Genomic DNA, 57671 nt, shown 5'->3' with positions numbered 1-57671 from the left:
TGTTCCCGTACCTACTGTTGCAAAATAATAATCGTTTACAGATCCAATCTTTTCTTCTTTTACTAGATATTTCAGAGCATCAAGGGGTAAGACTCTGTTAGGATCAGCATTAGCAGCTTCTGAATCATAACCTGCATGAATTGTTACAAAATCTCCAGCAGGAAGCCTATCAAGTTGAGAAACGTTATACTCTCCCCAAATAGTTGCAGAAGCAGATTGTATCCTGTCAGGATTTTCCTTAGGTACTATTCCACCAGATGTAACTAAAGCAATTCTAGCCTTAGTTATATCCTTTACAGCTGAAGCAATAGGAACAATATCTGGTTCAGGAATAGGCAACTCCGTTTGAAAAGATTCACCTTTCAACTTTTTCATTAACATGCTAAAGAGACGATCATGGGCAGGAATTGATGGTTTGGGAAAATATTGGTGACGAATGCCTCGTCCGAAATATCCCTCTTCCACAGCAGGAGCCAAGACCTCTTTACGAGCAATTTTATCTGCAAAAAGAGCCATCTTTTCCGCATCTTGTTTCATAAAGGTAGCTTTTCGACCACCTTTAAAGATGTATATATCCTTCTTGAACAATTCAACGCCAGGATTCTCTTCATTCATAGATGTAATTACTGGCACGTTAAAATGATTCGCTACAGCTTTACAGATAAGGCCACAACCACTTCCGTATCGCCCAGCCATAAATGCCGGACCGGCAAAGAAAAAGTCAAATTCCTCTTTTTCCAACCATCCAATGATCTCTGAAAGGGCTTCTTCTGTATGCTCATTTACATAATTGTCCCCGCAGATGATAGTATGTGTAATTTCAATTTCAGAAAGAAGAGAATTGAGTATATTAGAGCAACCAACTAACTCTGTGTGAAAAGAGGGCCGATAATCAGCCTTGTCTTCTCCCCCAATTTGTCCAAAAAACTGATTTATGTAATGGATAGCTTTCAACATGTTACGCCTCCTTAAAACTCCGCACAGCGTTTAATAGAATCGCCTGTTTGAGCATCGCCATCAAGAAAGGCCTGCGCCTCAATAGTGAGAGAGCCATCTTCACGTACACAACCTTCCCATCCACCACCACAACCGTCTCGAGCAATAGACTCTAAATCTCCTAAAACAACAGGCATAGAAGGCAACTCTAAAATTTCTGATACATTTCCTGTAGAAACCAGGGCATCAGCTTCTTTTCTCATAAGCACCATAGGTTGAGAAGCTCCGTCTCTTCCTGTGCATTCATTAACCGCACCTACCGTTTTTATCCCCATTTTTTCAAGCTCTGCTATAGTGAGCATAAAACCCACATCAGCATTTCCATATCCTTCTCTGGAAATGATGACTCCGTCTGCCCCTAAAGCTTGCGCTAAACGACTATCTGTTAAAACGCACAGCTTTTTCTCGCTGAGCTCAACTGTCTCATTGCTCAGAATGACGCCAAGGAAATTGATTTCTTTACCGTGCTCTTTCATTAGTTTTTTGACTATGGAATTATTTTGAAAGGAATATGTTGACATATTGTTTGAAGCAGGTGTAAAACTGCCTCCCGCAATAGCACCGTCAAGAATTTCATTGGGATGCACATACATAGGAAGAATTCTCTTTGTATCCCAACCATAGTACTCTGCGTTATATCCTCTGTCTTCCCATTGTGCCAACACCTTCATTATATACGCAACACGAGGAAGTGACTCTACATCTGATCCGCGCTTACCAAGAGGAGGTAAATCATAAACTTCTATATCCTCCGGCTCAAGATGTCGTAGGCATTCGCCTAAATATTTTGCCAGACGCATCCCTGCTTTACGATGGGCTATATTTCTTTTTTGGAATGCTCTCTTTTCAAATTCTTCGTCAGTTTCTGCTACAAGAACCAAATTGGTCATTGAGCCGAAAATAGTATGGTTCTGAAATTCTCCTCCCATATCGATTAGACCATCCTGAAAACATCCCCAATGTTTTCCAACAGAGAGAACGGAACACTCCTTTAACGCATGGGTACGTCCTTGTCCTACAGGTTCGAAACTATCAAAAAAACCAGGGAAAATAGAATTTCCAGTAACTTTACATCTTGGTTCAAAAGCATCCTTTACAGGCGTGATACGAACCATGTCACCCGGCTTAACGATATGTAATTCTGCTTCCGTAATGTGAGCGTCTTCAAAAACTACATCTAAGGCTTCTTTTTTATTTATAGTAAGAACGCCGTTACTAAAAGCTGTCGCATCGCCAAAAACCATATCTTTCACATGAAAATTACCTATCTCTAATCTCATAAAAAACCATCCCCCCTTGGAGACTCATTCTAGGGGGGATGGTGTGTGAGTGTATATTGCACACTGTGTAATAGAGTAATAAGCAAGTGTATGATTTTTATCTCACACAGTGAGTGAGATAGGTGAAAAAGGAGGGGACTTTGAAGGATGTTACTCTTTGCAAATACCCTCTCGAATACAATATCGGATCAAATCAACAAAAGTATCACAGTTAAGCTTTGCCATGATATTGCTTCTATGAGTATTAACGGTATGGCGGCTTATAGAAAGTTTTTGTGCTATTTCATGAACTTTAAGCCCATGAGCTAAAAGGCATAAAATTTCTCTTTCTCTCTCTGTTAACTCAGGTTCTCTTAACTCTTCTGAGTTTTCCAGGAGGTTAAGGTAGTTTTTTATAATCAACGAACCTGCTGTAGAACACAAGTAAAAAGCTCCATAATATACCGCTTGAATAGCTCTCTCCAGCTCTTCTGTCTCGCAATCTTTTAAAACGTATCCAGTAGCTCCCGATCGAAGCATATCAGAAATAATATAAACATTAGAATACATGGAAAGTGCTAGTACCTTCAAATCAGGTAAGCATTTCTTTAACTTTTGGGTGAGTATGCTTCCATTCATATCAGGCATCGTAACATCTACGATGGCTAAATCTATATCCGAATTTTGACTTATGACTCGCAACGCTTCTTTTCCACTGATCGCTGTAAATATTTCTTCAATAAAATTATTTTGTTCAAGGGATCGCTTCAATCCATCAAGAAACATTTTATGATCATCAACAAGCAATATTTTCATCTAAAATTTAACCTTTCGCTCCTGTAAATCTGTTGTATTGGCTGGAGCTGAAACTAAGATAGTACTTCCTTTCCCCGGCTCACTAAGAATTTCAACCGTTCCTCCAATATAATTAAGCCTTTCTTTAATGCTGAATAATCCAAAGTGATTTGAACCACTTATGAGAAATAAATTGTTTTTTTCAAAGCCAATTCCGTTATCATCTACAACTATTTCAGCATTACGAGGTGTACGCCTCAATGTAGCAGAAACTTTTGTCGCTTGTGCATGTTTAATTACATTGACAAACAGTTCCCTGACAATTTGAAATAAAAGAACAGTTACATTATCATCAATACCTTGATCACAGACTTTTCCTCTATATGTGAAGTAGATATTATTTTTTTTAAATAACCGTTCTCCTAAATCTTTTATTGCTGCACCTAACCCCACCTCGTACAAGATAGGGGAACTGATTTGAAACGTCAATTCTCGTGCATCATCAATAATATCTTGCAAAATATTAATGGTATCATTCACTTTAGAAAGTGCAGCTTCATCTTCATCTGCCAATTTCCGTATTTGCTTTAGATTATTCATGACCGTCACAAAAGAATAGCCAAATTGATCATGTATCTCTCGAGCTATAGTGCGGCGAATTCCTTCTTCTGTAAGAGACAGACGAGTTACTAAACTTTGTAATTCCTGACTGTATTTCAAAAGCATCCTCTGACTTCTATCAAGAGCTTCTTCTGATTGATAATATTGCGTAAGATCAAGAAAAAGAACACCTATAACATTACTGTTTACTGGAAAAAACAAGGCATGAAGATAACGATCTGTTTCCCTGCTGTACCCTTCAAAATGTCTGGAATGACCAGACTTAGCTGTTTCAAGCATGTTATCCATCCATAACTCTTCAGGATTAGGCCAAACCTCCTGAAAAGTTTTTCCTACAACGTTAATACGTTTGCGCCTCATTACTTTTTCATAAGAAGGATTAACGTCAATAAAGCGGAAATCAATAGGACATCCCTCTTCATCCCTTATAATTTCATGTAAAGCAAACGGTTCTAAAAGAGTTTTTAAAATAGATTCATACGCTGTGACATGAAGGACTTTTTCTGACATAGAACTATCGCTCCTTAAATCTAATTAAAGCTCCTATAAAAGAATAAATTAGGAAATGGCAATAACTGGTTATTATACGTTATTATTCTTCAATATCTCTTCTCATCTGTTCAAATTCTTCTCTTGATATTTCTCCTCGTGCATAACGACGTTTTAAAATATCTAAAGCCGCTTCATGTGTAGATGAAACCAAATGGGGTGTTGGCTCTTTTTTGAAAAGCAAAACGAGCAATATGACAATGCCAACGATAATGATTAGCATCATAAAAATCCCTCCTGGAAATCCAAACATCATTGGATGCCACATACTCCATGGCAGACTCTCTGAATTTGCAAAAGCAAAATATGGAAATACGATACTTAACCCTAAAACCATAAAAAATAACATACGCATTGAAATTTCCCCCCTTTCGTTTCTATTGACAGTCCAAAAGATATAAACATACAATAAAGAAAATTCTTTTTTATTAGGGAGATGATATCATGTCCCGAAATCACTTTCTATTAGTGAGTGTTTTTTTAATAGCCATATATATTTTCTTCCCTTCAGTACATTCTAGTTACGCCCAAACTCTGACCACTGTAGAGATAAACGAATACGAAGGAACAAAGTTAGGCTCAATAAAAGATTTTAGAGAAAATTCAATCAAAGGAATTCAAGAGGTAAATCCAGATACATATACACTCGTTGTGGATGGACTTGTAGAAACCCCCCTTTCTTTTACTTTAGAAGAACTTACGGAGAAACTCCCCCAAGCCAAGAAAGTTATACGTATAGATTGTGTTGAAGGCTGGGCTGTAACATGTTTATGGGAAGGTTTTCTCATAACCGATCTCATCAACCTCAGTGTGCCTAAAAAAGAAAGTAAAATTATTATCTTTCATGCCGTCGACGGGTATACAACGTCGTTACCACTCGAATACATTAAAGAGAAGAATATTATGTTAGCTGATCATATAAATGGAATAGTACTTCCACAGGCGCAAGGATTTCCACTTCAGCTTGTAGCAGAAGATAAGTGGGGATATAAATGGATTCGTTGGATTACGCGCCTTGAGTTATCGGATGACGAAAGGTATAAGGGGTACTGGGAATCTCGAGGATATAGCAATCAAGGAGATATTGATAAATCAATGTTTGGGGATTAACTTATGCTAGAATCCAAAGCATACGAAAAATTTCTGGCAAAGCTTAATAGAATTTTTGCATGGCTTCTTATTCCCGTTCTTTCTATTAATTTTATAAGTGGATATGCAATATTACATCCACGTATTTTTGACTGGATCATAACAAAACCATCAGCCTTTCGCCTACACCTTAATATCCAACCTTTGACCATTGTATTGGTATCTTTCCATGCCTTCTATTACATTAGAATACGTATTCTACAAAAAGGGTTCCCAAAGAGATATGTTGATCTTTTTTTAGGAATTTGTTACGCCATTCTTAATTTCGGAGTTTTTTACTTGCGATTAAGAGGGTGACATTCATTTTATGAATAGTGGAGGGTAATGGCAATGATTAGTTTATTTCAATGGACTGGTCGTATCGCTATTGTTCTGTTAATTATTGCTTGTGTTACTGGCTTGTTCGGAAATGTGCTACGACGATATTTTAAGGGAACCCTTGTTTTTAAAATTCATAAATGGGTCGCACTAAGTGCTCTTTTGTTTGGACTTATTCATGGTCTCATTTACTGGCTATTCTTACAGTAAATAAAAGTGGAAGGAGGGATGAAAATGAAAAGTAAGTTAAACATCCTCTGCATTTTCCTCTCTTTCTTTATATTTAGCTTTGCCGCTCTCGCCCATCCTCCTAAAGACATAAAACTTCAATGGGACCCTTTACAAAAAATTCTCTCTGTTCACATTGAACATGCGGTAGATAATCCAGAAAAACACCACATTAAAATTATAAAAGTAGAAGTCAACGGAAAAACATTCGAAGAAAGGATGTATAAAACTCAAGAGAATTCAAAAATACAAATAGATACTTTCAAAATACCAGACATATCTTCAGGCACAAATATAACCGTTACAGCTGAATGCAACATTTTTGGCACTATGAAAAAAGAAATTGTAATACCATAATAAATAAAAGCAGGGGGAATTATTAAAGATTTGAAACAAGTTATTTCCCTCTGCTTTTATATTCAAATTTCCGCCCTCGCTTTTTATATTTCCCCACAATAGGTGATTTTCTTCACTCTTGCTTTAAAAATATCTTGATGTTAATATTTCTGGCATGCCGGCATGATTCTTAAAAGTTATAAAAATTATTCCATAACAGGAGGGTGCACTACATGTTCTCTAAATCAAAAAAATTTTCATTGTTCTGTGCGCTTTTACTTACGATTGCATCATCGATGCTACTCCCGCTTTCTTCATCTCCAGCACTAGCACAAGAAGTTCCTGTAATTAAAATGGCCTGGGGCTTTGATCTCCATGCAGGCATTTTACTTGTTGCTACAGCACGAGGCGAAAAATTCAAAGATGGCGGAGTTTATCTCAAACCTATCATTGAAAAACAGCAATATGAACTTTATTCTAATGGCGAAAAGATTGCTTTGCTTGAAATGGTTGTTACAAAGGGAAGTTCTGAATCGGCAGTTCTCTTAGGTCAAAAACGACTTGATTGCTGCGTTAATTCAACTACCGGCATGATGTTTGCCTACGATAGAGGAACTAAATTACGCGTCCTCTGCCCTATACATGTAGATGGAATAGCCCTTGTGTTCCCTCCCGAAACAAAGTTTTATGGCTGGGATGCCTTAGAAAAACATATAAAGGATTCGCCTAATCCCGTTCGTCTTGGCTACCACTCCCCAACTAGCGCGCCGCGTGTTGTTCTTGAAACAGCTTTAAAAAAAGGAGGATTAAAGGTTACCGAAGATCCAAACGACTCAACTGCTGATGTTTTACTTGTTGATTTAAAAGGCGATAGAAATATGCTACCAGCTTTCTCTGGAAATTTCGTAGATGGTTGGGTCGGCCCCTCTCACTATCCAGAAACAGCAGAAGCTCAAGGGATAGGGAAAATTGTTTTACACCTCAAAGACTTTCCCCCTGCAGGACAATGGTATGATTTCCCTTGTTGCTCTCTCACTGCAAGAGAAGATTCTATAAAAGAGCATCCCGAAGTGTACCAGGCACTTACTCAGTTATTCCATAACAGTGCTGAATGGTGTACGGCCCATAAAAAAGAAGCAGCAAAAATCAATTCTGAAATTATCGGAATTCCTGTAGAAGCAGCTGAAAATGCAACTATCGTTTACACGACAACTCCTTCAGAAAAATGGATGGATGGAGTCAAACTCTATGTAGATGTTTTAAATGATATGGGCAAGTTCGAAGGAGAAATGAAAGGAAAAAGCTTTGATGAAATAAAAAAGGTTTTCTTTGACTTCAGTTTCATCAATAAAGTTGAATAGAATTTTGACTCGTATCAAGAAGGGGGGAAATTCCCCTCTTCTTGATAGAAATAATTTAGGAGAGATCACCATGAAACAACTCGCATTCAAAACTGGACTTTCTCTAATACTCCCTTTTTCAATTCTTATTCTTTGGGGGTATATGGCAGATATAGTAAACAATCCTATGATCCTTCCAACCTCTCAAGAAGTATTAAAACAATTTATCATGCCCAGTAAAAGCATAATTGGGTTAGGATCTTTATTTACCAATATAGCCGTAAGTCTTATTAGGGTTTTATTAGGATATACTGTAGCTTTGCTAGTAGCGCTTCCTTTGGGAATACTTATGGGATCAAGAGAAAATATATACTATTTTTTTAATACTTTTTTAGGTTTTTTCCGGCCAGTTCCCCCAATAGCATGGGTTCCTCTTATTTTAGCCTGGCTTGGAATGACAAGTTTTGCCACCATCTTTGGGCTTCGACAAGGAACGTGGTATGTTTATTTGAGTAACTTTAAGCTCTCAATGGTCTACATTATCTTCTTAGGAGCTTTTTTTCCTATCATAACGAGTGCAATACATGCCGTAAAAAACGTTCCTAAAACGCTAATAGAGTCAGCTCGTGTGCTCGGCGCCACTAAGTCAGACATTTTTAGGAAGATACTTCTACCTGGAGCTGCTCCTACATTGATGAATGGGATGCGAACAGGACTAGGCGCTGCGTGGGGATGTTTAGTTTCAGCAGAGATGCTACCCGGAAGTCTTTCCGGCGTTGGATATTTAATTACCCATGCTTACGAATTAGCACGAGTAGATATTGTCATTACCGGAATGATCTGCATTGGTGTTATTGGCGCCCTTCTTGATTACGCTTTCAGATATCTTGAAGAAAAAAAATTTTCATGGCAACATACTGCACGTTAACTTAAAAAGGAGGCTGAATTTTCTACCAGCCTCCTTTTCTATTCTAATCAGACAAAACGACAAAATGTGTAACTCGATTGCCGATAATGCTTTTTTCAACAATACTTGATAGCTCATTTCCTGCTTCGAGCGAAGTAATAACTGTTCGACCAATAATCAACCTTCCCTCTTTTTCTTCAACCAAAGTACGTATCCCCCATAAATTATGTAAAAAAACGGGTTTGTCATGATATGTTCCTATATACAACATAATATGCCCTGGCAAAGCTGCTAAAGTTAAAAAAGGTTTCCCTTGCGAAAGTACCGTTTTTTCCTTTTCGATAAGAGGAAGGCCTTTCACGTCGACAGAAATTCCTTGTGAAGCTTGGGCTTTCGAATTTCTTGGTAACCATAAGCCAAACACTGCAAAAAAATCCTGCGTCGTGGCGCTACAATCTCGCCTATTATTACCCCCACCCCAACCGTAAGGTTCATGCATAAATTGTGAAGCAATATAAGCTGCATTCCATTTTGTGAAATCTAAAGGCTTTGGAGTAATGCAACAATCAGAAAGAATGATCTTTTTAAAAAAAACATTACTATCCAATCCTCGAACTGGAATAAGTACTTCATATGAAGCTTGAAGAGGAAAATGTTTAACTATGGGTAAAATTGTTCCTATTTTTGCTTTGGCATAAAAATGTTTCTCATTATCCAGAAGAGGAAGGTTATCTTTTATCACTACGCCCATCGGATATTCTCTCCACATTTTTATCTGGTCTTCTGTTATCCATGCGATACGACGAGTATCTATCCATCCAGAAACTGCGTGACTATCAACAAAAGCCCATGCTCCATCTTCAGAAAGATGAGAGACAAAAAGAGGATCTCCTGGTTTCACCGTTGTATTCTGTCCATAATCAAAGGGATATCCTTCGCCTGCCTTTTCAAAGTCAAAGAAGACTGGCTCATTTGACGGGAAAGCTCGAAGATTTGCCTCTTCCACTACTATAACCTTCTTGTTTTGGCTTCCAAAATGCTCTATTTGGGCGTTTTCCTTTTGCTTTTCATACCAACCATATAATCTCAAACATCTATTTTCTCCATATGTTTTTTGATATGGGAACCATTTAAAAGGCCACAGTAAAGAATCAAGGCCCCGAGAAGGCTCACTTTGAGACCACGGAGAAAAGTAATGTTTATTATATTGATTATCCATATTTTTTTGTGCTTCAACATTCAAAATTCGATCCGAATAATCTCCGGTTATGTAATAAAAGCAATTCTGACTTAAAGAGACGATATCTTTTATTTCTTCTTCATCCTTTTGATACGCCCAGGAAACCGATTTAAAACATAGGCTAAAAAACAACAGGCAAAATAAAAAAACGTACATTTTAAAATTACTTTTTCTACTTAAGGTCAGGATTGATCACCCTCTTCTCCGCTCTTTATTTATGATTTCATATTCCTCATTTGACATTTATCTTCTGCAATGATATAAGTGTTTAAAATTTCAGACAGGTTGGAGGCAACTTTAATGTCTTTAGTTATTATATCCTCTTCCAACTGCTTTTTTGAGTATTATTACGCCGGCGAGGGACCCCTCTGGAGGGCCAGCGCTTAGGCGTTGATGGCCTTTACAGGGCCGGGTTCCCGTTACTAGGGGATCCGGCCCTTTTTTTATTCTTTGAAATTAAAAATGAACGCGAAAGGTGGAAATTAATATGTTTCAAGTTGATAAATCAACATTGATCGGTCTTCAAAAAATAGTACGTCAAGTCTGGAATACTCACGGTCTTTATAGAAAGAAAATGGAACAATGTGGAATTTTCCCAGAGGACATTCATTCAATTGATGATTTTAAAAAGTTACCTTTTACTACAAAACAAGATCTGAGGGATAGCTACCCTCTCGGACTTCTCGCCTGTTCACAAAATCAGGTTGTTAGACTTCACGCTTCCTCTGGAACAACAGGCAAACCTACATTTGTTCCTTACACACAAAGAGATATCAATGATTGGAAAGAATGTATGGCAGAATGTTTAAAAACAGCTGGGGTTACATCTGATGATGTATTTCAAATCATTCTTGGGTACGGCCTTTTTACTGGAGCTCTCGGATTTCATTACGGGGCAGAAAAAATTGGAGCTATGGTTATTCCATCTGGAGGAGGTTTTACAGATCGCCAACTTCTTTTAATGGAAGACGCGCAAACAACTGTTTTTACAAGCACGCCCTCATATGCTCTATACCTCGCTGAGAAAATTGTTAAGCATAACTTGCGTTCTAGACTGAATCTTCGTCTTGCTATTCTTGGTGGAGAAGCCTGGACTGAAGATATGGGACATCAAATAGAAGAAATGCTAGGAATCACTGTTATCAATTCATATGGTCTTTCTGAAATTATGGGACCTGGGGTAGCTATGGAGTGCAATGCAAAAAATGGAATGCACTTTAACCATAATCACTTTTTTATGGAAACAATAGATGCAGAAAGCGCACAACCTTTAGCCGGCGGGGAGTTTGGAGAGCTTGTTATCACGACAATTAATAAAGAAGCTTTTCCACTTATTCGTTACAGAACTCGAGACCTGACATCTCTTATTACAGAACCTTGCAGTTGTGGCCGTCAAGGAAAACGAATTGCAAGAGTTGCCGGACGTAATGACGATATGCTCATAATACGGGGTGTCAACGTTTTCCCATCCCAAGTAGAAGCTGCCCTCGCTTCTGTAAAAGGACTTTCTCTGCACTACCATCTAGAGGTACGCCATCACAAAGATATGCCAGAACTTACGGTAGTCTGCGAATCTGCCAAACTTCTATCTGAATCTGGAAGAGAACAACTCAAGGCAAAGACATCACATCATTTAAAAGAGAAACTCGGCATTCGAATTAACGTTCAGATTGCTGACCCTGAAACTCTCGTTAGAAACGAAGGGAAAGCTTGCCGCGTAATGCATGTAGCTTAAAAAAGGCCAACCGATAGGTCTAAAAGGGAGGAATATATAATGTCTGAGAAAAAGGTACATCAGGAAAAAACAAGAATGAACGAAAACCTTTACGACCCCAAGCAAAACGAATTTGATTTTGAAGGGCTTTCTTTCGCCTACAAAGAGGCACGAAATCATGAACGAAGATAGCGACTATTTCTATTGCTGGCCGCCCGAAAAAGGAATTTGTAGTTGTCTTTTTCGAGCGGCCTTTATTTTTTCATTTCATACTTATTTAGTGTCAATCCGCTAATGAAACTCCCAAATCAAAAGCTTCTTGAAGGGCGTCACTATTTTTCGACGTTGGAGTATTTCCAGAGCACGCTTCCAGCACCCCGTAAAAATTCATGCCTAACCAATCACAAATGTCTGTATACATCTTTTCTACAAGTTCTGGGCCAAGGTTAGGTTTCTCTCCACCATAAGTCATTATCAAAACTACCTTTTTATTTTTTAGTCTGTCGTAATTAATGGCATAGAGTCGATCCATAAAAAGTTTCATCTGAGCAGAAATTGTCCACCAATAGACAGGAGTAGCAAAAACGAGAACATCTGCATCGTACACTTTAGAATAGAGTTGTTGCATATCATCGTCAATTACACAAAGCACCTCCGGGTTTTCGCGACAAGAATTACATGCGGTACAAGGAGCAATGTTACAAGAGTGTAAAAAAACAGTCTCACTTTCGACATTATGAGTAGCTGCACCTTCCAGAAATTTCTCTAAAAGTGACGCCGTGTTCCCTTTTTTGTTGGGACTGCCAAGTAACGCGAGTATCTTCATAAGTACTACCTCCCGGTAAATAGGTTAGTTATGCATCTTGACAGAATACTGCTTCTATTGCTAGAGTAACTATATGAAAAATTACGCTGATTATCTCACATGTACAAATACAATAACAATGTTCTGGTGGTGGCGCAGATAGCGCCGCCGCAGATTTTACCTGTATTTTTAGGGCTGCGGGGCCAAACCGCAGCCCTTTTTCTTTAATTTTAATTCAACGTAAAGAAAAAGGGTTTCTCTCCATAAGCGAGGGAAACCCTTTTTTTATTCAAACTAAAAAATACAAGGAGGAAATACTCATGACTACAAAGGGGAAAAAAGGATATTTTGGAGAATACGGAGGAAGTTTTGTACCTCAAGCACTACAGATCCGCCTTGATGAACTGGAAAAGGCTTACGATGAAGCAAAAAGCGACCCCTCTTTTAAAGAGGAATTTATGAGCCTTCTCAAAGAATACGTTGGCAGGCCTTCTGCTCTTACAGAATGTAAGAATATTTCTCACTATTTTGGTGGCGGACGTCTCTTCCTTAAGCGCGAAGACTTAAACCATACCGGTGCTCATAAAATTAATAACGCCATAGGACAAGCACTCCTCGCAAAAAGAATGGGCAAAACGGAACTCATAGCTGAAACAGGTGCAGGCATGCATGGAACAGCAAGTGCCACCGTAGCAGCATTAATGGGTATGAAATGCACCGTCTACATGGGTGCTCTTGACGTTGCAAGACAGGCACCTAATGTAGCTCGAATGAAAGTTCTGGGAACAGAAGTAATTGCTGTTGAAGACGGACAAAAAGCATTAAAAGAAGCTGTCGATGCAGCACTAAAAGCCTTTGCTGAAAATCCGGAAACCTTTTACCTTTTAGGGTCCGCTGTCGGCCCCCATCCCTATCCAACTATCGTTCGCGATTTTCAGAGTATTATTGGCAAAGAAGCTCGCTCTCAATTTATTGAACGTGAACAAAATCTGCCCGATTACGCTGTAGCTTGTGTAGGTGGAGGAAGTAACGCCATTGGCCTTTTCGCTGGTTTCCTAAACGATCGGGAAGTAAAAATCGTAGGAGTAGAACCTGCAGGGAAAGGCTTGGCTACAGGAGAACATGCAGCCACACTCTCAGCTGGACACCCCAGTGTCATTCATGGCTTTAAAAGCTATGTTCTTTCGGATGATCAGGGAGAACCCGCAGAAGTTTACTCTATCTCCGCAGGATTGGACTATCCCGGAGTAGGGCCAGAGCATGCATATTTAAAAGATAGCGGTCGTGTATCTTATACATCAGTAACAGATCAGGAAGCAATAAATGCCTTTAAACTTCTCTCTAGAAAAGAAGGGATTATTCCTGCTCTTGAAAGTTCACATGCTCTCGCATATGCTTTTAAATTACTTCCTACTCTTTCAAAAGATCAAACTGTGCTCGTTAACCTCTCAGGCAGAGGTGATAAAGATATGGATACTATACTTCCTCTCATCGAGTGAAAGTGAGGGAAGCGACATACAGTAAGAGTACGTCGCTTCCCTCTTTATTAGTTTATAGAAGAAGCTAATGAACGTAACCAACGCAACATATAGAGAAATAATCTGCTTCTATACTGTTCTGGCAAAGTAATTATTCTAAACCAACGAGAGATACATTCATCAGTATGTATTTCTGCGAGATGTCCCTCAAGTAACTCTTTCTCAACAGCTAGTTTTGAGAGACAACTCATGCCCATTCCTGCTTCTACAACTCTCTTAATCGCTTCAGTATGACCTATCTCCTGCACATGGTGAAAACTTAAATTTTTACGTGAAAGAACCGCTTCAAACGTACTCAGTGTTCCAGAACCCCTTTCTCGTAACACCCATGGTTCTTCCTGCATTTCTTGCATAGGAACAAATTTTCTGCAAGCAAAAGGATGTTCAGGAGAAGCTATAATCACCAATTCATCTTTTACCCACTCTTCCTCTTCTATATCTCTTTGTGCCACAAGTCCTTCTACCAGCCCGATATCCAAAACGCCCTCGGAAAGAAGATCGGCTATCTCTCGCGTGTTTCCTACATTCAAACTAATTTTTACCAACGGATGTTCATCACAAAACTGTTTTAAACGAGTGGGGAAAAAATAATTACCAATAGTCGTACTACAGCCAATTTTAAGTTCCCCCATCAGATTTTCTTTATCGTTGTTGGCAACATCCATAAAATCTTTCATCAGGGCCAGAATATATTCTGCCTTGGGAAGCAGAAACCGTCCTCTATCATTTAAAGATAACCCTCTCCCTACTCTATAAAAAACAGAACCACCTAAAATTTCTTCAAACTCTCTCAGAGCCATGCTCGCTGCTGACTGACTAATATATAGATTTTTTGCTGCCTTCGTCATACTTTCACTTTTTGCTACTGAAACAAAAATTTCAAGTTGCCTGAGAGTCACAGAATCCATAAGAAACTCCCCTATCTATCAATTTTATTGATAGAAAATATCATAATTATAAGCTGGAATCAATAATCAATTCAAACTATAGTGTTGAGACATCAATTTGAAATATAAAGGAGCTATCGTTATTATGTTAATTCTTCAATCACCATTCTTTTGGATTATCTTGGGAATATTTCTCTCACTAGTCTCGCATTCTCCTGCTCTTGCTCTGTGTGTCGGAAGCATTATTGCTCTGACCTGTGGAAATCCATTGAAACAACTCACAGGAAAACTTGCGAAATACTTATTACAAGTTGCGGTGATTCTTTTCGGCTTTGGCTTACATCTTCGTGTTATTCTTAAGGTAGGTTATACATCTCTTGGCATTACGTTCCTTAGCATTACAACAACAATGCTCTTGGGATGGCTATTCGGAAAGCTTTACAAAGTCGAAAGGGATACTTCTTTTCTCATAAGCAGTGGAACTGCTATTTGCGGAGGCAGCGCCATAGCCGCGATGTCTTCTGCCATTGGAGCGTCCCAAGGTCAAACAGCAGTTGCAATGGCTGTTGTGTTTCTTCTTAATGGTGTCGCTCTTTTAGTCTTTCCGTATGCTGGACATCTTATGAATTTATCCCAAACAGATTTCGGTATTTGGGCAGCACTTGCTATTCATGACACAAGTAGTGTTGTAGGAGCTTCTGCTATTTATGGAGCTCAAGCCTTAGCTATTGGAACAACAATTAAACTAACTCGTGCTCTTTGGATTCTTCCCCTTTCATTCATTGCCACGAAACTTAATAGAAGCAAAAACAAGGCAACCATTCCTTGGTTTCTCTTTGGTTTTCTTCTGGCAGCACTCGTACGGTCGCTTCTTCCTCATATGGAAGAAAGTTGGAATATCCTTGCTATATGTGGAAAAAAACTTATGGTAGGAACACTTTTTTTTGTAGGTGCAGGCTTAACAAGGGAAGAATTGCATAAAATTGGCAAAGGGGCTTTATTAAAAGCTGTAACTTTGTGGGTTACTATTTCTATACTTTCACTTACAATTATAAAAATGGGATTTGTCCACCTTAATATATAAAAACCGGGTCTTTATTGACCCGGTTCAAAAATCTCTCTTATAACTTTTGAGCTTGCCCTACCATCATACTCAGCAAAATCATAACTAAAAAACTTGTCAGAACGAGCAGCATAGACATAAAAATCACCTCTTATACTCTACATAAACACTATACTTAATACCATACAGGGTACAGGCACTTATGTCAATGCTTTTTTTCAAATTCATTAATAATTTGATACAACTCTTGCGTCAAGATTCGTTGACTCCTTTCTTTTATTTCCTGAGGAACAGGCCACACAGCTTCTGCCATTGATCCTGCCATACAGGCCTGTGTATCGGTATCCCCACCTAAAGAAACTGCTAAACGAACAGCATCTTCATAACTATTTGCTTCCAAAAATGCAATTATGGCTTCTGGAACAGAGCCCTGGCATGTTACATTAAATGTGTATGTAGCTTTTATATCTATAATTTTTCGACTTAGATCGTAACCAAACATGCGCTCTAGGTTTAAACGAATAGATTCTTTATTTTCACCATACCGTGCCATATAAATGGCTGCAGCAACAGCCTGAGCCCCTTTAATGCCTTCTGGATGACTATGGGTTATAGCGGCACTCTCTTGAGCTAGTTTTAAAACGATATCAATATCGTCAGAAACCCAGGCTACGGGACTAACACGCATAGCTGAGCCATTACCAAAACTATCAATAACAATAGAAGGATCACCATATCGCAGCCATTCCCTGAAACGTCCCCCATAACCTGCATGTGGATATTTTCTTCCCCATTTCATATATGCTCTCGAAAAATCTTTCCTATTTGCTTCTGTACCTTTTTCTAAAAGAGCCTCGGCCGTAGCGATCGTTAGAACTGTATCGTCTGTAAAACAAGATTTTCTATTAAAAAGTTCAAAGTTATAATTTTTTGTAGGACTCCACTCATAAATTGATCCTATAATGTCTCCAGCTACAGCTCCAATCAAGAATATTTCCTCCTTTTTTTAATTCATAACACTTCATTTTACCCTTTATAATCCTCGTCTTTCACTCCAATGGAAAAATAAAAGTGCACTTAAAACAAATATAGTAATAACAACCCAGTGATTCACTCCAAGTATTTGAGGAAGGGTAATCTTTCCCAAATTGCCCCACGTCAAAAGAGTACGCTCCATAAAAGGAAATGTTTCTGCATATAAAGCTGCTCCTACCAACATTCCTAAGATGCCCCAAAATGCATCAAGACGCCCTTCTCCTAATGCTCCCATAGCAGTTCCCGGGCAATATCCCAACAATCCCCAACCAATGCCGAAGAAAATACCTCCTGGAATAACCCCTCCAAGAATAGTAGGTTTTATCGATAGTTTCACCATATTGAGATCTAAAAGGAAGTATGTGCCAATCATTGCCACAACAATTGTAGAGAGCATAAATTTAAGAATGGTGAAGTCGAGCAGTCGAAGAGCCCCAAGCTGTTTATCGTAACGAATTACTTCAGACTTTTGAAGCAAAATACCGAAGATAATTCCTGTTACAAGTCCGAAAATAAGATCGGGTTTCATCCACTACTCCCCCTTCCCGTAAAGAATACGAGCAACAATCATGCCTGCCCCAAAGAAACAAACAAGAGCTATCAAACCACTTACTGCTAACTGAAGCGAACCGCTCAGTCCGTGTCCACTCGGTCAGCCATCGGCAAGTCGTGCCCCAAACATGGCAATTACTCCACCTATAAAAGCCGTTACTGCCCGAGGAAAAATGCGTACGCCAAAACGATCTTCCCAAGAATCAGGTGTCAACTGAATTCTGAACGTTCCAGAAATAAAAGAACTCATAAGAGCCCCTAAAAAAATACCTACAATAAACATAAGTTGCCAATCTATCTTGGGAGCATACTTCACAAGATACGCAACTTTCAGAAAATGCTCAGAGGCAAATACTTTTTCTACAAACCCTGTAGAACGAACGAAAGAAGTAGAGGCTCCGAAATACTTCCCAGTCAACCACGTAGAAACAACAGACAAAACGCCTGCTAAACTACCTGCTATATACGGGTTCATTGGTCTTATTCTTTGCCGCATTACTTTTCCTCCTTTCTCTGTCCTCATTGCATTAATACATTATAGTTTAAAAATAAAAAATTGTTCAATCATTATTTTAAAATGGCATAAAGAAAATTTCATCTTTTTATGTTAATCTTAAAAAGGTAAATTAAAAGTTTCGGAGGTTTATCATGCGTGCAGCTCTCGTGGGCTTTGGAGGCGTCGGAAAAGCTTTTGTTGAACTTTTAATTAAAAAGAAAAATTTCTTAAACAGCATTGGATTGACGCTTACTCTTAAGTCAGTAATAAAAAGTAAAGAAGGTATTTACAATCCTTCTGGAATAAACCTCGAGTGTCTTCTTGAACATGTAAATAACGGAAGTGCACTCGAAGATTTTCCTGCAGAAGGGACAAAAGAAGAAACTTTTGAAAGCCTTATTGCCAGACGCGATGTAGACCTGCTCATAGAAGTAACCCCAACCAACAATCTTACTGGAGAACCTGGGCTAACTCACATAAAAAGAGCTCTTCAGAGAAGCATTCATGTTGTAACAGCAAATAAAGGACCAGTCTTGCTCGCTTATAAAGAATTAAATGCTCTAGCTGCACAAAATTACGTTCAATTTGGAGTAGGATGCACCACAGGAGGGGCTTTGCCCACTATTTACGCTGGGTGTATCGACCTTGCCGGAGCAAAGATTTTATCTATAGAAGGAATTTTGAATGGCACTAGTAATTATATTTTAAGTGAAATGCAAGAAAGAAACTGCACCTATGACGAGGCTCTTGCTCATGCCCAAGAAATGGGTATAGCAGAAACAGATCCATCTCTTGATGTAGAGGGCTGGGACACGGCTACAAAGCTTGTTATTCTTACAAATATTCTTATGTGTAAGGAGTACAAATTAAAAGATGTTAGTGTAGAAGGAATAACGAAGGTTTCATTTAAAGATATAGATAATGCACGCCAAGAAGGAAAGCGCCTCAAACTTATAGGCAAAACACTAGGAGGATGTTCAGATCTTTCACTGAGTGTAAAAGTTGAGGCTCTGAATTCTGACCATCCCCTCTATAACGTAAATGGAACAAATAAAGCTGTTTGTTACAAGACTGATAGTCTTGGTGATTTAACACTCATAGGTGGTGCCTCTGGAACTATTCCTGCAGCTGCATCTATTCTTCGAGATATTATAAATATCCATAAAGGATATCAATTTGCACATTAAAAACATCAGGACGAAATGATTGCCCCGTCCTGATGTTTTTGAGTGGTTCGTCAGCTACTCAAGGTGAAACATGGCTTCTTCTATTCTATCGAGGCCTTCTCGTATTGTTTCTAGAGATTTAGCAAAAACAAAACGTACATACCCTTCATAGCCAAAGGCTACACCAGGAACAACTGCAACATGTGCCGCATTGAGGAAAAATTTAGCCACATCTCGATCGTTTTCTATTTTTTCACCCTGAAAACATTTTCCAAACATTTTTTTTACATTGGCAAAGATATAAAAAGCTCCATCAGGATTAACACATGATAACCCTTCGATAGAGTTTATTCTGCTTACAATATAATCCTTACGTTCTGCATATTTCTCAACCATAAAATCAATGTCGTTTTGCGGGCCAGAAAGCGCTTCCACAACAGCTTTTTGAGCTATAGAATTAACATTTCCAGTAAGATGTCCCTGAAGAGAGTTCATTCCCTTTATAATCTCTTTTGGACCAGCTGCGTATCCTACTCGCCAACCAGTCATTGCATATGTTTTTGAAACGCTATTAACGAGAACACACCAAGGTCGATACTTCTTATCCAAAGAAGCAGGGCTTGTATGTTCAGTCCCGTTATATAACAAATATTCGTAAACTTCGTCTGTGACAACAAATGTTCCTCTTGCAATGAGAAAATCCATTATTTTCCTCATCTCTTTTTCTTCAAAGACAGCTCCCGTAGGATTACACGGAGAATTAAGCACAAAAACTTTAACTTTGGGGTTCCAAACTTTTTTTACCTCTTCCAGACAAGGTCGAAATTTGTTTTCTTCCCGTGTCGGCATAAAGACAGGACGAGCACCAGTAAGCCGTATTTGATCTACATAACTTACGTAACAAGGGGTGGGAATTATCACTTCATCTCCTGGGTCACATAACGTCGCAAAAGCTTCATAAAGAAGTTGTTTGCCACCATTTCCAACAAGAATTTCGTTCACGTCGTAGTCAAGATTATTTCGACGTTTTAGTTTTTCTACCACGGCTTCACGAAGTTCCCAAATTCCTGGAACATCTGTATATTTTGTGAAACCTTCATCAATAGCTTTGATTGCAGCTTTTTTTATATAATCTGGAGTATCAAAATCTGGTTCACCTTGAGCAAAACTAATAATATCTATACCCTTACGTTTAAGACTATTGGCCAAAAAAGACGTCTCTTCCGTAGGTGATGGTTTAATTCCAGAGACAAGATTTGATAAAACTTTGCGTGCCATAAGTTTACCCTCCATCTATACTTCAATAAATAAAGCTAAATCAGGACACGTTTTTTCGCATACTTTGCATCCGACGCACCTTTCTGCATGAAGGGCTGTTACAACAGCAAAACCTTTACGATTTGTTTCTCCCGTAATTTCATAAACGTTAACGGGACAAGCATTGGCACAAAGTCCACATCCTTTACATAAATCTTTATCAATATGTATGGTCATAAATTTCACCTCAATGTACGTATAATCTCAACAACTTCTCTGGGACTTCGAGCAATATGCACTCCGGATTTTTCGAGAGATTCTATTTTAGAAGCAGCTGTACCTTTGTTTCCTCTTATAATTGCGCCAGCGTGACCCAAAGATTTACCGACAGGAGCTGACCGCCCCACAATAAGAGAAACCACAGGTTTTGTTACATGTTTTGCAATAAATTCTGCTGCTTTTATCTCAGTTGTTCCGCCAATCTCTCCCAAAAGCAGTATTATTTCTGTTTCTGGATCTTCTTGAAAAAGCTCAACTATATCTTTTTGATTCATTCCCCAAATAGGTCCTCCGCCTAAAGCCACAACAGTAGATTGCCCAATACCAGCCTCAGTCAATGTTTTACCCATTTCGTAAGAAAGAGCGCCGCTCTTGGAAACTACCCCCACATATCCTTCTTTAAACATGCGAGCTGGATGTGCCCCCAATTTGCACTTCCCTGGAGCTATTAAGCCAGCAGCTCCAGGACCTATCACTTTAGTGTTGTGGGCAGAAGCATAACTTAAAATTTCAAGAACATCCTTTTGAGGAATTCCCTCCATTGTGAGAACAAGCAGTGGAATTGTACTATCTATAATTTCAAAAGCTGCATCTTTAGCAAAAGCAGGAGGAACAAAACTAATAGCTGCATCCACACCACATGTCAAAACAGCCTCTTCCACAAAATCAAAGACAGGCACATCGTAAACAGTCAAACCGCCTTTACCAGGAGTAACTCCTGCTACCACACGGGTACCGTAGTCAATAAGTGTTTGAGTCTGAAGCGCTCCAGAACGACCAGTAATTCCTTGAATAAGAACCCTTGTCTCGGCATTAACAAGAATAGACATGTCATATTTCCTCCGCTGCCTTGACTGCACAAACAACTGCTTGCTCAAGGTCATCAAAAACAGGAAGGCCCGAGTCTCTCATCATTTTTCTGCCTTCTTCTTCCATTGTTCCGCATAATCTAACAAAAAACGGAATAGAAACAGTATGATCCTTTAGATATTGAATAATTCCTTCTGCCATTTCATCCATTCTGTTAAAACCACCAATGAGCACTACTAACAAACTTTTAATTTCTGTTTCTGATCGTGTAAAAACAGTCTCCATAGCTTTGTACATAACTTCAGGACTCGTTATTCCTCCCATCTCACAAAAATCTGCAGCGTCTCCACCAAAATCACGAATAAGGTCTAGAGAAAGCATTCCTGTTCCAGCTCCATCTGAAATAAGTCCGATATTGCCATCGAGAGAAACATATGTAATCGTTCCCTCATCCTTTTTTGTATTTTTGTCATCTGCTAGCATTTTTTGTTGTTCGAGAAGTTCTTGAAAAGTCCCTTTTTGCCTATATTTTGCGTCATCATCAAGATTGATTTTTGAATCGAGAGCAACAAGACCGGAAGGAGTTTTAACAAGAGGATTGATTTCTATCAGACTTGCATCATATTCCTTAAACAAGGTATACATCGCCTGTAAAACTTTACGCAATGTCTTGATTCCATCATCAAGCTTCAGGAAAGAAGCAACCTTACGGAAATGATAATCAGAAGGGCCAACCAGGGGATCAAATGGCAACTTAATAATTTTCTGGGGAGCTTCCTCAGCAATTTTTTCTATTTCCATCCCTCCTGCTGCACTTGCAACAATAAGAGGCCGCTTCAACTCTCCATCGACGACAAAAGAAAGATAAAATTCTTGCAAAATATCAATCTTCTCTTCCGCTAGAAGAGCCGTTACCTTTTCTCCCTTAAGATCAGCACCCAATAATCTTCGACCTTCTTGTTGTAATGAAACATTATCATTACATACGACTACGCCCCCAGCTTTTCCACGTCCACCAGAAAGAATCTGAGATTTTAAAACTAAGGGAGCATTCAGAGATTCTATCTCCTCGATAGAACGGACAAGGATTCTTTGTGGAACAGGGATACCACAGCGTACAAAAAGTTCTTTTCCCTGAAATTCATAGAGCTTCATTATTCTATTCCTCCGAATTTAGAGCAAATTGAACGCCAGCTTCTACAGCTTTTTTATTCAAATCCCAAAAACGAGGTTTTATGTTATCTTGTACTACTTCTAGCAGTTGCTCTTTCGTAAACAGATTTGTTTTCGTCTGAAGATATCCGAGTACCACCATATTGGCTGCCATCTTATTGCCTAAACCAATCGCAATCTCCGTTGCCGGAATCTTATAAACAGTGATTTGTGAACTAACTTTAGAAAGATCTGGAACAAGCTCACTATCGACAATAAGCAAACCATCAGTTTTGAGCCCTGTGATATATGTTTGAAAAGCTGTTTGAAAAAGCGCAACCAGAACATCATTTTTTTCTTGAATGGGAGTCCGAATCGGACTATCAGAGATAATCAATTCAGACTGGCACTGCCCTCCTCGTGCTTCTGATCCATAGGATTGTGTTTGCACTGCATAGAGTCCTCGCTTGGTAACAGCAGCTTCACCAAGAATAATGGCCGAAAGAATAATCCCCTGGCCACCATAGCCACATAGACGAATGCTTAAAGGCTTCATGCCTGCCCCCCCTCTCGATATACAGAACTCCCTTCAAAAATGGGACGTTTTTTATTAACGAATTCTCCCAAGATAGTTTTACCTTTCAGTTCTTCTGAACTCATACTTTCTGTTTGTTTAGAAGTAACACATATAGATCGAACCCAATCAAAAACTTTTTGGGGTTGTCCTGTATTCAAGGCATAACGTCCAAAGTGAGTTGGACATTGTGACAAAATTTCAAGAACCGAAAAACCTTCATGTAGAAGAGCCACTTTCATTAATTTATTCATAAGAGGCTGGAAAGGGGTCGCTGCTCGAGCAACATAACTTGCTCCAGCAGCTTCTGCTACTTTACATAAATCGAAAGGAGGTTCCCCACTCCCATAAGGAGTTGTCATTGTGATAGCCGCAGGAGGGGTCATAGGTGCAACTTGCCCGCCTGTCATAGCAAAATTAAAGTTATTGACAACAATCATCGTAACGTCAAGATTTCGCCGTGCTGCCTGAAGGAAATGATTACCACCTATTGCCGCAGCGTCACCATCTCCTGCAAATATAACAATCCTTGTCTGAGGTTTATGAAGTTTTATCCCAGTAGCCCATGCTAGAGTCCTTCCATGTACACCATGCAATACATCTGATTTAATATAGACTGGAATACGAGCAGTGCATCCTACTCCGCCTATGGCAACCATGGAATCTAAATCAATTTCAAGCTCGTCAACTACTTGTAAAAAAGTATTTAATATCTGACCACATCCACAACCTGGGCAGAACATATGAGGTAATTTCTCTTCTCGAACGTATTTTCGCAAAGGATTTTTTCGCATTATGCCCTGACCTCCTCTATGGCTGCCAATATTTCTTGCGGAGAATGAATAAGTCCCCTATTACGAGTAGCTCTTATTGTCTTACAGAGCCCTCCACATACTCGCTCTATTTCTCTTGCATACTTGCCCATATTCATCTCAACAGAAATAACAACACCTACGTTTTTGGCAACTTCCCGTATTGCTTCCTCTGGAACAGGCCAAACTGCATCAAGTTTAAGAACTCCTACTTTTATTCCCTTATCACGTGCAAGGTCCATTGCATCAAGACACGGCCTTACTTCACTTCCATAAGCTATAAGAGCTATGTCTGCATCACCCATGCCAAATTCTTGCGTCGTAGATATGACATGTCTGTTTTCCCAAATTTTCCCCGTTATTCTTTTATATAGTTTTTCAAAAACATCGGGATCCCAATCTATGCTTCCACTTTCATCATGGGGATTCAGAGAGTAGATCGTATGATACCCTTCTCCAAGTTCAGCAAAATCAGGAACACCAAAAGGGTCGGCTTTAAAAGGCATGAATTCTTCAGGGGAAGAGGTTGTTTTTTTCCGATGTACTATGGGAATCTCTGATAGAGCAGGAATAGAAAGCCGTTCTCTCATCAAAGCAATAGTTGTTTCAGACATAACCACTACAGGAGTACGATACTCCTCAGCTAAATTAAAAGCTCGAACAGTATAATCAAAAAGCTCTTGTACAGAAGAAGGGGCTAAAACAATCATTTCGTGATCGCCGCTAACTCCCCATCTCATTTGCATAACGTCAGCTTGCGTCGCAAAATTCTCTCCTCGACAACGTTGAACATCAACAATAACAATAGGAGCTTCAACAGCAATAGCATAGCCAATTCCTTCTTGCATATAATTGTAACCGGCACTTGCCGTTGCTGTCATAGCTTTGGCACCTGCCAGCGACGCTCCTGATATAGCGTAAATAGAACACAACTCATCTTCTCCTTGAAGAAAATGTCCCCCTAAAACAGGCAAACGTCGTGACATTCTCTCTGAAATTTCATTGGCCGGAGTAATTGGGTATCCGGCAAAGAAATTACATCCTGCAGCCAAGGCTCCTTCTACGCAGGCGTAATTGCCTAACATGAAGTGAACACCGGATAAAACTCTGCCTTCCTTGTTTTTATCAAAAGTTCCCATAGACAAAGCTCCTTTCACCTTGTTTTTACCGCTATACCTATTTTTAAGCTTTTAATTTCCGGAATATTCATATCATGTAAAATGCTTAATGTCAAATATATTACATACTTTACAGATAATATTTAAAACACTTTGCATTCTTTATTTCTTTGCACTTGACATTGCCGCTAAAAAAGACGAAAGTATTGGATAGTTCACGTAGTGAAATTAAATAGGAAGGATGAAGAGCATGGGCGTAAAAGTCTTTCAATCACTTGGAGACCAAGTTTTTGAAACTCTTAAAGAAAAAATCGTTAGCAACGAGTATAAACCAGGCGAACTCATGCAGATTGACAAATTAGCAAGTGAATTTGGAGTAAGTACCACTCCTGTTCGGGAAGCGCTACTTCGTTTAGAGGGTGTTGGGCTTGTATCCATCGAAAGAAACAAAGGTGCTATTGTTACACAAATAAGCAAAAATTTGGCCCAATATACATGGGAATTTCGCAGACTTCTTGAAGCTCATACATCAAGAGACACTGCAAGCCATTGCTCTGATGCTGAACTAGACTCTATAGAAAACACTTTAAAAATAGTACTCGAACATCCAAGCGACTTTGAATTGTATAAAAAGTCGGACTTAGCTATTCATGCCCTTTTATCAAAATATACGGCTAACTACCTCATTATCAACTCTCTTAACAACCTGAGCATAAATGCAAGAAGGATTCGCTACTTTGCTGAAGAAGGTCCATTCCCTGAAGAAATTATTGTTCCTGTAACTTACGAACATCTCTCAATCGTAGATGCATTAAAAACGCATAATCCAGACCTTGTAGAACAAAGAGTCAAATCTCACCTTCAAAATGCAGAAAAACGAACGATGAATTCCCTAGTTTTTCAAACAAAGAAAGATACTGAAGAATAACTTTTTAACTTAGATTATGTGGATATGGGAGAAGATTTCTTCTCCCATATTTTTTTAATATTGAAAATATGTAAAATGCAAAATATTTTTGACATTAACAATAACACGTGATATATAATGTCAATAACAAATAATATTATTATGCAATTCAGATCATAAAAAATATAAAACCTTGCTCGCCTTTTTAGAGTTCGACATATATTTAATGAGGTGATCTACCGTGAAAACAATTGGGCTTCTTGGGGGATTAACATGGGAATCAACTAGTGAGTATTACAAAATTATTAACGAAATGACACATGAAAAAATGGGAAGAAGACACTCCGCGTCTATGTTGATTGGGAGTTTCGATTTTGATCCTATTAACCAATTTATGGGAAAAGGACAATGGGAAGAAATAACTAACGAAATGACAAATATGGCATTAAAACTAGAAAACAGTGGCGCTGACTGCATCCTTATTTGTTGCAATACACTCCACAAGGTAGCACAAGACGTCTCAAAGGCGCTAACTAAAGCTCATCTTATAAATATTATTGATGTTGTAGCTAAAGAAATTATAGACAAACATGTTAATACTGTTGGACTTCTCGGTTCCACTTTTACTATGGAACTCCCTTTCTATAAAGAACATCTTCAGAAATATGGCATCCATTCTATTATCCCTATCTCAGAAGAAAGAAAATTCATTATGGACACTATTGAAAATGAACTTGGTGTAGGAAAGATAAATCCTAAATCAAGAGAAGAATTTTTGAAGATTATAAACAAATTGGTTCAACAAGGAGCGGAAGGAATTATTTTAGGATGTACAGAAATTCCATTGCTTCTTAAGCAAAAAGATACCCTGATTCCTCTTTTTGATAGTACTTATCTTCATTCACAGGCAGCTGTTACATTTTCATTGTCATAAAAAATAATAGAAAAGGTGGTGAATAGTGGAAACAATAAGAATTAGAGTTCAATGTAAAGCGTGAAAAGCATAGCTGATGAGAGAAAATAAAAGGGAGGGCACACAATGAAAAAGATCCTGAAAGTTTTTCTCGTAACTTTAGTCGCTGTTATATTCTTTTCCGCACCATTTATTAATTCAGCACAAGCTGCAATTGAATTAAAGCTATCTGACCATGACGTTTGCGGTGGCCTTAAAGGAAAGATTGGGGAATACTGGTTTGATCAAATAGAAAAAGAAACCAATAGCAAGGCAAAAATAAAGGCTTACTGGGGTGGTGTCCTCTTTAATGCTGAGGAAGAATTGAATGCTCTTTCAGAGGGTATTGTTGACATAGCTGCAATTTATCCTGATTTTTATCCTAAACAACTTCCTCTTTTTGGAGCATTTTGGCTTTTTCCCAAAGGGCCGGAACAATGGGAAAACATTCGTTGGATATATAAAGAAAGTATAGAAAGAATTCCAGAATTCAAAAGAGAATTAGAAGAAGCTGGAATCAAAATACTCCTAATGGAAAATGGCCTTCCTATGGCCTATATGGCTCGCTATCCAATAACCTCTCTTAAAGACATTTCAGGTAAAAAATGGAGAGCAGGAGATCGCTGGAATTTAAAACTGCTAGAAAATCAAAAAGCTATTGCTGTTTCTATTCCGTGGGGAGATTGCTACATGGCATTGGAAACAGGAACTGTTGATGGAATCGTTTCTAATTATGATGGAATGCATCGGCAGAAATTTGATGAACCAGCTAAAAATATACTCACAGGAAAAGCAATCGGTTGGTCGCAACCAATGTTTTACTGTGTAAATAAGAAAAAATGGGATTCTTTACCTAAAGATATTCAGGAAGGAATTCTCAGAGCAAGTGAGAATTCCGAAAGAGCGTTTGCAGAAATGTATGAAGCAGAATTCAACCGCATTGTAGAAGCAGAAAAAGAAGCTGGCTGTACTGTAAATTTCTATTCCACGGAAGATGTGGATAACTGGGCAGATGAAACATGCCTCATCGAATTACGAAAAGTTTTCACAAAAGAATTGTCAACAGACGGCGTAGATAATTCTTCTGAAATGTTGGAACAGCTAAAATCCATTATTGAAGAAGGAATCGCAAAAGAAAAATAAAAAAGGAAGGGGAAGTTTTTTGTTTCTTCCCCTTCTTCAATAGTTTATGGGGGAAAGAAAGGGAGTTTCTTAAAAATGAAGAATTTTTTAAAACAACTTAATGCAATGCTTGCTGAATTAGGTGGACTACTTATGACCATCATGATGTTACTTTTCCTCATTAATATAATTACACGAGAAATTAATAAACCTATACAAGGGTTATTGCAACTTGCTGTTTTCGCCATGGTCATTCTAATATACCTCGGGCTAGCTCATACAGAGGAAAACGACCAACACGTTCGACTAGAAGTTATCACAGACAGAGTATCACCAAGAATAAAAAACAAAATGCGTTTTGTCACTCACTGTATAGAGTGGATTATCATAAACATTTGTCTCTTAGCTGTATATAAAGACGCCCTTCGGGCTTTTATAAAAAAAGCATCCGTTACAGGAATAGTTCCCATGCCCCTTTGGCCAGTAAAATGGATTATGGTAATAGGTTTAATCATATATTGGCTTCAATTAGCAACCTGTGTTATCGAAGATTATAAGAAAATTAAAAGCACAGATTTTATTGTTGATACTCCTCACGAACTAGACCATACGAATGCTTAATTTGTAAATTGAGGTGACTAAAATATGGAGCCTACTACTTTAGGATTGTTTTCTATAGTTTTTCTACTAACGGCCATGGGATTTGGTTTATCCATTGGACTTGCTTTTATTTTAGTAAGTTTTATTACATCAATGTTTTTGTTAGGGGGTTTAGGCTCTGCCCTTTCTATTCTGGGACAAACTATGTACCACTGTATTGCTGCCCCAAGCTGGTGCTCCATTCCCCTTTTTATTCTGATGGGAGCCTTTGCAACTATCGCAGGATTCGGAACTTATATTTACGATGGTGTATATAAACTTACTCGCCGATGGCCAGGAGCGTTAGCAATTGCTACGTGTTTTGGCTCTGCTATATTTGGAGCAATATCCGGTTCTTCATTAGCTAATACTGCTATTTTCGGAAAACTTGTTCTGCCAGAAATGGATCGATACAAATATGATAGAAGTTTTTCGATTGCATGTGTAGCTTCTGCTGGTACTTTTGCTAATATGATCCCTCCAAGTATTAATTTTATTATTTTCGCTCTTTTTACTGAACAATCTATAGCAAGGTTATTTGCTGCAGGCGTAATTCCAGGTATACTTACTGCCTTCGTTTACTCTGTATCAATTATTTATCGCGTCAAAAAACATCCTGAACTGGCCCCCCTCGAAATAAACAAAGCGAAACTTACCATGAAAGAAAAAAGCGATGCATTCAAAAATCTCTTGCCAATTCTCCTTGTTGTAGGAGTAGTTTTCATAGGGATGTACTCAGGAGTTTTCAGCCCGACAGAAGCTGCAGCAGCAGGTTGTTTAGTAACACTTGTTACGGGAGTTCTTAAAAAAAGTATTACTCATATAAAAGATTTGAGAGATCCTTTGAGAGATTCTGCCAATACTACAGCTATGATGTTTATCATAAATGTAGGGGCGCTCCTGTTTTCAAGAATATTTGCTCTTACGGATATTCCTCAAAACATGGCGCTATTTGTTCAAAATTGGGATGTTCCTAGATTTGTTATCTTACTCGGAATTTTACTTATTTATTTCTTCCTTGGAATGATTATGGTTGAAATAGGCATCTATGCTCTAACCCTTCCAATACTTATGCCCATCATAATCTCTCTCGGATATGATCCCATATGGTTTGGCGTTATCGTCCTTAAGCTCAGTGAAATAGCAGCAATAACCCCACCCGTAGGGCTTAATGTTTATATGGCAAAAGCAGTTGCCGGAAAAGGAGTAACACTAGAACAAATTTTTAAGGGAATTTGGCCTTTCTGTCTGTGTGACATCGTAGTACTGATTCTGTTGATAGCTTTCCCTCAAATTTCACTATGGCTTCCGAATCTTCTCATGGGTAAATAACTTGGAGGTGTTCATGGAATGTACGATCTCGTTATAGAAAATGGAACACTAGTAACATCACAAGGCGAATATAAAGGCAAGATAGCTGTTAAAGACGGGAAAATAGCAGCTATTCTCTCAAGCGAATCTACCATTTCAGCATCTGAATATATCGATGCCCAAGATCACCTCGTTATGCCTGGTCTTGTTGATACACATGTTCATTGCGGTCATGGAACGCCTGAAAGAGAAAATTTTGAATGTGTAACTAAAGCCGCAGCAGCAGGAGGAATAACGACTATAGTTGATATGCCTCTCTCTGAACCTAGTACTGTAACAGTTGATGCTCTTGAAGAAAAGAAAAAATCTGCTTTTCCTCAAGTTGTTGTTGATTTCTCTTTGTATAGTGGAATTATTCCCCATCATATGAACGATATAGAGGCCACTTTTGAAGCTGGAGCTCAATGTTATAAGATTTTCACCTGTAGATGTTCAAACTACCCTATGACTTACGATGGCTTACTTCTCAAAGGAATGAAAAAAATAGGCCAGTTAGGTGGAATGGTTTGTGCACATGCAGAGAACGACACTCTTATACAAGAGTTAGTTGATGATTTTCTGCTATCTGGCCGTGATGACGCACAAGCTTATTTAGAGTCTCACCCTGAATATTCAGAGTTAGAAGCAGTAAAGAGATTTATCTTCCTCTCTTCCCTTGTTCCTAATTGCAAAACACATATATGCCATCTCAGTATTGCAAGTGGAGCCGAAGCACTAAGAGAAGCTCGAGGACACGGCATAACCAATATAACAGCCGAAACTTGTCCTCAATATCTCGCTCTAGATGAAGAAGATCTCATTCGAGATGGTGCTTTATTAAAATGTGATCCTCCCGTCAGGTCTCGTGAAAATGTAGAACGACTTTGGGAAATGGTTTTAAATGGCACTATTGACATGATTGTTTCAGACCATTCTCCACATTCTTTTGAGAAAAAAACTCCTCAAAATAATAATTTCTGGACCGTATCAGAAGGATGTACAGGTGTCCAGACACTCTTACCTGTCGTTGCTACAGAGGGACGAAAAAGAGGACTCTCTTGGACTCAACTAGTTAAACTTTGCGCCACACAGCCAGCTAGACGATTTGGATTAGGTTATGCAAAAGGTGATATCCAGATAGGATACGATGCAGACCTTATTCTTTTTGACCCTCTTAAAGAATGGGTGCAAGATGATAGTAAGCTTTTCTACCTCAATAAATGGAGTCCTTATAAAAACAAAAAATTCAAAGGACAAATAAAACGCACTATCATACGAGGTAAAACAGTGTTTATAGACGGCAAAATACAGGTAAAGCCAGGCTATGGGCATTATTACAAAATGGATATTGCAGCAAAATAGTCAGGAGGCATGAAATAGAAATGAGGATATTAGCGATCAATCCTAATTCTGATGAAAAATTTACCCAATTGATTTATCAATCAGCAATAAAAATAGCCTCTTTGGGCACAGAAATAATATGTAAAGCAGTTTTTGATGCCCCGCCCTTAATAGAAGATTTCATTGATGAAATTATGTGCGGTCCTGGATTATTAAAAATCGTAAAAGAAAACGAATCGCAAATTGACGCTATCGTTCTTTGTTGTACTTGTGACGTAAACATTCATATTCTCAGAGAATGCACGACAAAACCTGTTGTAGGCATTGGAGAAGCCTCAATGTTGGCAGCTATGACATTGGGCCATAAATTTTCTGTTATTCAAATGTCGCAACGGTCTCTACCAATGAAACAGCGGATGATTCACAATCTTGGTTTTGGATATCGTTGTGCATCTGTTCGTGTTATGGACGATTCGATTAAAGGAAGCTTGGCAGACAAAATAGCACCTGCTGCTCTTAAAGCCATAGAAGAAGATGGCGCAGAGGTAATAACTCTCGGATGCGCTGCTCTTTCTGGATTAGATACAGAACTTTCTCAACGCATAGGTGTACCTGTTATAGACGGAATTCCCTATGCGATACGCTTAGCAGAAACTCATGTAAAAACACATTCTAAAACAAGCAAAAAAGGTCTTTTTGGTCCTTCTACGTGGAGGTGACATCGTTGTTAGATACCATTATACGAAATGCATTAATAGTTGATGGCACAGGCAAAAAACCGTACAAAGGTGAGGTCGGAATATTGAATGGGAAAATTGTTCTTATAAAAGAAGAATATCTTTCTAAACTGCCCTCGGAAGCCAAAGAAATTATAGATGCTAATGGTCACATTGTATGCCCTGGTTTTATCGACATGCACAGTCATTCTGATTTACAGATTTTTTCTGATTCTCCATCGGACGCTAAAATACGCCAAGGAATTACGACTGAAGTTTTAGGGCAAGATGGTCTTGGTCCTGCCCCAATAAATGACACAAGTATTTCCACTATCAGAGAACTTCTTGCAGGTCTTGACGGAATCCTATCTGAATCAAAATGGACATGGAACAGTTTTGGAAGCTATCTAAATGCCATAGAAAAAGCAGCTCCATATAACAATATGGCCGTACTTTTATGCCAAGGACCAGTACGAATTGCAGCTATGGGAATGGATGAACGTCAACCAACAGCATCCGAACTTAGCAGCATGAAATCTATTGTTCGCGAAAGTATGGAAGAAGGCGCTTTTGGCTTATCGTCTGGCCTTATTTACCCGCCTTGTCCCTTTGCAGATACGGAGGAACTTATAGAACTGAACAAAGAAGTTGCCGCTTTCGACGGAATATATGTAGTACATCAAAGAGACGAAGGTTTTTATCTCTCACGTTCCTTTGATGAGGTAACACGCATAACACAGGAATCGGGAGTCGCACTCCAAGTTTCACACTTACAAGCTTATGGAAAGGTAAATTGGCCAATCATAGATGAGGTTTTAGAAAAAGCAGATCACCTTATAGATAGAGGTTTGCGCATATCTTGGGATAGATATCCTTACTTAGCAGGTTGCACAGTTTTAACAGCCGTCCTTCCAAATTGGACTTTTAATGAAGGAACCGAAGCTTTGGTTCGCAACCTTAAAAAGCAAGATTTTCGAGAAAAAATTCATCAAGATTTTACCAAGGGATTAGATGTTTGGCACAATAGACAAATCTCAGTCGGTTGGGAAAATATTATTGTTACAGCAGTACAAATTCCTGACAACAAATGGATGGAAGGCAAAAGCTGCCAAGAAATAGCAGACACTCTTAAAAAAGATCCCATCGATATGGTTATGGACCTTCTCGCAGAAGAAAAGCTTGCTGTAACTATGATAAGTTTCTATGGTTCTGAAAACGTCCTAGAAAAAGTTATTACTCACCCACACGGGACAGTTGGAACAGATGGAATATTCGGAGGGAAACCCCATCCAAGGCTCTACGGGACATATCCTCGATATCTGAAATCTTTCGCTCTCGAGGAAAAACGGCTTACGCTTCAAGAAGCTATACGCAAGGTTACTTCCTATCCAGCCTCTATTCTTGGAATTCATGATAGAGGAACCATAAAAGAAGGTTATTGGGCAGATCTCGTTATTTTTGATCCCAAAACAATAAGTGATTGCTCTACGTACGAGAACCCAACAGCTTACCCCACAGGTATTGATGCAGTTTTTATAAATGGAACCCTAGTTGTAAATAAACAAGGGTTTACAGGAAATCGACCTGGAAAGGTTCTCCGTCATGGAAAATAAAAAAAAATTTGATTCCCAAATAACCTTCTTATATTTTAAAAATTTGAATGAAGCTATCCCTTTTTTTGAAGAGGCTTTGAACCTTGAGCTTGTAGATGATCAAGGAACAGCCCGTTTATACCGACTTTCTACAGGGGCTTTTATAGGAATCGTAGATGAAAAAACTGGTCACTGTAAAGCTCTAAATAAAAATGCAGTGCTCATAACTCTCGTTACAGACAACTTGCAAGTATGGTATGAACGATTAAAAAATTACAACATACAATTAGAAACCGCTATTCAACGCCCTAAAGATTTCCCTGTTGAATGCTTCTTTTTCAAAGGACCAGGCGGTTATGAATTTGAAATACAAAAATTTCTTAAAGAAGATACTCGTAAAGTTTTTCATAAATAAAATTCAAACCTAAACTCCTTCATCTTATTTTTAAAGGGCTGCCTATTAGGCAACCCTTTAAATTATTCTTCTCTGCTGATATCATGATAATGTAAGAAAATTTAAAATATTAAATAACGTTTTCCGAGTTGTATGACCTTCCTCTTTATTGAGATGGCCACCAACCGTCAGGGTATAGCTGGAAACGGCCATGCCTCCCATTCTTGGAAAGGAAAACCTATCCAGGGAGGGATGTAAAGTGTTTAATGTTTACACGGGTAAAATTTTGAACATTGACCTGACCAATAGCAAACACTGGATTGACGATCTTCCTGAAAACTGGATCAAAAATTATATTGGCGGAGAAGGTTTCGGAACACTTTATCTCGCGGAAAACCTAAAATCACGAATCGACCCCCTTTCAAAAGACAATAAATTACTCTTTATTTGTGGTCCTCTCACAGACACAAAAGCCCCCTGTTCGGGGCGTACTGTTGTCATGTTTAAATCTCCTCTGACAGGAACAATTAGTGCATCAAATGCAGGTGGGGCCTGGGCGCCTCAACTTAAAAGAGCTGGTTATGACATGCTCGTTATTCATGGTTGTGCTCAAAAACCCACATATATATTTATTAATGACGAAGAAATTCATCTTTATTCTGCTGAAAAATTATGGGGACGAGACACACATGAGACAGAGCGTTTGATACGAGAAGAGATCGATAACTCAAAAGCAGAAGTGACAAGTATCGGAATTGCTGGAGAAAAAAAGGTTCGCTATGCAACGGTTATGATGGGACGTGACCATGCAGCTGGACGAGGTGGGGGCGGAGCTGTAATGGGGAGTAAAAATCTTAAGGCCATAGCCGTATATGGTTCTTCTCTTCCCCTCACCCCTCATAACCCAGAAAGATTTAATGAAAATGTAAAAGAAGCAATACAGGATTTACATAATGAAGCTTTTGTAAGAGAAGAAATGATGAAATTTGGTACTCCTTCCTTCTTTGATGCCATGAACGATCTTGGACTTGTTCCTGCCTATAACTGGCAACATACAACAACAGATTTCAATCAATATCTAGGACATCAAGCGTATCATGAAAAGCTAGACGTCCAACAAGATCGTTGCTATAACTGCCCCATTGGCTGCGTTCGTAAAACAACTATTCCAGAGGGGAAATATAAGGGGCTCTCGGGAAGTGGCCCCGAATACGAAACAGTAGCAGCTTACGGACAAAAACTCGGCAATACTGACTTACACTCTATTACAGCTGCAAATTATATTTCGAATAATCTTGGTCTTGACGTCATATCTACAGGTCAAGTCATAGCTACTGCCATGGAATGGTATGAAAAGGGAATTATCAATAAGGAAGCCACAGACGGTCTTGATTTAACATGGGGGAATAGTGAAGCTATAGTCAAACTCGTAGAACGAATAGCGTATCGACAAGGTGATTTTGCAACCTTGTTAGGAGAAGGCTCATTGCGCGCAGCTCAGACCCTCGGAGGAGAGGCCATAAAATATGTAATGCACGTAAAAGGACAAGAAATGGCCGCCGACGGCGTAAGAGCAAGCAAGGCAGAAGCTCTCTCTCACATGATTTCTCCTCGTGGTGCAGATCACCTTAGGCCTTATGGAGCTACGATAGACGCGTTTGGATATGTAGAAGAAGAGTTAGGAGTTAAAGAACAAGTGAATCCTCTCAGCGAAGAAAACAAAGATTGGGTTAAGCCTTTAGAAGAATTATCTATGTCCACGAATCTTCTAGGGGTATGCCTTTTTGCAAGCATAACCATCGCTATAAAGGGGAAACGGTGGGCAGAACTTTTTAGCAATGCCACTGGATTAAGCTATACCTACGCTGATCTGTTCAAAGTCAGTGAACGCGTTATTAATTTAGAAAGGCTCTTTAACATCCGAGAAGGATTTACACGAAAAGATGACTACCTTCCTGAACGCTTTAGCCAAGAATCAGCGGAAGAAGGACCAGGCAAAGGACAAGTCGTTGACCAAGAACGCCTTCTTGATCTTATCTACACTGTAAAAGGATGGGACAAGCAAGGTATTCCAACAAAAGAAAAACTTAAGGAACTTGGTCTGACCGAGATAGCCCAGAAAATGTAAAACCAAAAAGCGGAGTTGCATCGCTACAACGCAGCTCCGCTCACTTTTCTCCTATAATCTTTCTTTAAAACACCGCATAAGAAGAATCCATTGGATCAGCAATAAACATATGTCCAGGAGCATGGGTAATAGCCAAAGGCGGTTTACTCGCCATAAGTGCTGCTTGTGGAGTAACACCACAAGCCCAGAATACAGGCACTTCATTATCGTAAATCGGTACAGCATCTCCAAAGTCCGGAGAATTGACATCTTTAATTCCAATAGCTTCTGGATTGCCAATATGAATAGGCGCCCCATGTACTGCCGGGAACCGGCCTGTCGACAGGACAGCGGTGGACACCTGATTGTAAGGAATGGGACGCATACTGACTACCATAGGTCCAGATAAACGTCCAGCAGGCTTGCACTGAATATTTGTAATATACATGGGGACATTAGAACCTTTTTCTATATGTCGCACTGGAATTTTGGCGTCAAGCAAAGCGCTTTCAAAGGTAAAAGAACAACCTAGAAGAAAGGCGACAAAATCATCTCGCCAATATTTAAGAATATCTTTAGGTTCATCAACACATTGACCATCTATCCAGACTCGATATTTGGGAATATCTGTTCTTATATCTGCACCTGGAGCAACTATTTTAGGTTCTGGATCTCCAGGCTCCGTCACGTCTAACACAGGACAAGGTTTGGGATTTCGCTGGGCAAAAACCAAAAAATCGTATGCCCAATCTTTAGGCAATACTACAAGATTAGCTTGTACATGACCTTTTGCCATTCCAGGGGTAGGAAGGTCATAATCGCCTTTTCGTATTATTTCTCGAACTTGCTGCGGAGAGTATTCTGAAAACGCCGATCCTTTCATGCTCTCAACACCTCCCTAATACTTCGAATAGCAATCCCCTCTTTAAGAAGAGTTTCCCTTATAGATGCGGCCATTGCAACAGCACTTGGTGTATCACCATGAAGGCATATAGAATGAGGCCTCAGGTGAATAGTTGTTCCATCTATAGCTTCTATAGCACCTTCTGTTACCATCTTAATAACACGTTTCGCAGCTATCTCTATATCATGAATAACAGCTCCCGGTTGTTTGCGAGGAACTAGTGAACCATCTGCCTGATATGCTCTGTCAGCAAAAGCTTCAATTGCAAAGGGTACATCTAGTTTGTTAGCAGCCTTTTCAAAGGATGAGTTTGCCAACCCCAGCAGAATAAGATCATCGCCTGCATCTTTTACTGCCTGAGCAATCGCTTCAGCTAAAGACAAATCCTTAGCAGCCTGATTATACATAGCTCCATGAGGTTTTACGTGTTGCAAGGAAGCCCCGCGTGCTTTGCAGGCAGCCTGAATAGCTCCTACCTGATATAGGCAATAGGCATACACCTCATCTGCAGAACACGCCATATTTCTTCGCCCAAATCCCATAAGATCTGGATATCCCGGATGAGCTCCTACCGCAACGTTACTATTAACGGCTTCTTCTACTGTTTTTAACATAACTTGAGGGTCTCCAGCATGGAACCCGCAGGCGATATTAGCAGAACTGATGCTTTTCATAACATCTCTATCGTGCCCTAAAACATATGTTCCAAAACTTTCACCCAAGTCGCTATTTAAATCTACAGAGAACATGGAATCATCCCTTCTTCTCGTAAAAATCAATTTTCAATGCGTTCCCAGTCAACCATATAAGAATGTCCGTCCACAGTAAGCTTCCACGTACCAGACGAAACTGGCATTTCCGATTTATGCCCAATTGTGGAAGTTGGGATTCTTGTAATCCAGGTTGCTACATTTTGCTTTAGTTTGGAAACTTGACCAGCCTCTTTTTGGGTAATCAAAACAGCCTCTTCAAAGGATACTTGTTTAAAAGAAACCTTTTCTCCTGGCAAACGTTGTGCAATCGCCGAAATATCGGGAGAACATAGAACAGCTATTTTCGTATATCCCCCTGTCGTCTGACGATCAGCAAGCATCACAATTGGCTGTCCATGTCCAGGAACTTGAATAGAGCCAAGTGGAATAGCATCAGAAATAATGTCTGCTCCCTCTAGGTGCTCAACAACAGGTCCTTCCAAACGGTATCCCATTCTATCTGCAGAATCAGTAATTTTATATGATTCAGACAGAAATGTTTCTACTCCCTTAGGGGAAAATGCTTCATCCTGAGGACCTAGAACTACACGAAGGGGTTGACCTTCTCTCCGCTCAGGCAAAACATCGAAAGGACATTTGAAATCTATAAACCGCTGCCACAAAATATGAGGTTCACCAGTATTAAGAACGTCACCCTTTACAAGTGCGCGTCCATCAAAGCCACCTATATGAGCTCTAAGGTACGTTGAGCGGCTCCCCATAATAATAGGAACATCTATTCCGCCTGAAAAAACGACATATGCACGACATCCATTACCTTTCATGCCGCTAAAAGAAAGGATATCGCCTTCTTTAACTTTATAAACCGTGTTACAACACGAAGCTATTCCATTGATAGAGAAACCAAGATCAGCACCTGTAACAACTACAGCCCCCTCCCCTTCTAACACCGATAAGGTAGGGCCTAATACCGTCACTTCAAGACATGCAGCATCTTTATTGTTTCCCACCATAACATTGCCAATTTTCAAAGCAAAAAGATCCATAGCACCAGCAACTGGCATTCCTTTGCCTTGAAATCCCCATCTTCCCACATCTTGAACAGTCGTAAGCATTCCCGGCTGTATAATTTTTATCTTCATGCCGGAACCTCTCCTTTATTGAACATTTCGGGAGTATATGTTCCATGAGCAACCTGTATTTCGATATTTTTATACTCTTCCTCCGAAATGGGCTGAAAACGTATCCACAACCCGGCATCAACTAATGTGGGAGGCTCATGGCCTGCATCAAACATACGCAAAGGTGTTCGTCCTATAAGCTGCCATCCACCAGGGCTATCAATCGGATAAATTCCTGTCTGCTTACCGGCTATTCCCACACTTCCAGCAGGAATTTTTTCTCGAGGTTCCTTCAAACGAGGTGTCGCAATTGTTTCATCCATTCCACCAAGATATGAGAAACCAGGAGTAAAACCAAGCATATAACAGTAATAATCTGGAGAAGAATGCCGATTTATAATTTCTTCTTCCGTTAGTCCTGTATGATGAACAACATTATCAAGGTCCGGTCCAAAATCACGACCGTAACAGACAGGGATAATGATACCAACCCCTTTTTCAACACCTGACTCTGACTCTGCAGCAATTGCCAAACGCTTTAAAAGAGAAAGAAAATGCATTGGTTGTTCTACCTTTACAGGATCAAAGTAAATTGCAAGAGAGCGATATGTAGGAACGAACTCATGCACTCCAGAAATTTTTCTTTTTTCCAAAATACGCCGCAAAGCCTGAACTCTAGCATTGATTTCCAATCCAATGGAATTGCCGTATTCCACAATTATGCAACTATCACCAGCAAGAAGAACTTTCAGCCACTGTTGGTCTTCCAAATTACATTCACCTCCAACAGATCAGAATAGTTTTAAGAGAAAAGAGTAAAGATTTTTGTAAATGATTTTATACCCATCCAAAGAGTAAAAGCTGCCACTACATATCCTAAAACTGTCATCCATATTGGATGATGATAAGAACCCACTACTTCTTTCTTATAAGCAGCAAGAAGTACTGATACAAGAGACAGAGGAAGAATAAGCCCGTTAATTGAACCTGCAAAAATAAGAAGGGTGACTGGCTGTCCAATTGTAGAAAAAATAGTTGTTGAAACTACTATAAACCCAATCATCCACCATCTAAGATGTGTTTCTACTGTACTAAAGAGCGTTTTAAGAAAAGATATTGACGTGTATGAAGCGCCAATTACCGAAGTAATTCCAGCTGCCCATATAACTACACCAAAAACTTTATAACCTAACTCGCCCGCTCCAAGACGAAAAGCTGATGCAGGTGGATTAGCAGGGTCAAGTGTTTGCCCAGTAGCGACAACACCTAATACAGCAAGGAAAAGCAAAATACGCATAATACCTGTAATACCTATAGCATTAGAAGCCCCTCGTGTAATCGCTCCCAAATTTTCTTGCCCTACAATACCTGCGTCTATAATACGATGTGCCCCGGCAAAAGTAATGTATCCTCCTACCGTTCCACCTATTAGAGTTAAAATAATCATCCAATCAATTTTAGAAGGAAGGATTGCTTCTTTTACAGCAAGGGCAACTGGTGGTTTTGTGTTGAAAACCATATACAACACTAACGCAATCATCATAAAGCCAAGGATCTTGGTAAAAGTATCCATAGCTTTGCCAAGCTCTTTACGCAAGAAAAGGAGAACAGCGATAGCAGCACTAACGACAGCTCCTATTTTTAACGGAACGCCTGCTACTACATTCAGACCCATGGCAGCACCTGCAATATTCCCTATATTGAAAACAAGTCCCCCCAATGCTACAGCAAAGGCCAAAAAGTAACCGAGTCCAGGTAGCACCTTATTAGCAACATCTTGCGCACGCATGCCTGATACGGCAAGGATTCTCCAAATGTTGATCTGCACAATAAAACTTAAGATAAGAGAAAGAATTATTCCAAACGAAAAGGCGGCTTTTAAATTCTGCGTAAAAACCGCAGATTGTGTTAGAAACCCTGGTCCTATTGCTGAAGTAGCCATGAGAAAAGCAGCTCCCAACAAAACACTTAATGTTCCTTTCTTGTCCAGAGCTTTTTTTTCTCCCATCTCTTTCGTTGTACCGTTCATAAGCACCACCTCCAAGTCAATTTAATTTAATAGTATCATAAAGAAAAGTCAGGCTAGATTTTTTTATTTTATTTTTATAGAATTTTAATGGAAATTTATGATAAATACTTTTTATATATAAATAAGTAGTTTTTAAATAAAAAATAGATAGATTTGAAAGGAAAAACCGAAGAACTTCAATGTTGCTTTTCTTTATATTCAACCTTAAGTATAAGTAAAAGATGATAATAGCCTTTATTTTGAGATATATGTATAGACTCTTCAATTTCGTTACATGTAGATCGGCGGACAATAGATTGAAAAGCCATAATATCGTGAGCCTGAGGAGGTTTCCTAAATTTTAACCACATATTGAGCACTTCTCCATGCTGCTCTATTAATTTTATGAGAGATTTACTTTTGAGAAGAATTTGAGAAAGGCTATACGTGCATGTTTCTTTAACTGCTAGTTCCGTAGATTGCTCTTTATTTTCTACTTCAATAGGTAAAACATGGCGGTATACCCCCTGAAAAGCTCCTTGTTTTTTTGTTTGAAGAACGAAAGGAGGAGTTTGAACATGAAGATGACCAAAATACCATTTTTGAAAATGAAGACGAGGAATTAACGTATCAAAATAAATGGCTACTGGATCTCGAGGAACGTGACACGGATTGATCTGAACCCCAATATACTTTGTTCGTAACAACTCTATTAAAACAGATAAAGGTGCCATATGAGTAAATACATAATCGACATTCCAGTGTACGGCTTCTAAAGACTGCCATCCTCGTACAATTTCCTCCTCAGAAGGTATTTCTCTCTCCCACCATGAAAGGCCAGGCCTTCGAAAACATCTGTCTAAACTCAGTGCTCCTCCAAACGCAAAACACGAGCAACCAGCGATGGTATATATATAACCTCGCCTCAGATGAAATATTTTTTTGTCTTTTACTACTCCAACAGGGTTTCCAAAACGGATCTCCGTGGGAAGGGCGTCAAGTCTTGTAAAATTCTCGTGGTTTCCATCTATAAAAAGAGTCGTCCATGGCGCGGACGAAAGCCAATCCATCCATTGTATTTCTTTTTCTGTCGGTTCTGGAGCAAAAAGAAGGCCAAAATCACCTGCAATGAGCAAATAATCTTGCGCATTTAGATTTTTACCTATTGCATGATAAAAAGGCAACAACTCATCCATTTCTATGACTCCGTGCTTATCGCCGGTGACATAAAGGGACATGAATGCCTCCTTTTTTTACAAACTCTATTTTTTAATTATTATCACTGAAAATGACATCAAACACCAGAGAAAATCTCAAAAAATATAAAAAAAGGCGCCCTTAAAGGGCGCCTTTAACTATCTTCTGCCTAAAAACAATGTAAAATCTTACAGAGGTTTAACGTTGGCAGCCTGAGGACCTTTCTTGCCGGTCTCAATATCAAAAGAAACCTGCTGTCCCTCGTCAAGAGTCTTAAAACCATCAACCTGGATCGCGCTAAAATGAACGAAATAATCTTTTCCGTCCTCACCTGTTACAAAACCATAACCCTTTGTGCCGTTAAACCATTTTACTGTTCCTTGTGTCAAAATGTTGCCTCCTAAAATGTTTTTACTGCAACTTTCCCGCAGCTTGGTAAGCATACAGGTTTTCTGTATATTTGTCAAGAAATTTTTTTTCAATCAATAAAATATCCCAATTTCATCTTTTACAAATACATATATCACCTGGTCACATTACCTCCCCTTGCCATCAATAAATCAACGGCATTCCAATTGACATGAACCAAACATTATGTTACCTTCTTTAAAATTTTTAACGTCTGAAAGGAGGAGTATTCGTGTTTCAGTTACATAACAATAACAACGTAACAATAACTACTATGACGACATGCGGAGACCCTCCTGGAGTGGCGGGCGATTAGTTCGCTCTGCTTCGAAACTTCAGCCGGGGGTCTCCGCTTTATATGGAGATCCCCGGCTTTTTTATTTTACGATGAAAAGAGGAATGAAATTATGAAGGTTTGGGGACTATGTTTTATTGGTTTTGGCAATGTAGGTCAAGGACTTGCACGTATTTTAGTACGAGAAGAAGAAAACCTTTTTAGCCACTTTGGATTCCGTTTCAAGACAATAGCAGTAGTTACAAAAAGTAAGGGAAGCCGTGTTGATCCTAATGGGTTGTCACTATCCAAACTTCTTGATGAAATAAACCATGATCAAACTCTCGGACCTTGTACTATTACCCCTGAAGAAGCTATTTGCCTACCAGAAGTAGATATTGTAATAGACGTAACTCCGACTAATTTAAAAAACGGTGAACCAGGACTGTCTATTACAAAAAAAGCGTTACAAAGAGGAAGTCACGTCGTTACAAGTAATAAAGGTCCGGCATCTTTAGCTTTGAAAGACCTTTTAAAAATTGCTTCTGAACATAAAAGCAAGTATCGCTTTGAAGGAACAGTTTTAAGTGGCACACCCGCAATCAATTTAGCGAGAGAATCCATGGCTGGATGTCATATTACTGAGGTGCAAGGTATCGTTAACGGAACAACAAACTACATTCTCACACGCATGGAAGAAGGGCTGGAATATGACGATGCTCTTAAAGAAGCTCAAGCTCTCGGATATGCAGAAGCAAATCCTGAGGGCGATGTTGATGGCTGGGATGCTGCCGTAAAAGTTCAAATTATTGCGAGTGTCTTCATGGGAAAATATATCTCCCTAAAAGATATATCCCGAGTGGGGATTTCTGGCTTGAAACGAAAAGATATAGAAAAAGCTCTTTCCCAAAACGAACGTATAAAGCTTGTAGCGAAAATAGTACAAAATTCGGGGCAGATTTTTGCCTCCGTCGCTCCTGTCTCCCTTCCCTTTTCCCATCCGCTATCGGGAGTTAATGGTGCAACAAACGCAATAACACTGACAACTGATAATCTTAAGGATGTAACAATAATAGGGCCTGGGGCGGGGAGAGAAGAGACAGGACAAGCTCTTCTTTCTGACATTATTTCGATTGTTACTCACTAAGGATTTTTGTAATATCTACTATTACTTGTTAAAATTAAGCTATTAATAATTTTTCTGAATAGTCTGGCTTCATAGGGAATGTCATTTCATATGTGAGGAGGAGTTTAGATATGACCCACCAAGAATTCAGTATCACCCCTGCTATTCTTGAGGATATTAATAACTTTCTCACTGATCCACACAATGCTTCTTTATCTGATCTACGCAGAGTCGTTTCCAAATATGGAACAGTAGCTGAGATCAACGAAAAAGCATGCGAAGCTGGAAAAATCGATACCCTTGTTAAAAAACTGGAACGAATTCAATGTTCTTATGTCAAAGATTTGGAGTGGCTTGCAGGCATCAAAGAGGAAGGGCGCTTTATTTCTCTTTCGGAGTATCGTTCTCGTATAGCTCCTGATCGACCAGTTTGGAGTTATGACGAAACAAAAGCCCCGACATTAGAGATTAGTGCCCTTCAATATTTTCCATGGCTCATAGCAGAAGCAAAACAAGCGATAGAAAAAGGAGAGATTCTTCCAGGTCGATTTATTCGCGTTCGAAAAATGAAAGAACAAGAAGCAGATAATGGAGATTTGCCAGCTGTCAGAGCAGCCATAAAAATATTGGGGGCAAGTTGCGTAGAAACATTAGATACAAAAGGAACAGACGGTTCTAACATTCACTTAGGAGGACCAGCTACTATTACGGGATATTTTGGTGGTATCGGACAGCCTAATGGGCATCCTCTTAAATGGATAGATGAAGTTCTTTATTATTACGTAAATTACGGAGTAGATGAAGTTCTGAACATCAATCCCGGAACGGTTTTTCTCGGATATCTCCTCTATAAATTGGGAGTAAACATTCGATTTAAAATTTCCGTTTTTATGGGAAATGATAATCCCTATGCAGTTTTGTGGACATTATTAGCAGCTCGACTTTTCGCGAGAGAAGATGGATCAACGCCACTCTCTGGCTTTAATCTTTCTAACTCTATCGATGTTGAACATCTTGCTAAAGCAGCTGCTATCCGCAAAGAGCTTAAACTTGAAGAGCAAGTTCGGATAGAACACCACATTACTGAAACGTGGAAAAGTATCGTCCTACAACCTTATAACAGAAGAGAGGATTTACTTAAACTCGTGGAAACTATACCTAATATCTCTGCCAAACATGAGGGTGGAAACCCAGAAGACGAAGAACAGCTTACTCATCCATCAGACATTCTGGATTATTTCAGAGATAAAAAGGAAATTGAAGCTTCTGGAGATTGGAATGCCCTTTCTTTAAACTATCTTTTAAAACATAAAGCAGTAAACAGCACTGCAGAAGCATTGACCAAGGCTGGTTTCTCATTTATTGCAGCAGGAGTACATCGTCTCTAGCAATTTACTATATAAATAAAGGAGGCCGTTCCTAAACGGCCTCCCATAGAACTTTTATATAAACTTCCAAAAGTCTGAATCTGCTTTTTCAAGAGGGATGGAGACCTCATATAATCGCGGCAAAGAATTAAAATTAATATGATATCTTGGGTTTTTTACAGGGGAACCAAAAGAAACGAATAATCCCTTTTCCGTTGCATCATAAATCACAGATCTCAATGTTCCTAGGTACTCGTCATAGAAATGAAGGCAAAGTCCCTCTGGATAAGGTGTGGATAATAAGTTCTCGATATCCGAGTACCCTATTCCTTCTTTTCTTCTCTCGAAGAAATTCTTTATGATATTAAATCGTACCAAAGAATTCTCCATAATTTTATCATCGCACTTTGCCATTTCAGACGAAATATAGTGATTTGTCGAGAACAACCCGAGAAATGGAGATGCATCATCTTTAACAACGTGTGTAACATGTTTTTGAGCTCCATAATATTCAATTATTGCAGCATTTCCTTCTTCGTCGGCAATTAAAAAAATAGTATTCCCACAAAGAGAAATATCCTGAGAAAGCTCAATTGCCTCTTCCACTGTTGCACATCGTTCAAGTAATGTTCGTATAAGAACCCAAAATTGAACCCCTGTTTGAAGTGGCGGGCGAGGAGGAACACCTGCTCCAACAGGAATACCTCCAGCTGTCATAGTAATAGTAAGACCATGCTCATTTATGCCTTCTTGATAACCGAATAACATTACAGAGAAACCTATAAAAGCGTAGCAACCAGTTGATTTTACGGTGCAAAGCATCAAATCATCACATTTATCTGTAAAATCATAGTTGCGACCGACAAGAACGTGATTATTTAAAGTCTGAGAGGGGGAAACATATAGCTGACTACAATGACATCTTTTTAAATATGAGGCATTATAGAATGTTACATCACGAGGAGATATATGAAGTTCATCTGCCATTCCCATAATTTCCTCATTCAACCCTGGACAACTACACTCTATTAGTTTGTGTGATTCTTTAAATTCTTCTTCCGTCATCTTAAAACGACCTGAAGACATGCAACGTACTAATTCCTTGTTATGTCGTATTAAATCTGCTTTTTGCCGGCCTATTTCATAATGGGATCCTTCTAAAATAACATGCCTAAATTCTGTGCGCCTTACTCTTGGTTGCACATATAACGCCTCCTTCAATCATTTTTAACAATACACATGGTAGAAGAAAGACGTTTCTATTGCTTTACGATTTTTGCTATTAATTTTGCCTTTCTTGCTAAACTCTTTCCTTTAAATAGGTTTAAGTGGAATACATACCTCTATGGTATAAGTATAACCATTTTCTTCACTCGGAAGAGCCCGATAAAGTTCATACGAAAAAGTATCTGATGGCTGATACCCATTTTCTGGAAACCACTTTCCGTAAAGATATCTATAAGCAAGACGTATCTCTTCTGCATGGCAAACTGCACGACCAACAGCATATTCGCCAGAAGGAATATACTCTTTTCCTACTCCCCTATCGCTCTCAGTAATAGCTACATTATCAGGAACAACAACACATGCATGGTAGCGACATTTTTCTTCTTGCGTAATTGTAGGATCATCAAAAGATACACCGATCATAGTTGTACTGTCTAGCAAATAACGTTCCCTTCCCCAAGACATCAATTTATTCCATGCCTTACAAATGGAAGAGAGGGAATATCCTTTCAAATTAGCAACATAGGCAACAGTGTATCCGGGAAGATTCTCTATACTAACTTGAAGGTGTATCTTTTTCTCTATAGCTTCCGCATCAAAGGCAAAAACATGCTGTTTCCCTTGTACTTCTCCACCAGAATCTCTATATTTTGATCCGGAAACACCATAATATTTTTTAAATGCTCTTGCAAAAGTTGCAGGCGACGAAAAACCACATGAGAAAGCAATTTGAGTTATAGATAAATTATTCATTTTTGTAAGCATATTTGCAGCTTTTTCTAGTCGTAAACGAGTTATATATTCATAGGGAGTTTCTCCCACAATAGACGTAAAAATTCTGTGAAAATGATATGGAGAAAAACACGCTATTTGAGAAATATCCTGCAACTTCAGTTCTTCGGAAAGATGTTGCTCAATATATGCAACTGTTTCCTCTATTCGATATACGTAATTGGAAGAACCAGACATTTCATCACACGCCTTACTTTTACTATTTATTCATATCTCAGCGCTTCTATAGGGTTAAGTAAGGAAGCTTTATATGCCGGATAAAAGCCAAAAAATATACCTACGCATCCGGAAAACCCAAAAGAAAGGACTATAGAAAGAATCGAAATATCGACAGTCCACCCTAATATTTTTGAAAGAGCTTGTGCGCCAGCAATGCCAAGAATAATTCCTGAAACACCTCCTAAAAGGGAAAGAGTCAGTGCTTCAACGAGAAATTGCAATCTGATATCTGTTCTTTTTGCACCTATCGCCATACGGATTCCTATTTCGCGAGTTCGTTCGGTTACAGATACCAGCATTATGTTCATTATTCCAATACCACCAACTAAAAGAGAAACACCTGCCACCGCAGTCAGAAGTAAGCTCATTACTCGTGTTGCACTCTTTGCATTTTCAACCATTTGCGCCAAATTTCGAACTGTGAAATCATTTTCCTCTCCTGGTCTTATACGATGTCGCTGAGCTAAAAGAGCTTCTATCTGCTCTTGTGCAACCTCTAAGTGTTGACTAGATAGAGCTTTCACAGAAATAGATGATGTCATCCCCATTTTAGGTGGACTCACCAATCTTCTTTGTACCGTTGTTATGGGAACAAGAACAACATCATCTTCGTCTCGTCCCATTGCACTTTCACCTATTTTATCTATAACACCAATAACAACCATGGGAACCCCTTTCAAACGAATGATTTTCCCGATGGGATCTTCTGTAATAAAAAGATTATCGACAATTGTCTGCCCGATAATACATACTTTCGTTGCACTCCGTACATCTTGCTCTGTAAAAGTTCTTCCAGAAGCGAGAGTCCAATCCCTAACGAAGAGGTAATCCGACGTTGTACCTATAATCCTCGCTGGATAATTTTCATTGCCATAAACCGACTGAAAACTTCCGCCGTAGTATGGAGCAACATATGAAACAGCACTACATTCAGTTCGAATTGCATCTGCATCACCTATCGTTAAAGTATATGCAGTGTAACTTCGAGACCCTCCTACTGCACTTGTTTCAGGACGAACAATTATCATATTGCTTCCCAAACTTGAAAAACGAGCCGCTATCTCCTTGTTGGCCCCACTCCCTACAGCAAACATAATTATCACGGCCATAACGCCAATAACAATACCCAGCATTGTTAATGCAGATCTGGTCTTATTAGCTCGAAGAGAACGAAAGGAAATTTTTGCTGTTTCAAATACGCTTAACATAACGATTCCACTCTTTCGTCTTTTATAAGGATTCCATCTTTGAGAGTAATTATTCTTGAACCAAATTGGGCCATATCGCGCTCGTGGGTTACTTGGATAATAGTTTTTCCTGACTCTCTATTGAGACGAACAAAAAGATTCATAACATCTATTCCCGTTTTACTATCGAGATTTCCTGTTGGCTCGTCTGCAAGTATAAGAGGAGCATCATTTGCCAAGGCTCTTGCTATAGCTACTCTTTGTTGTTGTCCACCAGAAAGCTGCTGTGGTTGATGATCTGCCCTGTCTTCCAGACCAACTATGCTGAGAGCATGATGAGCACGTTCATGACGTTCTTTTGTAGGAATCCCGTTATAGAGCATAGGAAGCTCCACATTTTCAAGAGCAGACATTCGAGCAAGTAAATTAAATCCTTGAAAAACAAAACCTATAGTGTACTTGCGTATATCTGCCAATTGGTTCTCATCAAGTGTTGCTACGTCCTCTCCATTAAGATAATAATGACCTTGAGAAGGAACATCGAGACACCCGAGAATGTTCATGAGTGTTGACTTTCCAGACCCAGAGGCTCCCATAATGGAAAGGAATTCCCCTTTCTCTACAGAAAAAGATACCTCTTTAAGTGCTGTTACTTCTACTTCTCCTAAAACATACTTCTTACTAATATTATCGACGCGGACCAGGCACAAAGGGAGACCCTCCTCCGTTACTCTTTCCAGCCATTACACTCGTAACAACATTCATCCCTTCTTGAACCTCTCCTGAAATTTCAGTGTATAACCCGTCAGAGATACCAATTGTTACATTAAGTGGTTTAAAAATATCTCTCTCATAAACCCAGAGTGTCCTTTGAGACGTTCCATTTCCATTTTTTCCATTTGAGACAAGAACATCAGAACTTGGTTTAAATCGGAGCGCCGCATTTGAAACCTTCAAAACACCCATTTTCTTTTCAACAATAACAGAAACATTAGCTGTCATTCCTGGCATAAGCTTCAGTAGAGGATTTTCTACCATTACGATAACAGTATATGTCACGATGTTTCCATCAGTATTTGGAGCAAGCCTGATTTCCTTTATTTTTCCTTCAAAAGAAAGATCTGAATACGCATCAACTGTAAATTCAACGTTTTGGCCAGCTTTTATATAGCCAATGTCTGCTTCATCTATGTCTGCCTCTACCTTCATTTGTGTCAAGTCTTCCGCAATCGTAAAGAGTGTAGGAGCAGATTGGCTTGCATTGACAGTTTGACCAACTTCTACAGCCTTGTCGATGATAACGCCATTAATAGGTGAATTTATTTTTGTATGCCCTAAGTTAATCTCTTTATTTTTTAAATTTGCTCGAGATTGAGCTAAACTTGCGTATGCGGCATTTAACGAGGCAAGAGCAGTATCTAACTCTGTTTGTGCCGTATCAAGTTCACTTTCTGCTATAAGATTTCGCGTAAATAATTCTTTGTTTCTATCTCTTGTCTTTCGTGCATTTTTTACAGTAGCTTCAGCCTTTGCAATATTTGCCCGAGCTGCAAGGACATCAGCCTTCGCAGTTTCCACAGCAGCTTCAAGGAGAGCCGGATCTATTTCAGCTATGAGTTCTCCTTTTTTAACGATAGTATTGAAATCTACATAAATCGCTTTGATGGTTCCAGAAACTTGGCTTCCTACATTGACAGTATTTACTGCCTGAAGGCTTCCTGTAGCAGATACCGTCTTTAAAAGATTGCCGCGAATTATGGGAACAGTTTCTACTGTAGTTGCTTTAGAAGAATCTTTTCTAAAGAAGAAAAAAGCCCCTGAAATCAATACAATTAATACAAAAAGAGATAACCATTTTTTCATTCCCAACTTCCTCCTACAGCTTTTTCAAGAGCCGCCAACGCTCTACGATGAGAATAGAGAGCAGACCAATACCCTAACTTCGCTTCTTTATATTTTTCAGTAGCATCTGCTACCTCAATAGGTGAACCTACTCCGACTTTATACCTATTTTGTGCTATGTCTAGATTTTCCTCAGCCTGTTTTACAGTTTGTAGAGCTACTGCCAAAACATGGTGCGAATCTGTAAATTCCAAGTAAGCTTGTTCTACTTCCTTATAAATTTCTAAGCGAATAGCCTCATTTTCTGCTTCACTTATAACTATTTCCGATTTTGCTTGCTCTATTTTAGCCGCTTCAAGACCACCATCCAAAATTGGAAACTGAAGAGAAACTCCAACAGACCAATCCTCTTCCCCACTAAAACGTTCACCACCAAACGAATATTTACCTGACGCTTTTATCTCTGGGGAATTTTCTTTTGCCGTTAACTTCAGATTTTTCTGCGCAGCGAGAAGACTACTGTCACTCGCCAAAAGGTCTGGCCGTCTTTTCAAAGCCATAGTCTGAACATCATTAAGAGAGAGAGCAAGTGAAGCCTCTTCTTCTATATCCTCAAGAGTATAAGTAGGAGCATTTGAAAGTCCCATAGCATTGTTAAGAGTTGTTATTGCAGTTTTAATTACCGTCTGAGCTTTAGCAACTTCAAGTTCAGCTTTACTTTCCTCAACCTCAGCAGTCGTTACATCATATTTTGATACAGATCCTACATCATAAAAAGCTTGCGCTTGTTCACGCAGCAAGGTATATAGCCTCAAAGTCTCTTCTGCTACATCCAACTTTTTCTGAGCTTCCAAAGCATCAAAGTATGCATTTTTCACGTCATATACAACTTGTTCTTCCGTCGTTCTAGCTTTCTGCTCACTGCCCTCCCGACCTATTTGTGCAACCTTTTTCTTCAACGCGGTCTTTCCAGAATCAGATATTAATTGTGAAAGATTTAAATTTGAGGAATAAGCATGATCTCTCTGAGTTCCTGAAGCATCTTGCCGACTATAGCTACTGGAGAAATCAAGACCTGGCCTTTCTTGTGAAAGAACCTGTTCAACCTGACTATCAGCAACGTTAATCTCTGCAAGGGCTTTTTTAATATCAGGATGGTGAGTTTTAGCTATAGAAAGACATTGTTCAAGGTCTAGAGATGAGGGAAAAGAAGAGATACTCCCTCCAAGCAAAACGGAAGGATTATATACACATAAAAACGCCGTTAAGATCAAGCAAAAATACCTTTTCACACGAGATTCCTCCAAGAAAAATTATTAGTGTACCAGACTGGAAGCCACACCCCTTTTATACAATAAGATATCTGAAATACAATAAGTGAATTTGCCGATTAATCAAAAAAGAGGTTGGCCAAAATAATCAGCACAACCTCTCAGGCTCCAAAGTTATAGAAGAGATATTTATGAACGAATCATTACAAGAGCCATTTTAAAGCTCTCAACAGCCCTTAAACCATGAGGGATCTCTGCCGGCATAATAAGCCATTCACCTTGTTCAAGAATTTGTGATACTCCATTAAGGCTTATCTCTACTTTCCCCGAAATAATTTCTACTAAAGCATCGTAAGGAGCTGTATGTTCACTGAGAGCCTGACCTTTATCAAAGGCAAAGAGTGTTACCGTACCAGTAGGGTGATCTACAAGAGTTCGGCTCACAATAGCTCCATCTTGAACTTCAACCATTTTTTCTGCTTCAAACTTTTTTCCCTTTTCAAACGTTCTCTGACTCATCTTGTCACTCCTTCACTAAATAGGCTAAAACCAGTACGTTTAAATTATGCTAGCATAAATCCTACTATTTTTGTAGTGTTTGATTCCCATTTATACTCATGCTATATTGATGAAATCAAAAATCAGTTCAAAGGGGTGTTCAATATAATGCAACTTTTCGATGAACAACAGTTCCTTAAAGATCTGGAAAATCTGGTCAATATAGATAGCGGAACCGCTTATGTTTCTGGTGTCGAGCGCGTCGCAACCTTTTTTAAAAACGAGTTTGAAAAGTTGGGATGGAATGTACGCGCCCATAACTTTGATCCGTCAGTCGGTCCATGCCTTGAAATAAGCAATACAACATCTTCTAACTACGATGTTATGCTTTTAGGACATATGGATACGGTATTTCCAGAAGGAACTGCAAGTGAACGTCCTTTCAAAATAGAAGACGGCAAAGCTTTTGGACCTGGAGTCGTTGACATGAAATCTGGGTGTCTTTTTGCCCTGTATGCAGCAAAAGTATTTCAAAAATGTGATAAGGTCCCTTCTATTTGTGTCGCTTTCAATAGTCACGAAGAAGTTGGTTCTAAATTTGCCCGCAAGTGGATTGAGGACACCGCCGCAAAAAGCAAAAATGTTATCGTTCTTGAACCGGCGAGGGCTAATGGTAATTTAGTTAATCAGCGAAAGGGAATTGGTCGTTATACTGTTGATATCCTTGGTAAAGCCGCCCATGCAGGAGTTGAACCGGAAAAAGGTATTAGCGCCACTCAGGAATTAGCCCACTGGATTTTAGAAATACATAAACTTTCAGATCCTAAAAAAGGAACAAATCTTAACGCTGGTTGCGTCACTGGAGGTACCGCTGCTAATGTTGTACCGGAAAAGGCACAGGTCGTATTCGATATGCGAGTAAAATCCGCTGAAGAAGCAACTAAAGTCGCAGAAAAATTTGAGTACCTTCAAAGAAACCCCTTCTCCGACGGAATAAAGATCGAAGTTACGGGAGGCATGACAAGACCTCCTATGAACCCAAGTCTTTTGACTCTTGAGCTATGTCAGAAAGTAGAAGAAATAGCAGCTACTCTTGACATCTCATTCCAGTGGCAATCCACAGGCGGGGGCTCAGACGGTAACTTCACAGCAGCTATGGGGATTCCAACTATAGATGGAATGGGCCCCGTCGGAGGCAGAACTCATAGCGTAGATGAATACATAGACGTAAAAAGTCTTAATGACAGATTTACACTCTTGATTCAACTTCTAAAAGATTTAGCATAGTATAAAGGGTTCTTGTTGGGGATGGTACGCAAATACCTGCCATCCCTTTTTAAGGATATATAGTTAACAATTCGACAATAGAGCGAGGAGAAAAGAGAAGAACATTATTTTTTATGTCGTTGAGATGGACTAAGGTGTTTTCCTTATCTATACCTTTGGGTGCATAAACTGTAAAGAGAACATTTTTCGTTTCTGTAGAAATAGAAGTGCGCTTATCTGGTCCATAAATAACGCTAGAAATAACGCCTGTATCGTCACACATGAGCATATCATTATCACAGGCAACTTTCTCTTTTTCATTCATCAATGTATAGCAAATGTCTCCATTTCCAATATCAACGTTTATTGGGAAGTCAATTTTATCAAGATCATGACCTGCAGTGAGCAACATATTTTTTAGTTCTGCCATAAACATAGCTGTAACAAGACAATTAACAATAGGAATGTTTTTTCCTTTTGAAGCAATCGACTCAATTTGATAGAGCACCGGATAATTTTGACCGAATGACTTAAAATATGCGTCGTAAACATCGAGAATAGGCTGGTTTCGCAGTTCTGACCGAGACATATTACCGTATTTTTTTCGTAAGTTTTCTTCGAGGTCCACTCGTATCTTGTCAAGACAATCATGGCATGAGGCATTTGTTACTCCCTTAAGAATCAAAAAGCCAACATAAGATTGAGGAAACCTTCTCCGGAATGAGTCTGTTAATGTAATCATACACATCCCCCCCTGATTTAATCCTCATAAATAGTGTAACATAACGATTAAATAGATTATATATTGAAGAAAAAGTTCCTACATCGAAAGGAGTTTTTATCTATGGTATTTCTGATAGTACTATGCGCCTCTATTCTATTGATTTCTTTTTTTTCTTCACAAAAAGCTTATGGGTGCAGCGGTCTAGTTTTAGGCAAAAATATTTCTCCAACAGGTCGAGTTCTTGTGGCTCATAATGAAGATGACAGTAATAGGCTTCTTGTTCGGCATGGGCTTATCCCATCACGACAGTATACTTCTGACAGTATTATTATTGCCGAAGAAGAATCTGCCCGCATTCCACAAACCCCTTCCACCTTCGGACTATTTTGGACAGAGGTACGAAATGAAAGAGGACTTTCAAATGCTGACTTTTTTTATAACGACCATGGTGTAGGAATCTTTAGTGACAGTTGTAGACAAATTAGAGCTGATCACGAACCTGATATCGCATATGGTGGAATTGGCTACTCACTTCGCCGCATCATTGCAGAACGAGCTACAAGTGCCAATCATGGAGTAGAAATTGCCATAGAACTTATCGAGAAATATGGATATCGAGATTCTGGCCGTTGCTACATTATCGCCGATGCCAATGATGCATGGATGGTTCAAATACCTCATGGACAACACTATTGCGCTGTTCGAATAGATGACAATGAAGCGGCCTTTATTCCTAACCATTTCACTATACGAGCTGGAGTTTTAGAGAACAGACCCTTCTATTGTTCCAAAGACCTACTTAACTATGTAAAAAGGAAAGGCTGGGTTTCTGCGGAAATATGCCAAGAAAAAGAATTGGACTTTGCAAAGGCCTTTCAACATCCTGATCGATGGCGCCATCCATTTAACACTTTCCGCCATCGTCATGCATTAGAAATTCTTACGCAACGAGAATGGCTTTGCGACGAAGAGCTTCCTTTCGCAATAAAGCCCGAAGAGAAAATAACCATATCTCAAGTAAAAGCTATTTTGCGTTCTCATTATGAAAATACTCCCGATTACTCAACAACGAATTTCGCGGGGAATTCCCCTCATCACAGTTCTTTACGAAAAATCTGTGCTGGAACAACTATCGAAGGTATCATCGCAGATTTAAATCCAATAGCTGAACTTACATGCCTTTGGATTGCCATGGGGCGACCCTGTTCACAACTGTTTATTCCTATTCATGGAGGGGTTAATACACTTCCCGAAGAATTCACCCCTATAGAAAATCCAGAAACAGCCTTAGAAAAACATTGCCAAAGAGATAGCGATTTACTTAACATTGATGACAAAAATTGGTGGAATATTACGCAGCGCCAGACATGTATCGATCTATATCATGAGGAAATCCACTCGTTACTACAAGAAAAACTTAACCTTTGGGAAAAAGAACTTAAAGAAAAAGAAGAACAAATTCGTAATAAGGCCCAAAAACTCATCAAAGAAGAGAAAAAAGGGGAAGCTTCCAATATCCTTACCTCTTGGGCTCGCCAAATAGCCCTAGAATCAGAAACTAAAATGAAAGAGGTTCTTTCTTCATTTCCTATTTATGTAGCTGAACCTCATATGAAAGAGATAAGAAAAGATGACTATTCTTCTGAACTTGAAATAGAAATACCTCTTTGGGAGGAACCTCTTGAGAACTCTATTCGCATGGGACAAGGAGGACTTAGTACTGAAGTTTGGGCAAGACCCATAAAAGGTAGCCTTATGAAAACAGATCAAGGATGGTCTCTGAAATTTAGAGTTAGAGAATTAGCAGAAAAAGCACATATCTGTCGTGCCGATTTTTGGCTGGCTGGACGCAACATAAATGAGAAAATCTTTGTTGCTAAGAGTGTTATTACTGTAAAGTAGCTACTTATTCTTTAATAGTAACAAGTACTCCTGGCTGAATGCGTTTTACTAGAAGTTCAATGTGCTCATTAAGCAATCGAACACATCCTTCTGTTGTTTTTTTACCTATAGAATCTGGAGCGTGAGTGCCATGTATGCCAATTCCAGACCATCCTGTTTTTAGGCGAATAAACCATGGGCCGTACGCACCTTTAATCGGGCCTTTGCCATCTTTGAAATCATGAACCCAATGGCGAGAGTCATGAATGCTCTCTACTACAAAATGTCCTGTAGGAGTACGCATGTCTCCGCCTTTTTTTTTATTACCTGAATATAACCCGACGGCGATGGGGAAAGAAAAAACAGCTGTTCTCCCCTCATAAAAAGAAAGTAAAAACTTACTTTTTTCAATAACTATCTGAGGGGAAGGCTCCACATGAGAAGCAAAAGCTTCCCGCATCTCAAAAAAGCTGCAAATGACACCTAGCATAAGTATTAGCAATAATTGGCACAAATAACGAGCAGCCTCCAATTCTCTTTCAAGAAACATATGCATATTGTTCACCACCTTGCAAAAATTTTAACACCTTAAGAACCAACATAAATTAACTTGTTTGTTTTATCTAAATTGTATATATTTAGATAACGATAAATATTTGAGGGGGTTTCTATGAATAATGCCGTAAAAATAAAACAAGCAAATACACATACCTACTATAAAGGGGCATTTGCAGCTCTTTTATCTGCATTTTTATTCGGTTTTATTCCTATTCTGGCAGTTTTTGCCTACAAAAATGGTATCAGCGTAATGACATTCCATTTTATGAGATTCACAATTGCTTCTATAGCTCTTTTCAGCCTTATTATTTTTCGAATGGGATACGAAGTAATACGAATAGGAAAGAAAAATCTTTTACAACTATTTATACTTGGAGGAGTATTTTTCACACTTACCAGTTTCAGTTACTTCTCAAGTTTTCAGTATATTCCCGCATCAATGGCGCCGCTTATCTTTTATACATATCCAGCCATAGTAGCAATAACTTCTTCATATGTTAATAAAGAACCTCTTACAATAATGCTTTTGCTCTCTATCGCTTTATCTTTTTTGGGATTGATCTTTCTTTCAGGGAAAGCTGTCGCTACTATAAATATGAAAGGTGTTTTCTTAGCGGGTCTCGCTGCTATTTCTTATACTTCGTATATACTCTATGGAAATTCCATCATGAAAAAAACGCCATATCAAATTGTGGTTGCCTACGTCTGTTTCTTTTCTGCATTATCCTTTTTCACAATTGGGACGATAACTCGTAATTTACTCTTCCCTCGATCAACATCGACATGGTTTCTATTTTGCATCATTTCTTTTGTTTCTCTCTTGGGATTCCTCTCATTTTTCTTAGGTGTAAAATTGACAAATCCAGCGAAAGCTGCCGTACTAAGTATGGCTGAACCATTGGTAACGGTAATTCTCTCTCTTTTATTTTTCAAAGAATACCTTGCTATTCCTCAATATATAGGAGGCACATT

At 39.0% G+C, this 57671-nt stretch carries 59 protein-coding genes and 1 riboswitch (2 of these 60 cut by a window edge); of the genes, 25 read left to right on the top strand and 34 right to left on the bottom strand.

Annotated features, from left to right (window positions below; all coding sequences use genetic code 11):
* The 5 genes from ACZ5GY_RS02230 to ACZ5GY_RS02210 all read right to left on the bottom strand — a co-directional run.
* Positions 1–957: the 5' portion of a glycine/betaine/sarcosine/D-proline family reductase selenoprotein B gene (locus ACZ5GY_RS02230; RefSeq protein ID WP_213699704.1), read on the bottom strand. The gene continues 348 nt to the left of window position 1, outside the view; 957 of the gene's 1305 nt are visible here — the first part of the coding sequence; the start codon lies at positions 955–957; its stop codon lies beyond the left edge, outside the window.
* An 11-nt stretch (positions 958–968) separates the two neighbouring features.
* Positions 969–2276: a glycine/sarcosine/betaine reductase component B subunit gene (locus ACZ5GY_RS02225; RefSeq protein ID WP_213701137.1), complete on the bottom strand. Its 1308-nt coding sequence runs from the start codon at positions 2274–2276 to the stop codon at positions 969–971.
* A gap of 150 nt (positions 2277–2426) precedes the next feature.
* Positions 2427–3071 (bottom strand): response regulator transcription factor, encoded by a 645-nt coding sequence (locus ACZ5GY_RS02220; RefSeq protein WP_213691914.1) that lies wholly within the window; start codon positions 3069–3071, stop codon positions 2427–2429.
* Positions 3072–4181, bottom strand: a complete 1110-nt coding sequence (locus ACZ5GY_RS02215; protein WP_213699703.1) for a PAS domain-containing sensor histidine kinase — start codon at positions 4179–4181, stop codon at positions 3072–3074.
* Between the two features lie 82 nt (positions 4182–4263).
* A complete protein-coding gene (locus tag ACZ5GY_RS02210) occupies positions 4264–4575 on the bottom strand; it encodes an SHOCT domain-containing protein (RefSeq protein WP_213699702.1) in 312 nt (103 codons plus the stop codon).
* Positions 4576–4688: 113 nt separating this feature from the next.
* Here ACZ5GY_RS02210 and ACZ5GY_RS02205 point away from each other — a divergent pair, with 113 nt between their 5' ends.
* From ACZ5GY_RS02205 to ACZ5GY_RS02185, 5 genes are all read left to right on the top strand, one after another.
* Positions 4689–5330: a molybdopterin-dependent oxidoreductase gene (locus tag ACZ5GY_RS02205; protein WP_464111951.1), complete on the top strand. Its 642-nt coding sequence runs from the start codon at positions 4689–4691 to the stop codon at positions 5328–5330.
* Positions 5331–5699: 369 nt separating this feature from the next.
* Entirely contained in the window at positions 5700–5897 is a 198-nt protein-coding gene (locus ACZ5GY_RS02200) for a hypothetical protein (protein WP_323402050.1), read from the top strand.
* A 24-nt stretch (positions 5898–5921) separates the two neighbouring features.
* Positions 5922–6272: a hypothetical protein gene (locus ACZ5GY_RS02195; protein ID WP_464111950.1), complete on the top strand. Its 351-nt coding sequence runs from the start codon at positions 5922–5924 to the stop codon at positions 6270–6272.
* A gap of 212 nt (positions 6273–6484) precedes the next feature.
* Positions 6485–7612, top strand: coding sequence for an ABC transporter substrate-binding protein (locus ACZ5GY_RS02190; protein ID WP_213691920.1), 1128 nt, complete (start codon positions 6485–6487; stop codon positions 7610–7612).
* 70 nt (positions 7613–7682) lie between these two features.
* Entirely contained in the window at positions 7683–8519 is an 837-nt protein-coding gene (locus ACZ5GY_RS02185; protein ID WP_213691921.1) for an ABC transporter permease, read from the top strand.
* A 43-nt stretch (positions 8520–8562) separates the two neighbouring features.
* Here the strand turns inward: ACZ5GY_RS02185 and ACZ5GY_RS02180 are convergent, their stop codons facing one another.
* Positions 8563–9894 (bottom strand): SH3 domain-containing protein, encoded by a 1332-nt coding sequence (locus ACZ5GY_RS02180; RefSeq protein ID WP_464111949.1) that lies wholly within the window; start codon positions 9892–9894, stop codon positions 8563–8565.
* 331 nt (positions 9895–10225) lie between these two features.
* Between ACZ5GY_RS02180 and ACZ5GY_RS02175 the strand changes: the two genes are divergently transcribed.
* Both ACZ5GY_RS02175 and ACZ5GY_RS02170 read left to right on the top strand, forming a co-directional pair.
* Complete coding sequence (locus ACZ5GY_RS02175; protein ID WP_464111948.1) at positions 10226–11473, top strand: phenylacetate--CoA ligase family protein; 1248 nt, start codon at positions 10226–10228, stop codon at positions 11471–11473.
* A gap of 39 nt (positions 11474–11512) precedes the next feature.
* Positions 11513–11644 carry a hypothetical protein gene (locus ACZ5GY_RS02170; protein WP_307879514.1) on the top strand — a complete coding sequence of 44 codons (132 nt, stop codon included), beginning with the start codon at positions 11513–11515 and terminating at the stop codon, positions 11642–11644.
* Positions 11645–11735: 91 nt separating this feature from the next.
* On the opposite strand, the gene ACZ5GY_RS02165 is transcribed toward ACZ5GY_RS02170, so the two are convergent.
* Entirely contained in the window at positions 11736–12278 is a 543-nt protein-coding gene (locus ACZ5GY_RS02165; protein ID WP_213699691.1) for a flavodoxin family protein, read from the bottom strand.
* Positions 12279–12577: 299 nt separating this feature from the next.
* Between ACZ5GY_RS02165 and trpB the strand changes: the two genes are divergently transcribed.
* Positions 12578–13756: a tryptophan synthase subunit beta gene (gene trpB, locus ACZ5GY_RS02160; RefSeq protein WP_213695321.1), complete on the top strand. Its 1179-nt coding sequence runs from the start codon at positions 12578–12580 to the stop codon at positions 13754–13756.
* A 47-nt stretch (positions 13757–13803) separates the two neighbouring features.
* Here the strand turns inward: trpB and ACZ5GY_RS02155 are convergent, their stop codons facing one another.
* Positions 13804–14703 carry a LysR family transcriptional regulator gene (locus ACZ5GY_RS02155; RefSeq protein WP_213699692.1) on the bottom strand — a complete coding sequence of 300 codons (900 nt, stop codon included), beginning with the start codon at positions 14701–14703 and terminating at the stop codon, positions 13804–13806.
* Between the two features lie 124 nt (positions 14704–14827).
* Between ACZ5GY_RS02155 and ACZ5GY_RS02150 the strand changes: the two genes are divergently transcribed.
* A complete protein-coding gene (locus ACZ5GY_RS02150; RefSeq protein ID WP_213699693.1) occupies positions 14828–15766 on the top strand; it encodes a YeiH family protein in 939 nt (312 codons plus the stop codon).
* A gap of 184 nt (positions 15767–15950) precedes the next feature.
* Here ACZ5GY_RS02150 and ACZ5GY_RS02145 read toward each other — a convergent pair whose 3' ends face one another.
* The 3 genes from ACZ5GY_RS02145 to ACZ5GY_RS02135 are packed head-to-tail and all read right to left on the bottom strand — an operon-like array spanning position 15951 to position 17828.
* A complete protein-coding gene (locus ACZ5GY_RS02145; RefSeq protein ID WP_213691162.1) occupies positions 15951–16733 on the bottom strand; it encodes an ADP-ribosylglycohydrolase family protein in 783 nt (260 codons plus the stop codon).
* A 45-nt stretch (positions 16734–16778) separates the two neighbouring features.
* Positions 16779–17309 carry a DUF6691 family protein gene (locus tag ACZ5GY_RS02140; protein WP_213695324.1) on the bottom strand — a complete coding sequence of 177 codons (531 nt, stop codon included), beginning with the start codon at positions 17307–17309 and terminating at the stop codon, positions 16779–16781.
* Positions 17310–17312: 3 nt separating this feature from the next.
* The gene (locus ACZ5GY_RS02135) at positions 17313–17828 is read right to left on the bottom strand and encodes a YeeE/YedE thiosulfate transporter family protein (protein WP_213691164.1); all 516 of its coding nucleotides are present in this window, start codon (positions 17826–17828) and stop codon (positions 17313–17315) included.
* 152 nt (positions 17829–17980) lie between these two features.
* Between ACZ5GY_RS02135 and ACZ5GY_RS02130 the strand changes: the two genes are divergently transcribed.
* The gene (locus tag ACZ5GY_RS02130) at positions 17981–19015 is read left to right on the top strand and encodes a homoserine dehydrogenase (protein ID WP_213691165.1); all 1035 of its coding nucleotides are present in this window, start codon (positions 17981–17983) and stop codon (positions 19013–19015) included.
* Between the two features lie 54 nt (positions 19016–19069).
* Here ACZ5GY_RS02130 and ACZ5GY_RS02125 read toward each other — a convergent pair whose 3' ends face one another.
* The 7 genes from ACZ5GY_RS02125 to ACZ5GY_RS02095 are packed head-to-tail and all read right to left on the bottom strand — an operon-like array spanning position 19070 to position 25017.
* Complete coding sequence (locus tag ACZ5GY_RS02125; RefSeq protein WP_213691166.1) at positions 19070–20272, bottom strand: pyridoxal phosphate-dependent aminotransferase; 1203 nt, start codon at positions 20270–20272, stop codon at positions 19070–19072.
* 15 nt (positions 20273–20287) lie between these two features.
* Positions 20288–20488: a 4Fe-4S dicluster domain-containing protein gene (locus ACZ5GY_RS02120; protein ID WP_213691167.1), complete on the bottom strand. Its 201-nt coding sequence runs from the start codon at positions 20486–20488 to the stop codon at positions 20288–20290.
* 5 nt (positions 20489–20493) lie between these two features.
* Positions 20494–21360 (bottom strand): succinate--CoA ligase subunit alpha, encoded by an 867-nt coding sequence (gene sucD, locus ACZ5GY_RS02115; protein ID WP_213691168.1) that lies wholly within the window; start codon positions 21358–21360, stop codon positions 20494–20496.
* Between the two features lies 1 nt (position 21361).
* The gene (locus ACZ5GY_RS02110) at positions 21362–22495 is read right to left on the bottom strand and encodes a succinate--CoA ligase subunit beta (RefSeq protein ID WP_213701145.1); all 1134 of its coding nucleotides are present in this window, start codon (positions 22493–22495) and stop codon (positions 21362–21364) included.
* A 4-nt stretch (positions 22496–22499) separates the two neighbouring features.
* The gene (locus tag ACZ5GY_RS02105; RefSeq protein ID WP_213691170.1) at positions 22500–23048 is read right to left on the bottom strand and encodes a 2-oxoacid:acceptor oxidoreductase family protein; all 549 of its coding nucleotides are present in this window, start codon (positions 23046–23048) and stop codon (positions 22500–22502) included.
* Positions 23045–23860, bottom strand: a complete 816-nt coding sequence (locus ACZ5GY_RS02100; protein WP_213691171.1) for a thiamine pyrophosphate-dependent enzyme — start codon at positions 23858–23860, stop codon at positions 23045–23047. Before ACZ5GY_RS02100 ends, ACZ5GY_RS02105 begins: the two co-directional genes overlap by 4 nt.
* Positions 23860–25017: a 2-oxoacid:acceptor oxidoreductase subunit alpha gene (locus ACZ5GY_RS02095; protein WP_213691172.1), complete on the bottom strand. Its 1158-nt coding sequence runs from the start codon at positions 25015–25017 to the stop codon at positions 23860–23862. Before ACZ5GY_RS02095 ends, ACZ5GY_RS02100 begins: the two co-directional genes overlap by 1 nt.
* Before the next feature lie 229 nt (positions 25018–25246).
* On the opposite strand from ACZ5GY_RS02095, the gene ACZ5GY_RS02090 reads away from it, so the two are divergent.
* The 10 genes from ACZ5GY_RS02090 (at position 25247) to ACZ5GY_RS02045 (ending at position 36137) form a co-directional block, all read left to right on the top strand.
* Positions 25247–25924 (top strand): GntR family transcriptional regulator, encoded by a 678-nt coding sequence (locus ACZ5GY_RS02090; protein WP_213691173.1) that lies wholly within the window; start codon positions 25247–25249, stop codon positions 25922–25924.
* 220 nt (positions 25925–26144) lie between these two features.
* The gene (locus ACZ5GY_RS02085; protein ID WP_464111947.1) at positions 26145–26837 is read left to right on the top strand and encodes an aspartate/glutamate racemase family protein; all 693 of its coding nucleotides are present in this window, start codon (positions 26145–26147) and stop codon (positions 26835–26837) included.
* Between the two features lie 105 nt (positions 26838–26942).
* Positions 26943–27998, top strand: coding sequence for a TRAP transporter substrate-binding protein (locus tag ACZ5GY_RS02080; protein WP_464111946.1), 1056 nt, complete (start codon positions 26943–26945; stop codon positions 27996–27998).
* 75 nt (positions 27999–28073) lie between these two features.
* Positions 28074–28598 carry a TRAP transporter small permease subunit gene (locus tag ACZ5GY_RS02075; RefSeq protein ID WP_213701147.1) on the top strand — a complete coding sequence of 175 codons (525 nt, stop codon included), beginning with the start codon at positions 28074–28076 and terminating at the stop codon, positions 28596–28598.
* Between the two features lie 24 nt (positions 28599–28622).
* Entirely contained in the window at positions 28623–29948 is a 1326-nt protein-coding gene (locus ACZ5GY_RS02070) for a TRAP transporter large permease (protein ID WP_213691177.1), read from the top strand.
* 18 nt (positions 29949–29966) lie between these two features.
* Positions 29967–31328: an allantoinase AllB gene (gene allB / locus ACZ5GY_RS02065; protein ID WP_213691178.1), complete on the top strand. Its 1362-nt coding sequence runs from the start codon at positions 29967–29969 to the stop codon at positions 31326–31328.
* 20 nt (positions 31329–31348) lie between these two features.
* Positions 31349–32026 carry an aspartate/glutamate racemase family protein gene (locus tag ACZ5GY_RS02060; protein WP_213691179.1) on the top strand — a complete coding sequence of 226 codons (678 nt, stop codon included), beginning with the start codon at positions 31349–31351 and terminating at the stop codon, positions 32024–32026.
* Positions 32023–33636, top strand: coding sequence for an N-acyl-D-amino-acid deacylase family protein (locus tag ACZ5GY_RS02055; protein ID WP_464111945.1), 1614 nt, complete (start codon positions 32023–32025; stop codon positions 33634–33636). Before ACZ5GY_RS02060 ends, ACZ5GY_RS02055 begins: the two co-directional genes overlap by 4 nt.
* Entirely contained in the window at positions 33626–34030 is a 405-nt protein-coding gene (locus tag ACZ5GY_RS02050; protein ID WP_213701150.1) for a VOC family protein, read from the top strand. The genes ACZ5GY_RS02055 and ACZ5GY_RS02050 overlap by 11 nt, the downstream gene beginning before the upstream one ends.
* Before the next feature lie 109 nt (positions 34031–34139).
* Positions 34140–34260, top strand: a riboswitch (molybdenum cofactor riboswitch).
* A gap of 8 nt (positions 34261–34268) precedes the next feature.
* Positions 34269–36137, top strand: coding sequence for an aldehyde ferredoxin oxidoreductase family protein (locus ACZ5GY_RS02045; protein WP_307879517.1), 1869 nt, complete (start codon positions 34269–34271; stop codon positions 36135–36137).
* 64 nt (positions 36138–36201) lie between these two features.
* Here ACZ5GY_RS02045 and ACZ5GY_RS02040 read toward each other — a convergent pair whose 3' ends face one another.
* The 7 genes from ACZ5GY_RS02040 to ACZ5GY_RS02010 all read right to left on the bottom strand — a co-directional run bounded on the left by ACZ5GY_RS02040 (position 36202) and on the right by ACZ5GY_RS02010 (position 42448).
* On the bottom strand, positions 36202–36999 hold the full coding sequence (locus ACZ5GY_RS02040) for a putative hydro-lyase (protein WP_307879518.1): 798 nt from the start codon (positions 36997–36999) through the stop codon (positions 36202–36204).
* Positions 36996–37769, bottom strand: coding sequence for a LamB/YcsF family protein (locus tag ACZ5GY_RS02035; protein ID WP_213699846.1), 774 nt, complete (start codon positions 37767–37769; stop codon positions 36996–36998). The genes ACZ5GY_RS02040 and ACZ5GY_RS02035 overlap by 4 nt, the downstream gene beginning before the upstream one ends.
* A 26-nt stretch (positions 37770–37795) precedes the next feature.
* Entirely contained in the window at positions 37796–38875 is a 1080-nt protein-coding gene (locus tag ACZ5GY_RS02030; protein ID WP_213699845.1) for a 5-oxoprolinase subunit C family protein, read from the bottom strand.
* Complete coding sequence (gene pxpB / locus ACZ5GY_RS02025) at positions 38872–39624, bottom strand: 5-oxoprolinase subunit PxpB (protein WP_464111944.1); 753 nt, start codon at positions 39622–39624, stop codon at positions 38872–38874. Before pxpB ends, ACZ5GY_RS02030 begins: the two co-directional genes overlap by 4 nt.
* Before the next feature lie 32 nt (positions 39625–39656).
* On the bottom strand, positions 39657–40883 hold the full coding sequence (locus ACZ5GY_RS02020) for an NRAMP family divalent metal transporter (RefSeq protein ID WP_213691251.1): 1227 nt from the start codon (positions 40881–40883) through the stop codon (positions 39657–39659).
* Positions 40884–41059: 176 nt separating this feature from the next.
* Positions 41060–42100 carry a metallophosphoesterase gene (locus ACZ5GY_RS02015; protein ID WP_213696021.1) on the bottom strand — a complete coding sequence of 347 codons (1041 nt, stop codon included), beginning with the start codon at positions 42098–42100 and terminating at the stop codon, positions 41060–41062.
* A gap of 147 nt (positions 42101–42247) precedes the next feature.
* The gene (locus ACZ5GY_RS02010; protein ID WP_213691249.1) at positions 42248–42448 is read right to left on the bottom strand and encodes a cold-shock protein; all 201 of its coding nucleotides are present in this window, start codon (positions 42446–42448) and stop codon (positions 42248–42250) included.
* A gap of 426 nt (positions 42449–42874) precedes the next feature.
* Between ACZ5GY_RS02010 and ACZ5GY_RS02005 the strand changes: the two genes are divergently transcribed.
* Positions 42875–43888: a homoserine dehydrogenase gene (locus ACZ5GY_RS02005; protein ID WP_213691248.1), complete on the top strand. Its 1014-nt coding sequence runs from the start codon at positions 42875–42877 to the stop codon at positions 43886–43888.
* A gap of 110 nt (positions 43889–43998) precedes the next feature.
* On the top strand, positions 43999–45255 hold the full coding sequence (locus ACZ5GY_RS02000; protein ID WP_464111943.1) for a hypothetical protein: 1257 nt from the start codon (positions 43999–44001) through the stop codon (positions 45253–45255).
* A 54-nt stretch (positions 45256–45309) separates the two neighbouring features.
* Here ACZ5GY_RS02000 and ACZ5GY_RS01995 read toward each other — a convergent pair whose 3' ends face one another.
* From ACZ5GY_RS01995 to ACZ5GY_RS01965, 7 genes are all read right to left on the bottom strand, one after another.
* Complete coding sequence (locus tag ACZ5GY_RS01995; RefSeq protein WP_464111942.1) at positions 45310–46437, bottom strand: C45 family autoproteolytic acyltransferase/hydolase; 1128 nt, start codon at positions 46435–46437, stop codon at positions 45310–45312.
* 111 nt (positions 46438–46548) lie between these two features.
* Positions 46549–47430 carry an AraC family transcriptional regulator gene (locus ACZ5GY_RS01990; protein WP_213696019.1) on the bottom strand — a complete coding sequence of 294 codons (882 nt, stop codon included), beginning with the start codon at positions 47428–47430 and terminating at the stop codon, positions 46549–46551.
* 26 nt (positions 47431–47456) lie between these two features.
* Positions 47457–48680 carry an ABC transporter permease gene (locus ACZ5GY_RS01985; protein WP_213691244.1) on the bottom strand — a complete coding sequence of 408 codons (1224 nt, stop codon included), beginning with the start codon at positions 48678–48680 and terminating at the stop codon, positions 47457–47459.
* Entirely contained in the window at positions 48674–49369 is a 696-nt protein-coding gene (locus ACZ5GY_RS01980) for an ABC transporter ATP-binding protein (RefSeq protein WP_213691243.1), read from the bottom strand. Before ACZ5GY_RS01980 ends, ACZ5GY_RS01985 begins: the two co-directional genes overlap by 7 nt.
* Entirely contained in the window at positions 49347–50522 is a 1176-nt protein-coding gene (locus ACZ5GY_RS01975; protein ID WP_323401909.1) for an efflux RND transporter periplasmic adaptor subunit, read from the bottom strand. Before ACZ5GY_RS01975 ends, ACZ5GY_RS01980 begins: the two co-directional genes overlap by 23 nt.
* Complete coding sequence (locus tag ACZ5GY_RS01970) at positions 50519–51793, bottom strand: TolC family protein (RefSeq protein WP_323401910.1); 1275 nt, start codon at positions 51791–51793, stop codon at positions 50519–50521. The genes ACZ5GY_RS01975 and ACZ5GY_RS01970 overlap by 4 nt, the downstream gene beginning before the upstream one ends.
* A gap of 168 nt (positions 51794–51961) precedes the next feature.
* Entirely contained in the window at positions 51962–52291 is a 330-nt protein-coding gene (locus ACZ5GY_RS01965; protein ID WP_213691240.1) for a cupin domain-containing protein, read from the bottom strand.
* A 147-nt stretch (positions 52292–52438) separates the two neighbouring features.
* On the opposite strand from ACZ5GY_RS01965, the gene ACZ5GY_RS01960 reads away from it, so the two are divergent.
* Positions 52439–53557 carry a M20 family metallopeptidase gene (locus ACZ5GY_RS01960; protein WP_213691239.1) on the top strand — a complete coding sequence of 373 codons (1119 nt, stop codon included), beginning with the start codon at positions 52439–52441 and terminating at the stop codon, positions 53555–53557.
* Positions 53558–53606: 49 nt separating this feature from the next.
* Here the strand turns inward: ACZ5GY_RS01960 and ACZ5GY_RS01955 are convergent, their stop codons facing one another.
* Positions 53607–54278 carry a phenylalanine--tRNA ligase beta subunit-related protein gene (locus ACZ5GY_RS01955; RefSeq protein WP_213691238.1) on the bottom strand — a complete coding sequence of 224 codons (672 nt, stop codon included), beginning with the start codon at positions 54276–54278 and terminating at the stop codon, positions 53607–53609.
* A gap of 102 nt (positions 54279–54380) precedes the next feature.
* Here ACZ5GY_RS01955 and ACZ5GY_RS01950 point away from each other — a divergent pair, with 102 nt between their 5' ends.
* Positions 54381–56162 carry a C69 family dipeptidase gene (locus ACZ5GY_RS01950; RefSeq protein WP_213695569.1) on the top strand — a complete coding sequence of 594 codons (1782 nt, stop codon included), beginning with the start codon at positions 54381–54383 and terminating at the stop codon, positions 56160–56162.
* 4 nt (positions 56163–56166) lie between these two features.
* On the opposite strand, the gene ACZ5GY_RS01945 is transcribed toward ACZ5GY_RS01950, so the two are convergent.
* Positions 56167–56697, bottom strand: coding sequence for a L,D-transpeptidase (locus ACZ5GY_RS01945; protein ID WP_307879523.1), 531 nt, complete (start codon positions 56695–56697; stop codon positions 56167–56169).
* A 114-nt stretch (positions 56698–56811) separates the two neighbouring features.
* Here ACZ5GY_RS01945 and ACZ5GY_RS01940 point away from each other — a divergent pair, with 114 nt between their 5' ends.
* A protein-coding gene (locus ACZ5GY_RS01940; RefSeq protein WP_213691236.1) for a DMT family transporter crosses the window boundary here: on the top strand, positions 56812–57671 show its 5' portion. Its footprint extends 46 nt past the window's final position; only the first 860 of its 906 coding nucleotides appear in the window; it begins with the start codon at positions 56812–56814; the stop codon falls past the right edge of the window.

It is taken from the genome of Aminobacterium thunnarium (assembly GCF_055390565.1).
The sequence above is the reverse complement of the archived record's forward strand: the minus strand, read 5'-3'. Positions and strand labels throughout refer to the sequence as shown.

Coding starts and splice junctions, on each gene's coding strand:
- ACZ5GY_RS02225 (WP_213701137.1), bottom strand. CDS start 2,276: ATGAGATTAGAGATAGGTAATTTTCATGTGAAAGATATGGTTTTTGGC.
- ACZ5GY_RS02220 (WP_213691914.1), bottom strand. CDS start 3,071: ATGAAAATATTGCTTGTTGATGATCATAAAATGTTTCTTGATGGATTG.
- ACZ5GY_RS02215 (WP_213699703.1), bottom strand. CDS start 4,181: ATGTCAGAAAAAGTCCTTCATGTCACAGCGTATGAATCTATTTTAAAA.
- ACZ5GY_RS02210 (WP_213699702.1), bottom strand. CDS start 4,575: ATGCGTATGTTATTTTTTATGGTTTTAGGGTTAAGTATCGTATTTCCA.
- ACZ5GY_RS02200 (WP_323402050.1), top strand. CDS start 5,700: ATGATTAGTTTATTTCAATGGACTGGTCGTATCGCTATTGTTCTGTTA.
- ACZ5GY_RS02195 (WP_464111950.1), top strand. CDS start 5,922: ATGAAAAGTAAGTTAAACATCCTCTGCATTTTCCTCTCTTTCTTTATA.
- ACZ5GY_RS02190 (WP_213691920.1), top strand. CDS start 6,485: ATGTTCTCTAAATCAAAAAAATTTTCATTGTTCTGTGCGCTTTTACTT.
- ACZ5GY_RS02185 (WP_213691921.1), top strand. CDS start 7,683: ATGAAACAACTCGCATTCAAAACTGGACTTTCTCTAATACTCCCTTTT.
- ACZ5GY_RS02180 (WP_464111949.1), bottom strand. CDS start 9,894: ATGTACGTTTTTTTATTTTGCCTGTTGTTTTTTAGCCTATGTTTTAAA.
- ACZ5GY_RS02175 (WP_464111948.1), top strand. CDS start 10,226: ATGTTTCAAGTTGATAAATCAACATTGATCGGTCTTCAAAAAATAGTA.
- ACZ5GY_RS02170 (WP_307879514.1), top strand. CDS start 11,513: ATGTCTGAGAAAAAGGTACATCAGGAAAAAACAAGAATGAACGAAAAC.
- ACZ5GY_RS02165 (WP_213699691.1), bottom strand. CDS start 12,278: ATGAAGATACTCGCGTTACTTGGCAGTCCCAACAAAAAAGGGAACACG.
- trpB (WP_213695321.1), top strand. CDS start 12,578: ATGACTACAAAGGGGAAAAAAGGATATTTTGGAGAATACGGAGGAAGT.
- ACZ5GY_RS02155 (WP_213699692.1), bottom strand. CDS start 14,703: ATGGATTCTGTGACTCTCAGGCAACTTGAAATTTTTGTTTCAGTAGCA.
- ACZ5GY_RS02150 (WP_213699693.1), top strand. CDS start 14,828: ATGTTAATTCTTCAATCACCATTCTTTTGGATTATCTTGGGAATATTT.
- ACZ5GY_RS02140 (WP_213695324.1), bottom strand. CDS start 17,309: ATGAAACCCGATCTTATTTTCGGACTTGTAACAGGAATTATCTTCGGT.
- ACZ5GY_RS02130 (WP_213691165.1), top strand. CDS start 17,981: ATGCGTGCAGCTCTCGTGGGCTTTGGAGGCGTCGGAAAAGCTTTTGTT.
- ACZ5GY_RS02125 (WP_213691166.1), bottom strand. CDS start 20,272: ATGGCACGCAAAGTTTTATCAAATCTTGTCTCTGGAATTAAACCATCA.
- ACZ5GY_RS02120 (WP_213691167.1), bottom strand. CDS start 20,488: ATGACCATACATATTGATAAAGATTTATGTAAAGGATGTGGACTTTGT.
- sucD (WP_213691168.1), bottom strand. CDS start 21,360: ATGTCTATTCTTGTTAATGCCGAGACAAGGGTTCTTATTCAAGGAATT.
- ACZ5GY_RS02110 (WP_213701145.1), bottom strand. CDS start 22,495: ATGAAGCTCTATGAATTTCAGGGAAAAGAACTTTTTGTACGCTGTGGT.
- ACZ5GY_RS02105 (WP_213691170.1), bottom strand. CDS start 23,048: ATGAAGCCTTTAAGCATTCGTCTATGTGGCTATGGTGGCCAGGGGATT.
- ACZ5GY_RS02100 (WP_213691171.1), bottom strand. CDS start 23,860: ATGCGAAAAAATCCTTTGCGAAAATACGTTCGAGAAGAGAAATTACCT.
- ACZ5GY_RS02095 (WP_213691172.1), bottom strand. CDS start 25,017: ATGGGAACTTTTGATAAAAACAAGGAAGGCAGAGTTTTATCCGGTGTT.
- ACZ5GY_RS02090 (WP_213691173.1), top strand. CDS start 25,247: ATGGGCGTAAAAGTCTTTCAATCACTTGGAGACCAAGTTTTTGAAACT.
- ACZ5GY_RS02080 (WP_464111946.1), top strand. CDS start 26,943: ATGAAAAAGATCCTGAAAGTTTTTCTCGTAACTTTAGTCGCTGTTATA.
- ACZ5GY_RS02075 (WP_213701147.1), top strand. CDS start 28,074: ATGAAGAATTTTTTAAAACAACTTAATGCAATGCTTGCTGAATTAGGT.
- ACZ5GY_RS02070 (WP_213691177.1), top strand. CDS start 28,623: ATGGAGCCTACTACTTTAGGATTGTTTTCTATAGTTTTTCTACTAACG.
- allB (WP_213691178.1), top strand. CDS start 29,967: ATGTACGATCTCGTTATAGAAAATGGAACACTAGTAACATCACAAGGC.
- ACZ5GY_RS02060 (WP_213691179.1), top strand. CDS start 31,349: ATGAGGATATTAGCGATCAATCCTAATTCTGATGAAAAATTTACCCAA.
- ACZ5GY_RS02050 (WP_213701150.1), top strand. CDS start 33,626: ATGGAAAATAAAAAAAAATTTGATTCCCAAATAACCTTCTTATATTTT.
- ACZ5GY_RS02040 (WP_307879518.1), bottom strand. CDS start 36,999: ATGAAAGGATCGGCGTTTTCAGAATACTCTCCGCAGCAAGTTCGAGAA.
- ACZ5GY_RS02035 (WP_213699846.1), bottom strand. CDS start 37,769: ATGTTCTCTGTAGATTTAAATAGCGACTTGGGTGAAAGTTTTGGAACA.
- ACZ5GY_RS02030 (WP_213699845.1), bottom strand. CDS start 38,875: ATGAAGATAAAAATTATACAGCCGGGAATGCTTACGACTGTTCAAGAT.
- ACZ5GY_RS02020 (WP_213691251.1), bottom strand. CDS start 40,883: ATGAACGGTACAACGAAAGAGATGGGAGAAAAAAAAGCTCTGGACAAG.
- ACZ5GY_RS02015 (WP_213696021.1), bottom strand. CDS start 42,100: ATGTCCCTTTATGTCACCGGCGATAAGCACGGAGTCATAGAAATGGAT.
- ACZ5GY_RS02005 (WP_213691248.1), top strand. CDS start 42,875: ATGAAGGTTTGGGGACTATGTTTTATTGGTTTTGGCAATGTAGGTCAA.
- ACZ5GY_RS02000 (WP_464111943.1), top strand. CDS start 43,999: ATGACCCACCAAGAATTCAGTATCACCCCTGCTATTCTTGAGGATATT.
- ACZ5GY_RS01990 (WP_213696019.1), bottom strand. CDS start 47,430: ATGTCTGGTTCTTCCAATTACGTATATCGAATAGAGGAAACAGTTGCA.
- ACZ5GY_RS01985 (WP_213691244.1), bottom strand. CDS start 48,680: ATGTTAAGCGTATTTGAAACAGCAAAAATTTCCTTTCGTTCTCTTCGA.
- ACZ5GY_RS01975 (WP_323401909.1), bottom strand. CDS start 50,522: ATGAAAAAATGGTTATCTCTTTTTGTATTAATTGTATTGATTTCAGGG.
- ACZ5GY_RS01965 (WP_213691240.1), bottom strand. CDS start 52,291: ATGAGTCAGAGAACGTTTGAAAAGGGAAAAAAGTTTGAAGCAGAAAAA.
- ACZ5GY_RS01960 (WP_213691239.1), top strand. CDS start 52,439: ATGCAACTTTTCGATGAACAACAGTTCCTTAAAGATCTGGAAAATCTG.
- ACZ5GY_RS01955 (WP_213691238.1), bottom strand. CDS start 54,278: ATGATTACATTAACAGACTCATTCCGGAGAAGGTTTCCTCAATCTTAT.
- ACZ5GY_RS01950 (WP_213695569.1), top strand. CDS start 54,381: ATGGTATTTCTGATAGTACTATGCGCCTCTATTCTATTGATTTCTTTT.
- ACZ5GY_RS01945 (WP_307879523.1), bottom strand. CDS start 56,697: ATGCATATGTTTCTTGAAAGAGAATTGGAGGCTGCTCGTTATTTGTGC.